The following is a 43,306-nucleotide window of genomic DNA, read 5'->3' on the forward strand; positions in this document are numbered from 1 at the left end:
ATAGGCGGACACCTTCTCGTCGGTGAGTTCGCCGTCGCCAAGGGCGGTGATCTCACGGACGTCGATGCGCTTGCCCCAGGTGAGTTCGCGTTCGCCGGTGGCCTTGGAGGTCACGGTTATGCGTGCACGGCCGGCGGCTTCGAGCACGGCGTGGGTGAGGGCGTCGACGGTGGCCCAGGGCGGGGGCGGGGTGGTGTGGCCCTCGGGGCCGTCGAAGCGGATGACGGCGTGGAAGTGGACGAGGCCGCGCTTTTGGTACTCGGCGACCTTGGCGAAGGAGACGCGCAGGGCGGCGTTCAACGCCTTCTGCGTCATGCCGAGGTGGGCGGCGAGTTCGCGGCGGAGGTAGATGGTGAAGCGCTGCCAGAGGGCTCCGGCGTGGGCGTTCCAGAGCACGGCGCCGGTGTAGTCGTAGGTGGCCGGGTTGAGCGGGGTGCCCAAGGCGGGGGCGTCCTCGTGATGGCGCTGGCCACAACGACAGTTGAGTATCTTGCCCGCCGGGGTGTTGGGGCGGTTGTGCACGGGGCCGAACGACGGGGCGGTGAGGGTGACGAAGGCGCGGGGGTGGGTGCTGACGGTTTTGGCGACGTTCTTGCCGCCGGAGAGTCCGGCCTTGATCAGGTGGTAGGTGTCGGCGGCGTAGACGCGGGAGCAGGACGGGCAACGGGACGACCGGCGATTACCGCAGGCCGTGAGGAGGCGGCCGGTGGGTTCGTCAGCGGTGGAGTACGACCGCAGCACCGTGTCCGTGTCGGAGTCCAGGGTGGTGGTGGAGCCGATGAGGTTGACCGGGCGGGCGCAGCCGCGAACGTTGCGGATCTGCTCGACCACCCGGTCGAAGTCGTCGAGGTGGGCCAGCTCCACCAGGTCGCGCAGAGCGAGGCTCTTCACGTGGCGCAGATCGAGCGTGCGCATAGCAATCTCTCCTCACTGCGGGAGGCGGGCCCCGAGCAGCCACGTACGGGGGCGTGGCTGCTCGGGGCATGGCGGACAGAGCCCAGGCAGGGCAGGGGTGGGGAAGGTGCCGGAAGGCCGGCAGAGGGGTCAGGCCGTCAGGGCCGTGTGGAGGGCGGTGGCCATGGGGAGGCCGACGCCGAGTCGCCGCTTGAGCTGGACGGCGGTGATGGGTTCGCCGTGTTCGGCACGGTGGGCGTCGGCGATCGAGCGCGCTTCGGTCAACAGCGGCTCCGGAACCTTGACGGCCGGGGCGGGGGTCACCGCGGATTCCGGTGCGGCCGGAGGAGCAGGCACCGGCACGGGTACCGGGGTGGGAACGACGGCCGCAGCAGGTACCGGTTCGCGCACGGGCGCGGGTTCCGGCGCTGGATCAGCCTCACCAGCCGGGGCCGGGTTCGACTCGTCGGCAGGGGACGCATCCAGCTCGTCGGCAGGGGCCGGGCCGACGGCATCGGTCGGAGCGGTGACGGAAGCGCGTGCGGTGTCGGCGGTAACGGCCTGGAAGGCGCGCAGGAGCTGGGGGCCGACCGCTCCCCAGCCAAGGAGGAGCAGGGGCGCCACGGCGTCCACGGCGGCGCGACCGTAGTGTCCGGCGGCGATGGGTTCGGCGATGTTGAGGGCCAGCGTCAGCAGGCCGGAGATGTGCATCAGGCGGGTTGCGGACTTCATCTGTGCGGCCGGGACACCGCGCAGGGAGAGGTAGCGCAAGGCGACCAGAAGCCCGACCACCGACAGATCGACCATCGGGGCGATCAGCGGTGCGATCGGGGCGGGGACGCCGAGACGGAGCGCGAGGGCCCAGACGTTGCCAAAGGAGAAGACGAAGGCCAGGGCGGCAATGACGCCCATGACGACGGTCACCGTCCGCTGAGTGATCCGGTCCTCAGACATAGGGGTTCACCTCCTTTCAGTTCCCTGTGGTGCGGGAGGGCGGGGGCGCACGGCGTGTTCAGCCCGCCTCGGCCCGCCAGTTGGTGCCGCAGTCGCGGCATTCGTAGCCCGTGATCGTCTTGCCGCCGTCGTAGCTGTACTCGGTGATGTCGGCGTTGCCACAGTCTGAGCAGGTCATCAGTTCTCCAAGCGGTGTGAATGCTCGGGTGGTTGGGTCATGCGGCGAGGGGTTCGCCGTCCTCGTCGGGGTCGGTCTTGTCGAGGATCACGCCGAGGGGGAGCTGTGCGGCGAGCAGATCGGCGGGGTCGGCGGTCAGGTGGGCGGTCTCGGTGGCGATGCGGGCGGCGTCGGCCTCTGCGACGTACGGCGTGCGCAGGCGGGTGAAACCGCTCCTGCCGCTGAGCTTCATCACGGCGACGCCGACATAGGCGGGGTCCTGCAACTGGACGGGGTTGGCGTCCGGCCAGTCGCGGATGTCCTCACCGAGGGCGGCAACGGCCGCATCAGCGGTCTTCTGCGCGAAGGACAAGCCCACCGGGCACACGTCCCGAATGAACGTGGGGATCGCGTCCCCGGTGCTCTTCTGCGTGGCGAGGATGACCAGGATGCCGACGCTGCGGCCCTTCTTCACCAGGTCCTCCACCAGGCGGGCGTTCTCCGCCGCCAGGGCCGCAAGGCGCTTGCTCTCCTTGTCCGAGCCCTTGTGATCGCGGAAGTAGGTGTGGGCCTCATCGATGATCAGCACCACCCACGGCCAGGACCGGGACGGCCCGCCGTGCCACATGTCCTTGCGCCCGAGGACGGCCTTGATCGAGGACGAGCGGGCGCGACGGAGTTCGACGACGCGGCGGAACAGCTTGTTCGCTTCGTCCAGGTCGTCGCCCACGGCGGCGAAGGCCCGGCCGATCAAGTCGGCGTAGTCGCCCTCACCGGGGTGGGAGACCTTGCCGTCGGCGAACGCGAACTGCACCGCAGGCGAGGGGGCGGCATCGCAGATGAAGCCGTTGATGTTCGAGGTCTTGCCGAAGCCGGGGAGGCCGGCCACGGTCACGCCGGGCACCTCGGCCAGGTCCACGCTCACCGGCTGGGCGTACTCGTCCAAGCCCAGGTTCCACCGGGCCAGTGCCTTGGGCACCTCCCCCGTGGGAACGCGCGTGGTCCGGGTCAGCAGCGGGTCAACCCGCACACCACGGATCACGACGTGGCCGGGCTTGTCCTGGGTCACGGACACCCGAGTGCAGCCCCAGGCGTCCGCCAGGTGCGGCGCGGCCTTCTGAAACTCCTCCAGACCGACCTTCGGCAGGCAGTTCGCCTGCCCGACGACCCCGTACCGGTCCGGCTTGATCTTGAGGGCCGGGGTGAGGACCCGGGGCTTCGGGGTCTTGCTGGCGTCGGTGGTCGCCAACTGCTGGGTCAGGGTGGGCATCTTGTCCGTGACCGAGAGGCCGCACAGCTGGGCCAGGCGCTTCCAGCCCCGGCGGATACGAACCGCCTGCCGGATGCTGACGCGGGTCTCCGCGTCGGCCCGCACGTAGCGGACGATCCAGATCACGGCCCAGAGGGCTATCAGGGCCAGGGCGGCCCCGGCCGCAGCCGGGGCGTAGCCCATCAGTTCAATCGGGGTCACCGGTGTCCTTCACATCGTCGCGGTAGAGGAAGCGGATCAAGGCTGCTTCCAGGGCCGCCCAGTCGTAGACGTTCTCGACGGGCGGGAAGCCGTGACCGACCAGAACGCCGGTCACCGACTTGATCAAGCTCTCCGAGAACCGGTCATCCGATCCTCGGTGAGCCACCGGGTAGGCCCGGCAGTGAGGGCAGAGCGAGGGAGCGAGGCAGAAGCGGGATTCGTCGCCGCTCACGCCGCCAGGTCTCCGGGCTCGTCGGCGACCGGTGCGGCGGGGGCGAGCAGTTCGAGCGCAGCGGCGCGGTAGGCGATGCCGTCCTGAAGCTGACCGTTGAAGACCCGCGCCCACGGAGTGGCGAACAGGTCCACCGGCCGGATCAGCTGACCGACGTTGAGGCCGTTGGGCAGACCGTCCTTCGGGACGGTGATCTTCATGGCTTCCGCCCGCTCCTCCTCCATCAGGAACAGGGTCACGGTGTAGAGCGGCTGGTTGCTCTCCCGGTCGGTGGCGGGGGTCGTCTTCTCCTGGTCGGTGAACTTCAGCACCGGCAGCGTGCCGACCATGAACCGGGTCGAGGCCAGCAGACCAACGCGGATACGCGCCATGGGGAACTCCTTCTCGGATCGAGGCCGCTCGGTGCGGCGTGATCACCACAGTGCACCATGCCCACCACCCCCGTCAAGCGCGCTAGCGCACCATGTCCGTAGTGCGGGGTTCGGGCATGGCTGGGTTCTGTGCAGTGCAAGCCGTTTAGTGCGATGGGTGCGCCAGGCGGGCTACCCTCGACGCATGAGCCTGCCGAGGGATTCCCACACTCCGCCATACCGGCTGGTCGCCGACGAGATCCGCAAGCAGATCCGTTCCGGGCGCATCAAGCCGGGCGAGCGCGTCCCGTCCTCGCGCGACCTCGAAGCTGAATACGAGATCGCGAACATGACCGCGCGCTCTGCCCTGCGCCTCCTGCGCGACGAGGGGCTGATCTACTCCACCCCCGGGCGGGGCAACTTCGTGTGCGACCCCCTACCGCCCGAGCCCAGCACAACGGCCGGCACGAGCAAGCCGGAGCCCGCAGACCACATGCCCACGCCCGAATACGAGGAGCTGTCCCAACGCCTTGACGCCGTAAACGCCAGGCTGGACAACCTCTTGGAGGTCTTCCAGCAGCTTGCCGGGATCACCGAGAAGCCGAAGAAGAAGTAGCCACCCCCTTCTCGCATATGCGGCGCGCCAGCTCCTCCAACTGGCCCAGCTTCTTATCAACCTCGGCCATCCGCGCCGTGATCTCCGCCGCCTCGTTCGCGTGCATGCCCGCCCCGTTCATGTCGTGCCGTTCTGTCGCGCCGTACTCACCCAAGCCGCAGTAGGGCCGATCACGGGACTGCCCGCGATGGACCCATTGCAGCCGGGAAAGCGGACACCCCACGGGGCAAGCCGTCAGCGCACGTCCGCAGCCCTTTCCGGACGAGGCTGCCCGCCCCGCCCAGTCGGCCGTTATGCCACTGCTCACGTCTCACACCTCCTCGCTCGTTCCGCCTCGGACCGCGCTTCCAGAATCCGGAGAAACGCCGGTTTCCCTAACCGGCAGTTCCGTGCTACGCAGGACCGCCCCCGTCATCAGCCGGCATTCGGGGGGATCGCCAATAGAGGTATCGCCGAGCTCGCGCGTGTGACCATGCATCAATGTGACGCCCGTCACTGGGCCGCCTTCCTCGCATCCAGCGCCGGACCCTCCGACGCGAGCGACAGGGGATCACCGAAAGCGGACACCCCCAGCGGCGAACGCATTTCCCCTATCCGCTTGGTATAGGTACGGGAAACCGCCATGGTGTGACACCGAGTGGCGCACCTCACACTGTGGATTAACTCCCGGCGCAATAGACCCTCCATCGGGCGGCGCGAATCAGGGACCAGCTCCCCTGGAAACCCAGGGAAGTCGGGGAATGCCGCCCCGCAAGCAGCCCTACCGGAGTCACGCCGACAACTCGAATTTCCCATGACCGCAGCCTGCCGAAAGAGCCCTGTGGACAGTTTCTGGCGATCCGGCGAACGAACCGGTTCAAATCCGAGCAGATATGGGCGAGCTAGAGCGCAAAGCGCCATAAAACGGGAAGCAAGCGCGGAGAAAGATTCGGCCGAAGCGGCCAAGAGGGAGAAGCGGCAGGGCTGTTACGAGTTTCTTTACTGGATCAAGGGCGGCCCGCTCGCGCGGTCCGCCGCGCGCTGGCGGCCCGTGGCCGCCGCCGCTCCTTGTCTAGCGCCACCGCTCCCGGCGGCCCCCGGCCACTCAGCGCGCAATGGCCAATCGACCGCGACGACCAGGCCCAGGAAGTACCTCGGACGGCCCAGCAGGGGCACCACCAGGGCGACAGCGCCGAAGTCACCGTCCAGCCACCGCATCAGACTCAGATGCCCCGGTAGCCCGACCCCGTCCCGTTCGCGCCGCACCTCTCCGATGGCGCCAGCCTCAAGGGGTCTGCCGGGCAAGCATGCAGCGCAACGGCCGGTAGAGGCGCCGGCCGTGACGGGAATGGATGGCGTGGCTGATGCCGGTGGGTGGTTGCTGGAGCCACACGTGGCGGGCGATCGTCATAGTGCCGGCGCGTCGTGGCTGGCTTTCTGTGGCCGCCGTTGACTGGGGATTTAGAGAAGAAGAGCCTAGGTCGGCTCAACGGCGACAGACCAGCAGGCCGCCGAGACACGCGATTTCGAACTGCCCTTGCTTTTCGATGCGTTGGGACACGATCTCCCCGGCGCGTTGGATCGTTTCTTCGAAGGGCACTGCGTGCTGATTGGCCCAGGCCCGGTACGACGCCATGTGCGCGACGACCGGAGCGGGATCGGTCACGGTGATGGTGCCGGGCAACTCGATCACGTTCACGGTGCCGAAGACGTGGCTGAGCACCGACGGGGCCTCTTCGAGCGAGAACCGGGCGCTGAGCGAGATCCGTGACGGCCCCCGATCCAGGCCGAGGATGTCGCCGGATGCGCGCTGCCATAGGTCGTCCAGCTCCGATTTGTCGCGGTCGCTGTTGGTCGATGCGATGACGGTTCCGCCGTCGGCGACCACCCGGCCGAGTTCGCTGACCGCTCCGGGGATGTCCTCGACGTGGTAGAGCATGTGCATGGCCAGTGCGGCGTTCACACGGCCGTCGTGCAGGGGCAGCTGTGAGGCGTCGGCCACGGCCACGGGGCCGGGTACTTCGGCGAGGATGCCGGCCGAGACGTCGAGTCCGAGCAGTTGGAGATCGGGGCGGTCGTTTCGCAGGCGGCGGATGAACTTGCCGTTCCCACAGCCGATGTCGACTACCGTTCCGCGGATTTCCCGTAGTTGCTCCGCGACCAGGCCGGGAAGGTCATAGCGCGGCGACTGCCACTGGTAGAGCGACTGCCGTGCCGAGAGATCCCGCCCGCTCTTGTAGGCGCTTCCGGAGAGAAGCGAACGATCGGTGACGTCGGCGTTGTGCCGTACGGGGGTGTCGGTCACGTCAGTGGCTCCGGGGCTTCGTGGACGTGGTCGTGCTGTGGATGCGTTCGCGCAGCTCTGCGACGCGTGGCGAACCACGGTACTGCTGAGCCCCGAGTTCGCCTGAGAGAGCGCTCAGGCGGCGGAGGATGCTCGCCGAGATCAGCCCGCCGGGGCTGTCGAGGACGAACGTCAGCATGGCCTCGGTGGCATCGACGTCTCCGGCGAGCATGTGCCCGCGTGCGAGGTCCAGGTGGGCCGCAAGCAGGTCACCGGTCGAGCGGTCGTCGGCTGCCGTATCGCGGTACAGATCGATTGCGGCGGCGGCACTGTCGATTGCCTGCCGTACGTTGCTGCGGTCGCCGATCGACAGGTGTGTGGTTCCGGCGTAGGTCAGCTGTTTGGCGTGCGGGAAGCTGAAGATTCCGGGTGTCTCGGCGTCCGGCAAGGCGTCTCGCGCCTGCTCGGCGCGGCGCAGGGCGGCGGTGGCCCCTCGGCGATCCCCGGCAGCGGCCAGGGCTCTGGCTTCCAGGCTCGCGAGCCGAACACCATCAGCCCCGGCCGCCGGGTAGGACTGGCCGGCGCGTGCGAGATCAGCAGCCTTTCGCGGGTCGCCGTCCCAGAAGGTGATCAGCGACTGCATGCCGCGAACCCAGGCGCGGAGCCCGTGGTGGTCCGCCTCTTCGGCGCAGGCCCATGCCGTGCGGGAGTGGGTCATGGCGGACGCGTAGTCCCCCAGGTCGAGGCATACGTGTGCTGACAGTCCACATAGGCGCCCTGCCGCCGCGTAGAGGTCGAGCGTCTGTCGTGGTCGTTGCCGCCCCCTCAGCAGGTCGAATGTCTCGTCCCGCAGGCTGCTGATCGTGTTGTGGAGCTCTGAGACAGGGCGGCTGACGTACTGGCGGGCCAGGGTAAAGACCTCGGAATCCAACTGTTCGACGGCATACGGGTCCGTGTTGCGTGAGGCGATGAACCGCGAAAACCGGGCCGAAGAGGTGGCGTCCGCAGCCAAGACGCGACGTGATGGCGCGACATGGACGGTGGTCTTCTGCTTTGGCAGTTCAGCGCTTCGGCTTGCCGTCTTGCGCCGCCTGGATACGCCGGCCGCACGGTCGAGCTCCACTTGGTCGACGCCGAAGACAGTGGCGAGGAAGCCGCGCGTTCGCGACGTCGGCACGCGGGATTCGCGCTCGTACCGGCCGATCTCCTTGCCGGTCATGGCAGAGCGTCCTTCGAGCCCGTTGTACTCGTCGGCGACGCGCTGTTGAGACCAACCGAGGTCATCGCGTAACCGCGCGAGCAATGCCCCGATGCCTGTCTCGGCCATCCGTCGCCCTCCCCGGCAGTCGGCTGCTGGCCCCCATACTGGCCCCCCAACTGGCCCCCGCCCAGGCTCCCGCCTCGAACGGGTTATGGGAGTTGGCTGGAGCCATGCCACCAGGAATAACGGTCAGAGACCGTAGAACGCGTTATTTCGCCTTCATGCGCGCCGATCGGATTCGGGAAGGCGACGCCGTGCTGGACGAGGGTGTGTTCCGCACTGTGAGCAAGCCGCCGGTGGGAGAACGGTCCCCGGGCGGTGGCCAGGTGATCAGCATCGCGTTGCAGAGCCGCGAGACCCCCCTGTGCACGCGGCCGCCCGCCCGTTTCGTGGTTCGCCGATCCGTCGTTCTGCCGTTCGTGAGGGAGGAGGGTTGACGGTGAGTGGCACGCTCGCGAGTCCGCCAAGCCGTGGCTTGGGCGTGACGCCTGGGCTCCTGTGCTCGGTGGTGGTGTCCACGTGGGTCGAAGACACCGCTGCCGGGCCCGTGGCATTCCTGCTGATCGGGCACCCGCCTGCCCGTCGCCAAGGAGAGACGGCGGAGAGCATCGAACAGCAGATGCTCGGCCTGTCTGCCGCGCTCGGTCTCACCGGATCGTCCGAACCCATGCGCCACGTGGGGAGCCGCGTGATTCTGCTGGGCGCCTCCGGGGCTCTGCTCTCCATCACGGGTGCCCCGTATTCGCTGCGTCTACCACCGGTCGGCGCTGAATGGTCGCGCATGGTCGGTGAGGGCGCCCCGGTGTGCATCCTTCTGGGGCTCGATCCCATCCCGCCTTACAGCGATGAGAAGGCGACGCAGGAGCATCTCAGCCTTTGGCTGTCGCACGATCGCATCCGCATGGGGGCGACCGCCGGCGTGGACCGGCAAGAGCTGGCGGGGCTGGTGCCATGACGCACACGCCGCCAGCTGGACACCCGATCACGGCATCCGTGCTCATCACGAATCCCCAAGACCGAGTGCTCATCGTCCATCCGGCGAAGGCGGATGCGCCTTGGGCGTTGCCGGGTGGGGTTGTCGAGCTCGGAGAGTCACCCCTTGACGCGGCCCGCCGGGAAGTCCGCGAAGAGCTCGGCTTGGTTCTCGACGTGCAGACGCACGACCTGTTCGCCGTCGAGTGGCTCGAAGCGACCAGGCCCGGGCGGCGTGACCGGCTCGTGTTCGTTTTCGCCGGCCCACAGTTGAGCCCTGCTGATCACGACCGCATCACCCTCCAATACGACGAGATCGACGCGTGGCGGTGGGAGCCGCCGACCAGCGCGTTGCGACTGCTGCACCCGCGAATCGCCGCACGCATCGTGGGGCCGCTCCAGTACCCACGCCCGACTACCTACCTTGAGACCAGGACCCAGGAGAGGACACCATGACCGACTTCCCCGACCGTCCCCTGCGTATCGGCACACGCAGTTCCCCCATGGCGCTCGCCCAGGTCGAGCAGGTATCCGCCCTTCTCCACAAGCACGAGCCCGACCTGAACATCGAGGTCGTCCCCGTCACCACCGAGGCGGACAAGTGGCAGGGCGACCTGGCCCAGCTCGGCGGGAAAGGCCTGTACGTCAAGGAAATCGATCAGATGCTGCAACGCGGCACCGTCGACATGGCGGTGCACTGCGTCAAGGACGTGCCGGGGGACCGGCCACTGCCGCAGGGGCTGATCTTCGCGGCGTACCTGCCCCGCGATGACGTTCGCGACGTCCTCCTCTTCCCGGAGGGCTCTGAGCGTCAGACTTTGGACGAGCTTCCGCCCGGCGCCGTCGTCGGAACGTCGGCCGTTCGCCGCAAGGCGCAGATCAACCGAGTACGTCCCGACCTCAGCGTCGTACGGGTCCGTGGGGCCGTGGGGTCGCGTGTCGAGAAGCTCGACGGGACTCGCAAGATCGACACCAAGCTCGACGCCATGGTGCTCGCCACGTCCGGGCTGGAGCGGCTGGGTATCGCCCACCGAGGCCGCCAGGTGTTCACCGTGGACGAGATGCTGCCCGCTGTCGGCGCCGGCACGCTCGGTCTGGAGTGCCGCCAGGACGACGGGGCTGTGGCTGGTCTGCTGTCCCAGCTCAACGATGAGCGGACCATGACCGAGATCACCGCCGAGCGCGTGATGCTGCACGGTCTGCGGGGGCACTGCAACAGCCCCATCGCTGGGCACTGCATCTCGGAGCCGGATGGGCAGCTCTCGCTGAGGGGTATGGTCTTCTCGCGGGACGGCTCCAAGTTCGTCCACGCCCACTACTGGGGCGAGAGCAGCAACGACCCCGCGACCCTCGGCACCCGCGTATGCGCCGAGCTGCTGCGGCAGGGGGCGCGCGACATCATCGAGGGCATCCCGCACTGACGTTTCCGGGATCTGTGGACCATACGTGGACCGGCGGACCGGCCGGGCCCCATCCGTGGCGCTGTTTGTACAGGTCACATGGGCAACAGCCCTTGTGACCACAGCCCTCTTGAAAACCGTCGTGGCAGCGATGTCACCGTGGGTTCAAATCCCACAGTCTCCGCCAGGTCTGCGTCAGCGCAGGACGGAAGGGGCGCACGGAGGATTCCGGGCGCCCCTTTGCGCTGAGCTCGTCGGGTCGGCTCACGCCGCGAGCGAGGCCCGCATGCGGTCCAGCCCGGGGGAGGACGTGGGCATCGGCCCAGTATGCGCGGTGCGCCTCGCGGGGCGTCGGCTCAGGTGGTGGAGCGCATTGTCGCCTTGGCCTGTTCGTAGGCCGGGATCATCACCTTGGAGTCGTCGCTCTCCGCGCCTTCGAGGTGCAGGACGGTCAGGCCCTTCGGGGTCTTCACCGCGAGGCCGCGGCGCGTCTGCGGCTCGTCCAGGAGGAGGTCCTGTTGTGTGTAGACGACCTCCGTGGCAGGCAGGTCGCCGAGCTTGGTCTCGGTGTAGCGGGGCTCGCTGACGCGCTTCTCCTCGGAGACGAAGTTCTCCAGTGCCTGGCGGGGCGACTTGTCGGGCCCGTCGATGGTGAACACCCGGATGAAGCCGATCACGCCGGTGGGACGTGCGGAGAGTTCGCAGGCGCCGTTCACGGACGGGTGGCCGGACAACTTGCGGAGGAAATCACGGCTTTCGGCCGTGAACTCGGTGAGCTTCCAGTCCTTCGGCGCCTCGAACGACACGGGGAGGGCGCAGGCGGTACCGGCGTCGCCGATCCTGCCGTCCTTCAGGCCCGCGCCGGCCTTGGGCTTGGCCGTCTTTCCCGTCGCGCCCGTCGTGGGTCCGGTCGGCTTGGTGCTCTCCTTCATCGCGCCCGCGGAGGTCTCGGTCCCGCTCTTGTCGTCCGTGGACGAGCAGCCGGTGAGTACACCGACGGTGAGCAGAGCGGACATCGCACCCGAAGCAATCCTGCGCATCAAACTTCCCCAATGAATATGACAAGACGGGCAAAGTTATATCTGTGCGGGTGATGCCAGTAAATCGGTGAGTCGGTTGTGATCATCAGATGTAGTGTGACAGGAGCTTTTTATCCGTTCCTTATGGCAAGTAGGTGCGTACATGAAGTTGGTTCGTGCGTCGGCTCTCGTCGCGGCCATGGCGATCGCCCCGGCCGTGCTGTTCTCCTCCCCGGCGATGGCCGCCGGTGATGGGCAGCCCGCCGCCGTGTCGGTGGCGGACAAGGCCGGTGACGCGAAGCCTGGCGGGGGCGAGAAGGGGGCGGCTCTCGCGGACGAGGAGAACCAGGTCGCCATCGCCAGGATTCTGGGCGACAAGAACTCGGGTCCCGGCGTTCGCGAGGCCGCGCAGAAGGCGCTCGACGGTACGCCCGAGGACCGGGTGCGGTTCCTTACGACGGGGCAGCACGAGCAGCGGCTGATCGATGACCACGTGCGGGTCTCCCGGATCATCGGTGGGGGCGGCCCCACGGTGAGGGAGTACGGCAAGGCCGCGTTGCAGGACGGCAGCGCCGCCGCCATCAAGCGCTTCCTGGAGGAGCAGCTGCCCTTCGCGCGCAAGACGGACCTCCGGATCAAGGTCACCCAGGTCGGCGGCGCCGGCGGTCCCGCCGTGCACAAGGCGGCCTACGAGGCACTGCGGGCCGACACCGACGAGGCCCTCAACCACTTCCTCGAGGTCGGCCAGCACGAGGCCCGCGCCAAGGACAAGGCCGCCGAGGACGCGGCCAAGGGCAAGGACGGCAAGGACCAGGGGGGCACCTCCGGCACCGGCCACGACGGCGGCAAGGACGCCAAGGACGGCAAGGTCGCCAAGCCGACCCCCTCCGCCGGCACCGACCAGGCGAAGCAGGGCGGCAGCGGCACCGAGGCCGGCGCCAAGCCGTCCGCTTCCGCTTCCGCCTCCGCGTCGGCCCAGGGCTCCGGGGCGTCCGCCAAGAGCGGTGGCTCCGAACTCGCCTTCACCGGCGCCGGTTCCGCCACCCCGTGGATCGTCGGCGGCACCGTCGTCGCCCTCGGCGCGGGCGCGGGCCTGGTCGTCGCCGCGCGTCGGCGCGGTGCCGCCCAGCGCTGACGTTCGTACGGCGGAACATGGACAGGGGCGCTCCCGGCCGGGGGCGCCCCTGTCGTTTGTCTGTGTGGTTGCCGAGTAATGCCCGGGTAATGGCTGTGTAAAAAGTCACGGCTTATGTCTGGAACGCCTGCGTCCCCACCCGCATCCCACAGGGCACATCCATTCGCCATGTGCCCTGTGCTGCTCGTCGGGCAGCCGATCTCAGCGGAGCGACGCCATGACGCATTCACCTTCCGGTATCCACGCGCCCCCGAGCCCCGTGCCACCGCCGCCGCGGCGCCGTTCCTCGCGGGGCAGGCGGTGGGCCGTCGTGGTGGCCTGCCTGGTCGTTCTCGGGCTGATCGCCTGGCCCGTGATGGTCCACTACGAGATACCCCCCTTCACGGACAAGGGCGACCCCGTCAGTTACGGCAAGGTCGAACAGCCGGAGCAGGGGAAAAACAAAAGCGGCGGAACTCCCGCGCGGCCGGTGGACTCCAAGGTGCTGATGCCGACCGGCCCGGCCGCCGACTTCAAGAACGCGCGGACCCTGGACGACGGCACCCACGTCAGCCTCGTGACCCTGGATGGCAAGAAGTCCGGCTTCAAGGGCAAGGTGTGGGTCTGGGCACCCAAGGAGTACACGGACGACCCGAAGTACGCGAAGAGCGGCTTCCCCGTGATGATCGCCCTGCCCGGCGGGCCCGGCTATGGCACCAACTACTGGTGGGCGGGCTTCAACTTCCAGGAGAACATGGCCAAGTGGTACAAGGAGGGCAAGGTCAAGCCCTTCCTGCTGGCCATGCCGGTGCTGAACCCCGGCCCGGACGACAAGGGCATCTACTGGGACGGCAGTGACATCCCGGGGCAGCCGAAGATGGGCACCTGGCTGACCGAGGACGTCCCGGACCTGATGCGCGCCAACTTCCGTACGCTCAAGTCGCGGGACGGCTGGGCGTTCATGGGCTCCTCGACCGGCGGTTTCGCCGGCCTGAAGGCCGTGCTGAAACACCCGGACAAGTTCAAGGCCGTCATAGCCAACGGACCGGACATCGTCCCCGACTCACCGCTGTGGAACGGCCACGAGAAGGAGAAGGCCGAGAACAACCCCGAGGTGCTGGCCAAACGCCTGATCGACACCAAGGGGCCGGACGTCTACCTCTCCTTCCAGGTCGGCACGCGGGAGAGCAACAAGCACACGCTGCCCGATGTCCGGAAGTTCATCGAGACCTACGGCAAGGGTCCTGTCCACACCGATCTCAAGGTGATCGAGGGCGGCCGGCACGACGGGGCCACATACGCCCCGAACCTCGGCGACGGCCCGCTCCAGTGGATCAGTGAGCAGATCGAGGGGCCGACGCCCTCGTCCTGAGACGGAGGGCAGGGGGACGGGCGCTCACCCGTCCCCCCCCGCCCCGGCGTCAGCGCGCGCCCGGGCCGAAGATGATCGTGTCGACGATCGCCTCCGCCATCGCCCGTTCGCCGTTCGCGTTCGGGTGGAAGGCCGTCGCGGGGCGGCTCAGGCGGGGGTAGAGGCCCTCGACGTAACGCTCCTCGAACGGCTGGCAGGCGTCGTGGTCGGCCGTCGTGGCGTTGGTGTTGACGTAGAGGTCGCCCCGGTCGGTGGCCTGCTTGCGGAGCATGGCGTTGAGCCGGCGGAGGGTGCCGCGCAGATACGGGATGTCGCCGTCGGCGATGCGCACCGACTTCCGGCAGCCCTCGATGTCGTCGCCGAGCAGCGCCGGGTAGCCGACGACGGCCACGCGCGCGTGCGGCGCGCGTTCGTGGACGGCCTTGAGGACGGCCTCGACCTTGGGGGCCGTCTCGTTGATGCGCTTCTCGAGCTCGTCGGTGCCGTTCCGTGTGAAGTAGCGCTGGCAGGGGTTGTCGCGCGGGATGCTGTCCACGGGACCCAGCGGGTGGATGCAGCGGCCGATGATGTCGCCGAAGCCGATGTCGTTGCCGCCGATGCCGATGGTCACCAGGGAGGTGTCCGGGCTGACGGCGTTCAGCTGCGGGTCGTTGCCGGTGGCGCCCTGCCGGTTCCACATGTGGTCGGTCGTGGCACCGCCGCAGCTGGCGTCGGTGAAGCTCGTACGGTCCGATATGCCCAGCTCCTCGCGGACGATCGAGGGGTAGTTGGCGTCGGAGCGGCCGCACCGCACGTTCACCTGACGAGGGATGGCGGGGCCGGAAGTGAAGGAGTCGCCGAGGGCGACGTAGCGCGGGACGCGCGGGCGCGGTTCCGCCGCCGTGGCGGGTGTCGCGGCGGTGCCTGCCGCGACCGCCGCCGCGGCGCCCAGCGCGGTCAGCGCCAGGCGGAGTCTGCTGCGGGCCATGGGAGCCTCCTACGGGCGTACGGGCCTGTGTGTACGGCTGGTGCGTACGGCTGCATACGGCTGGTGCGTACGCATAGTGTGTACGACTGGGGGGCGGCGCCAGCCTCGGGGGTGGCACGTGGGGGCGTCAATGGAACGGCCGGTATGCCGGACACCTCTGACCGGATACCGGAGATCCGGCGTCCGGACCGGCGGGCTTGACGGACGGGCTCGACGGACGAGTTTGACGGACGGGCTTGATGGAAGTTCCGCTTCCGTCACAGAGATCACCGGGCCGTCGCGGTCGTGCGTCAGGGGCGTCCGACGGCGGTCGGCGGCTTCTGGCATGCGCAGATCAGTGCCTAATCTCCGTTCAGAGATCAACTTCCAACGGGGAGAAAGCACGTGTTCAAGAAGTACGCGGCGAAAGCCGGCCTCGTGGTGGGTACGGCCGCGCTGGTCGCCGGCGGGCTCGCCGGTACGGCCAACGCGGCCGAGGGCGCCGGCTACGTCGGTTCCGGCTACACCACCAGCGGCTCCGCCGTCTGGTGCGTGCAGCACCAGGTCAACAGCATCGCCGCCAAGGTCGGCCGGGCGCAGATCGCCGAGGACGGCAAGTGGGGACCGCGGACCAAGGACCAGGTCGTCTGGTACCAGAACTGGGTGGGCGCGGACGCCGACGGGATCGTCGGGCCGACGACCGGCGACTACCTGCTGCGCTACGGCGACCAGTACTACGGGGGCCAGAGCGGTTACTGCGCCGGCCTGATCCCGAGCGACTCGCGCCTCGGCGGGATGTACGTCTCCACCCATCTCGACTGACGGCAGCGGCGCCGAGGCGTCCCGGACGTCGTACGGCTGTTGGGGCAGCCGTAAGCCGTCGGCCGTAAGCCGTCGGCCGTCATGACGCCTTCCGCCTCACCGGCGTGAGCAGCGTCAGGTGCGTACGGGACCGCTGGGGGCGGCCCGGATGGCGGGCGGAAGCGGTGCGGTGGACCACAGGGGCGGCTCCGGCGGGCCGCCAGTGGTCGCCGCACCGCTTCGCCGTGTACATGGCCTCGTCGGCGGCGCGCAGCAGGTCCGACAGCCCGCCGCCGGGCCGGTGGGCGGAGCGGCACAGCCCGATGGAGGCGCGTGGCGCCAGCGTCACCCGGCCCGTGTCGAGCGGGGCCGAGAGTCGGGCGGAGAGACGGGTCATCTCCGCGTCCGCGTCGGCCTCCGGCGCGAGCCGCACCAGCGCGGTGAACTCGTCGCCGCCCAGCCGCGCGGCGAAGCCGCCGCGCTCCCGGCACCAGACGGCGAGCCGCCCTCCGACGGCCGCGATGACCTGATCCCCGGCCTCGTGGCCATGGGTGTCGTTGATCTGCTTGAAGCCGTTGAGGTCGAGCAGCAGCACGGCCGTGTGCGGGTGCCGGAAGGCCCGGGTGGCGCGGGCGGTGAACTCCTCGCGGCGCATCAGGCCGGTGAGCCGGTCCGTACGGGCGCTGCGGAGCCGGCGGGAGAGGAAGAGCGCGTGGGCGGCCCACCCGGCGGTCGGGGCGGCGACGGGCAGGGCCTGGAGTATGAGGTTCATCGTGCACCTTCCTGTGAGACGGGTTGACGTGCGCGACTTACGTTTCTGCTGCGGCCGTTGAGGAATTCATGAGTCCTGCGCTTCATGCGCTTGGTGCGACTCGCGCGATTCATGTGATTCCTGCGTCTCGTGTGTGGCACGTGCTCCACGAGTGCGCTGAGCCGTAAGGGAGTTCACGAGGCGTACCGGCCGGAACCGGATGGCTTCACCCGGTGAAGACGCCTGTCACTGTGTCGACTTATGGGCAATTCGGGGGAGATTCACAGTGACTTGACGAAACGGTTCACCACATGGGGCACATGGGACTTAAGGGGATCGAGATGGTGTGGATGCGATGCTTTTCGCAATGATGTGGGTTTAAGTCGGACTCGTCATGCTTGCGAGGGAATGCGGACAGACTGGGGGTTCGGTGGAGATTCGGTGGGCAATTCTGGCGGTGCGACGTCGAACAAGCGCCGAGGCGGTCGGCCAACCTCCCGGCAACATCGAGTAGTTCTGTTCCTTCAGGAGGAATCGAAATGGCAAGCACCCGCACTGCCGCCCGCATCTTCGCCGCCCTCACGGCCCTGCCGATGGCGGCCCTCCTCTTCGCCGGCGTGGCCACGGCCGACGACGGCGGTCAGCTCGCCAACAGGGGCTCAAACGTCGCCGCCGCAGGCATCGTGGGGAGCGGCGTCGGGGGAAGCAATCACGGCAACAGCACCACGACCCTGTCGCAGGCCACCGGAAACGGAGCCACGAATCAGACCAACACCGCGAGCATCCTCAGTCCCGGACAGCATGGTCACAACTTCATCCAGCAGGAGAACGTGAGGATCACCTTCACGGAGCTGTGGCGCCACTGAGCGCGCGCCTGCCACCCGGGTGACACGGGTGGCACGGGTGATGTGGTGAGAAGTGGGCTGGGTCGGTACGACACCGCGCGGCGGCACTCCGGTGCCGCCGCGCGGCTTTTCCGTGCGCCCTGACACCGCATGTCCTGACACCGCATGCCCTGACACCGCATGCCTTGACACGGGCGGAGAGCTGACGGACAGTCAGAAACTATGACCGTGGCCGACCTGTCCGCGCAGCTCACGGCGTACGAGGGGCGCCCCGCCGTCCTGGGAGGGCGGGGCAGGGACCCCGTCGGCGCCGCGATGATCAGACACTGGTGCGAGGCCATGGGGGTCCCGGAGCCGGGTGTCGAGGGGGAGGCGCCGCCCGCCATGCTCCAGGTCTGGATCATGGGAGGGCTCTCCGGCGCCGTCGGACGTACCGCGGCGTACGAGGAGCTCGTCGCCCTGCTCGACCGCGCCGGTTGCACCGCCGTCGTCGCGACCGACTGCGAGCAGGAGTATCTACGGCCGCTCCGGACCGGCGACGAGATCACCTTCGACGCGGTGATCGAGTCGGTCTCCTCCCGCAAGACCACAGCGCTCGGCACCGGTCACTTCATCACCACCCGCACCGAGATCCGCGCCAACGGCGAGCTCGCGGGAATCCACCGCTTCCGCGTCCTGCGATACGCGCCGGTCCGCACCAAACCTGCCAGCGCTGCCAACGATGCCCCCGCCCCCGCCGAGCGCCCCCGCCCCGTGATCAATCGCGACAACGCCGGCTTCTGGGAGGGCGTCGCCGGGCACCGGCTGCTCATCCAGCGCTGCACCGCCTGTGGAAGACAGCGTTTTCCCTGGCTGCCGGGGTGTGGCGAGTGCGGATCCCCGCTGTGGGAAGCCGTCGAGGCCTCGGGGGAGGGGGTCGTCTTCTCGTACGTCGTCATGCATCACCCACCCGTGGCGGGCTTCGACGCGCCGTACGCCGTCGGTCTGATCGAACTCGTCGAAGGCGTAAGGATGATCAGCAATGTCGTGGGCGTCGAACCGGGCCGGATCCGGATCGGGATGCCGGTGACGCTGGAGTTCGTCCGGGACCCGGAGGCGTCCGGGGGCCAGGAGCTGCCCGTCTTCCGGGCGTACGAGGAGGGGCTGTGAAGCCCGGCGACGAACTCCCCGTCCTCAGCGTCCCCGTCACCCGCACCCTGATCATCGCCGGGGCCCTCGCCACCAGGGACTTCAAGGATGTGCACCACGACCCCGAGGCGGCCCGGGCCAAGGGGGCGCCGGACATCTTTATGAACATCCTCACCACCCAGGGCCTCGTCGGCCGCTTCCTCGCCGAGCGGCTCGGCCCCGGCGCCCGGCTCCGGAAGCTGTCCATCCGGCTCGGGGTGCCCAACTACCCCGGTGATACCCTCCACTTGACCGGATCGATCACGTCCGTAAGTGAAGACGAACGCGCTGTCGAAGTCGCCATCACGGGCATCAACGGCCTCGGCCGTCACGTCACCGGCACGGCGTGCGTGAAGATCCCCTCCGGACCCTCCGTGCCCTCCGAACCGTCCAAGGAGGAGGGAGCATGACAACCCTCGCCGCGATCGCCGGCATCGGCGCCACCCCCTTCACCAAGGACTCCGGCCGCAGTGAACTCGCCCTGGCCGCCGAGGCCGTACGGGCCGCCCTCGCGGACGCGGGCCTCGCGCCCGGCGACGTCGACGGCATGGTCACCTTCACCATGGACACCAGCCCCGAGATCGCGGTCGCCCGGGCCACCGGCATCGGTGAGCTGGCCTTCTTCTCCCGGGTCCACTACGGCGGCGGCGCGGCCTGCGCCACCGTCCAGCAGGCCGCCCTCGCGGTGACGGCGGGGGTCGCCGACGTCGTCGTCTGCTACCGGGCCTTCAACGAGCGCTCCGGACGGCGCTTCGGCGCCGGGGTGCGGGGGCGGGAGCCATCGGCCGAGGGCGTGGCGCTGGGCTGGGGCCTGCCCTTCGGGCTGATCACGCCCGCCTCCTGGGCGGCCGTGCACGCCCGCCGTTATCTCCATATGTACGGTCTGACGACAGAGGTTTTCGGCCATGTCGCCGTCACCGACCGGCGTTACGCGGCCCGCAACCCCGCCGCGTACTTCCACGGCCGTCCCCTCACGCTCGCCGAGCACGCCGCCTCGCGCTGGATCGCCGAGCCGCTGCGGCTGCTGGACTGCTGCCAGGAGACCGACGGCGGCCAGGCGCTCGTCGTGACCTCCCTGGAACGGGCGAGGGCGCTGCGGCGGCCGCCCGTCGTCATCGCCGCCGCCGCGCAGGGCGCGGCGCGCGGACAGGAGCAGATGACGGGCTTCTACGAGGGCGATCTGGGCGGGCTGCCCGAGACGGGCGTCGTGGCGCGCCGGCTGTGGCGGGACAGCGGGCTGAGCCCGGCGGACATCGACGTGGCCGTCCTCTACGACCACTTCACGCCCTACGTCCTCATGCAGCTGGAGGAGTTCGGCTTCTGCGGGCGCGGCGAAGGGGGCGGGCTCGTGGCGTCCGGAACGTTGCCGATCAATACCCACGGAGGGCAGTTGGGCGAGGCGTATCTCCACGGGATGAACGGGATCGCCGAGGCCGTGCGCCAGGTGCGCGGCACGTCCGTGAACCAGGTGCCGGGGGCCGGACGGGTGCTCGTCACCGCCGGGAGCGGTGTTCCCACGTCGGGGCTCATTCTTGCGGCATCCGGATGAACCGAGGGCGTGTCAGCGCGGGGCCGTCGCGTCCGGGCCCCTTGACTCGCGGTTATGCCACGACCGAGAAAGATCATCGGATATCTCGTCGCCCTTATGGCGGCGCTGGCCCAGGTGGCCGCCCAGGCCGTGCCGGTGACGGCCGCCCCGGGCGCCCGGCCCTCCGTCTACCGGGGCCGGGGCTTCGACAGCTGTCAGGCACCGTCGCTGCCCACCCTCGGTGCCTGGGGGGCGGCCACCTCGTACGGGGCCGTCGGCGTCTACTACGCCGGTCGCGGCCGGGCCTGCCCCCACCAGCGCTACCTCAGCCACCGCTGGCTCACCGGCGCCCGCGACCTGGGCTGGCGGGTGCTGCCCGTGTACGTCGGCTCGCAGTCGCCCTGTGTGCGCGCGGCCTCCAAGCGGGGCAACCCGATCGGCTACTACCCCTGGGACCAGGGCGAGGAGGAGGGCCTGGACGCCGTGCGCAGCGCCGATGACCTGGGCATCGCGGTCGGCAGCCCGCTCTACCTGGACATGGAGGCGTACGACTACGGCGACGAGGAGTGCGGCGGCACCACCCTCGACTTCATCCGCTCCTGGAGCGGCACGGTCTCCCGGCACGGCTACATCCCAGGCTTCTACAGCAGCGCCGAGTCCGGGGTGCGTCACATGGAGCTGGCCCGGCGGGACGGGCTGGGCGACCTGCCGGAGGTGGTGTGGTTCGCCCGCTGGAAGGTTCCCGCCTCGACGGACAGCGAGCGCGTGCTGGCGTCGGGCTCCTGGCAGCCGCACCGGCGGATCCATCAGTACGCCGGAAATGTCACGGAGACGCACGGTGGCCGGAAAATGACCATCGACCGCAATGCCATCGACGCCCCCGTGGCGATCATCCGCTGATCGCGTACCGATACCTACCGAAGCATTTCGGCTCTCCCCCTCCAGGAGGTGGGGACAACCCCACGCATACGACCTGAGGGGGATCGGGCTTCGGCACCTACGGCCGATCCGCCGGTGGTGCCCCCGCTCCTAGCGTTGAGGGCATGACAGTGACCTCGACGTCTGTGTGCACCAGCGCTTCCACCGCCGCCGTGTACCCGTCGTTCTCTTCGTACGTACGGGCCCGCGGGCAGGTACTCCAGCGCACCGCCCGCTCGCTGACCTCGAACCCGTGCGACGCCGAGGATCTGCTGCAGACGGCCCTCACCAAGACCTATCTGGCCTGGGACCGCATCGAGGACCACCGGGCCCTCGACGGCTACGTCCGCCGGGCGCTGGTGAACACCCGCACCTCCCAGTGGCGCAAGCGCAAGGTCGACGAGTTCCCCTGCGAGGAGCTCCCCGAGCGCGATTCGGCGCCCGTCGCCGACCCCGCCGAGCAGCAGGCCCTGCGCGACGCGATGTGGCGCGCGGTGCACCGGCTGCCCGACCGCCAGCGGGCCATGGTCGTCCTCAGGTATTACGAGGACATGACCGAGGTCCAGACCGCCGAGCTCCTCGGGGTGTCCGTCGGCACGGTCAAGAGCGCGGTCTCCCGCGCGCTCGGGAAGCTTCGCGAGGACCCGGAGCTGTCGTACGCGGCGTAGGCGGCCGCGTACGACGGAGAAGCGGCTCCGGGCCGCCTCAGCTGAGCGTCGTGACGATCAGCTCGCCGTCCGCGTACTGCTTGCGCAGCACCTTCTTGTCGAACTTCCCCACCGACGTCTTCGGCACCGACTGGAGCAGCGCCCAGCGCTCGGGCAGCTGCCAGCGGGCGACGCGCTCGCCGAGGAAGGCGCGCAGCCCCTCGTAGTCGACGGCCGCGCCGTCCCGCAGGACGACGGCGGCCAGCGGACGCTCGCCCCACTTGTCGTCGGGGACGGCCACGACGGCCGCCTCCGCGATCTCGGGGTGGGCCATCAGGTGGTTCTCCAGCTCGACCGAGGAGATCCACTCGCCACCGGACTTGATCACGTCCTTGGCCCGGTCGGTGAGGTTGAGGAAGCCGTCCGGGGTGATCGTGCCGACGTCGCCCGTGCGCAGCCAGCCGTCGGGGCTGAACTTGTCCTCGGGGCGGTACGGTTCGCCGTCCGCGCCCCCGTGGTACGCGCCCGCGATCCACGGGCCGCGCACCTCCAGCTCACCGGCCGACTCGCCGTCCCACGGCAGCTCCTGCCCGCCGGGGCCGATCAGCCGTGCCTCGACCGACGCGGGCATCCGGCCCTGGGTGACGCGGTACGGCCACGCCTCCTCGGCGTCCAGCCCGGCGGGCGGGAAGGCGACGGAGCCCAGCGGCGACGTCTCCGTCATGCCCCACGCCTGCACGAGCGTCAGGCCGTGCCGCTCCTCGAACGCCTTCATCAGCGCGGGCGGACAGGCGCTGCCGCCGCTGATCACGGTGCGCAGGGAGGACATGTCGCGGGGGCGCGCGTCGAGTTCGCCCAGCAGGCCCTGCCAGATCGTCGGGACGCCGGCCGACACGGTCGGGCGCTCCTTCTCGATCATCTCGGCGAGCGGCGCGGGCTGGAGGAAGCGGTCGGGCATCAGCAGCGAGGTGCCGGCCATGAACGCGGCGTGCGGCAGGCCCCAGGCGTTGACGTGGAACATCGGTACGACGGGGAGGCAGGTCTCGGCCGGGGTCAGCCCGAAGGAGGCCGCGGCGTTGACCTCCATGGCGTGGAGATAGACCGAACGGTGGCTGTACACCACGCCCTTGGGGTCGCCGGTGGTGCCGGAGGTGTAGCAGAGGGCCGCGGCCTGACGCTCGTCGATCTCGGGCCAGGGGTAGTGGTCGCCGGGCTGCCCGGCGATGAGCTCCTCGTAGAGGTGCACCCGGGGCTTCACGCCCTCCAGGACGGAGCGGTCGCCGGGGCCGGAGACGATCACGTGCTCGACGCTGTCGAGGTACGGGAGGAGGGGCGCGAGCAGCGGCAGCAGGGAGCCGTTGACGATCACGACGCGGTCGGCGGCGTGCCGCACGATCCAGGCGAGCTGCTCGGGAGGCAGCCGCAGATTGAGGGTGTGGAGCACGGCGCCCATGGAGGGGATCGCGAGGTACGCCTCGACGTGGTCGGCGTTGTTCCACATCAGCGTCGCGACGGGATCCCCCTCGGCGACGCCCAGGGCGCGCAGGGCGTGCGCGAGCCGGGTGGCACGGGTCCCGATCTCGGCGAAGGTGCGCCGCTCGGGCTCGCCTTCTCCCGTCCACGTCGTGACGCGGGCGCTGCCGTGGATCCGCGCCCCGTGGGCCAGGATCCGAGTAACGGTCAGCGGTACGTCCTGCATCGTGCTCTGCACCGGGAGCCTCCCCATTCTGCGCGCGCGTCGTTACGCGAGGGTCGTTCCCGGCGATTCTGCTGGCGTATCCGCCGGTAAGTCACTACTCGGAGGAAACGAGTCCGCCACACTCGGGGAACCGGGCGCCCTTCAGGTCACCGTCAGGCCACCGTCTGGTGGCGCCGTCGGACTATTCCTGCCCCTTTCGGGCGACCAGCAGCCCGCCCAGCCAGCCCGCCACGACCCACGCCGCCGCGATCGCGCAGACGCCCGGCCAGCCCCAGTGGTCGTGGGCCGGGCCCGCGAGGGCGGAGGCGGTGGCGCCGCCGATGAAGGCGGCGACGACGTAGGTGGTGTTGGCGACGGCCGGCTTGTCCGTCGCGGCCAGGGCGCGGGTCTGGTTGGCGACCTGGCCCGCCATGAGGCCCGCGTGGATGAGGACCGCGCCCGTGCACAGCGCCCACAGGGCGTGCCCGCCGAGCAGGAACAGCGGGACGGAGAGGGCCGTGAGCGCATAGGCGGCCGTGACGAGTCGCGGGGCGCCGAAACGGTCGACGAACGCGCCGGTGACCGGGCCGGCGACGGTCGAGACGAGCCCGAAGAGGCCGAACAGCCCGGCCGCGCCCAGGGACAGGCCGTACGGGCCGTCCGCGTCGGTCAGCAGCAGCGTCAGCGTCGTCCACAGCGCGCTCCACGCGCCGAACAGGCCCGCCTGGCGCATGCACGCGGCCCGCAGCCCGGCGGAGGAGGCGAAGAGGCCCGGCATCCCGGCGATCGCCTTGAAGGGGTTGGCCGCCGTACGCGGCCGGGTCTCGGCCGGGAGCATGACGGCGGTCAACAAGCCGACGGCCACGGTCAGTCCCGCCGCGCCGAAGAACACCGCGCGCCAGCCGAACGCCTGCGCGGCGAGCCCGCCGAGCACCCGCGCCGCGACGATGCCGGTGAACAGCCCCGCCACGACCGTCGACACATGCCGCGCGCGCCGGTCGGCGGGCGCGCGCTCGGCGACGAGCGGGACGAGCAGCTGCGGTACGACCGTGGCGGCGCAGGCCACCAGGACGGCCGCGGCCAGCGCCGGCAGCCCCGGGGCCAGCCCGGCGGCGACCAGCGCGACACCGGCCACGGCCGACAGGACGCCGACGAGCCGGCGCCGGTCGGCCGTGTCGCCGAGCGGGGCGAAGAGCAGCAGGCCGGCGGCGTAGCCGAGCTGGGCGATGGAGGCGATCCAGCCGGCCCCGGAGGGGGAGGCGCCGAAGTCCCGGGCGATGAGGCCGAGGAGCGGGGCGGCGAGGTAGATGTTCGCGGCGGTGACCGCCGTGCAGAGCGCGATCACGGCGAGCAGCAGGCCGCCGCCGGACGGGCGGGTGAGGGGTGGGGCGGTGTCGGTGGTGTCGGTGGTGTCCGTGGTGGGTGACTGCGACTGGGTGATGGTCGTCATCGGTGCGGCTGCTCCCCCGGGGCGTTTGTAACCAACTGGTTGGTTGAGGTGCGGGACGCACTGTCTCAAGCGCCTCCCGGCGCTGTCAACCAAATAGTTGGTTACTCTGTTCCCCATGGCAGGAGTCAGGGATCCCGAGGCCACCAAGGCCCGTATCTTCGAGGCGGCCACCGCCGAGTTCGCCGCGCACGGCATCGCCGGTGCCCGCATCGACCGCATCGCCCGCGAGGCGCGGGCGAACAAGCAGCTGATCTATGCCTACTTCGGCAACAAGGCCGAGCTCTTCTCCCAGGTGCTGGAGCGGCGGCTGATCGAGCTCGCCGCCGCCAACCCCGTCGACACCGAGGACCTCGACGGCTGGATCGACCGGCAGATGGCGTACCACGCCGAACACCCCGAGCTGATCAGGCTGGTCTTCTGGGAAGGGCTGGAGTACGGCACCGGCGGCATCCCGCACGAGCAGGAGCGCTCCGACCACTACAACCGCAAGGCCGCCGCCTTCGTGGAGGCCCAGGCCCGGGGCGAGATCGACGCGACGATCCCCGCGCCCGACCTGTTCTTCATGCTGATCGCCCTCGTCTCGTGGCCGACCGTCCAGCCGCAGATGCGGCGGATCCTGATCGGCGACACGGACGAGGACAGGGAGCGGCTGCGCGCGTCCGTCCGCACGGCCGCGCGCCGCCTCATCGGCCGGGAGACCCCGCCCGCCGGCTGAGCGCCCCGCGCGGCTGAGCGCACCGCTGGATCGCGATCCGGTCGCTGCGGGCCGGTGGGGGCTGGTCGCGCAGTTCCCCGCGCCCCTTACGGGGCTTCCGGCTAGTTCGTCCCGATCTTCGCCAGCAGGTCCACGATCCGTCCCTGTACCTCCGCGCTCGTCGAGCGCTCGGCGAGGAAGAGGACCGTCTCGCCCGAGGCGAGGCGCGGCAGCTGGGCCGGGTCGATGTCCGCCGAGGTGTAGACGACCAACGGCGTGCGGTTGAGCGCGCCGTTGCCGCGCAGCCAGTCGACGATGCCCGCGCGGCGGCGCCGCACCTGCATCAGGTCCATCACGACCAGGTTCGGCCGGGTCTGCGCGGCGAGCGTCACCGCCTCCGAGTCCGTCGCCCCGCACACCACGTGCATGCCGCGCCGCTCCAGCGTCGCGGTCAGCGCGTTGGCGATGGGCTCGTGCTCCTCGATCAGCAGCACCCGAGGCGGGTGCATCTCGCTGTCGCGCGGCGCGAGCGCTTTGAGCAGCACGGCGGGGTCGGCCCCGTAGGCGGCCTCCCGCGTCGCGTGCCCCAGCCCCGCCGTCACCAGCACCGGCACCTCGGCCGCGACCGCCGCCTCGCGCAGCGACTGGAGCGCGGTACGGGTGATCGGGCCGGTCAGCGGGTCGACGAACAGCGCCGCCGGGTAAGCGCTTATCTGCGCGTCCACCTCTTCGCGCGAGTGCACGATGACGGGGCGGTAGCCGCGCTCGGTCAGCGCCGCCTCCGTGGACTCGTCCGGGGCGGGCCACACCAGCAGCCGGCGCGGGTTGTCCAGCGGCTCCGGCGGCAGCTCGTCGTCCATCGGCGGCCGCACGGCCTCCACGACCTGCACGACCTCGACCGCGCCATTGGGACCGTCGAGCGGCTCGGGGCCCTCGGCGCCGTCGTCCGGCGCCCCTATGGCGAACGCGCGGCCTTCGGGCAGCCCGAGCGACTGCGGGCGGGCGGCGCCCTTCGGCGCGGGTGCGGGTGCGGGTGCCTGGGCGGGTGCCTGTGGCTGTGCGGCCTGCGCCTGCGCCTCGCGCTCGTTCTCGGCCGGGTTCGCCAGCTTGCGGCGGCGCCCGGAACCGACGGAGGGCGTCCCGGCGGCCGGGGTGTCCCCCGCGCCCGGGCCCTGCCCCAGCCTCCGCACGCTGATCGGCCGCGCGCCGGGCGCCCCGCCCGGCTCGCGCCCGGCCGCGCCGTGCTCCTCCGCGAGCGCGCGCCGCGCCCGGCGGCGCCCGGTGGGCGCCGGGGCCTCGCCGCCCTGCTCGGCGTCGTGCGCTTCGCGCGGCGCGGGCGCGCCCGCGAGGGCGAAGGGGCCGGAAACCGGGCCGGCCGGTGCCGCCGGCCCGCCGGGAGCCTGCTGGCTTTGATTTGTGCCGGACGCGTCCTGCGCTTGCTCGCCCGCCGGACCGGTCCGGACCCCGTCCGGCCCGTCGGCCCCCGGGACCCCGTGCCGGGCGCGGCCGCCGCCGGGCGTGCCGCCCTGACCGTCGTACGGGCCGGGGGCACCGGGTACGCCGTCGGTCACGCCGCCGCCGTCCTGCCGGACACCGCCGGGTCCACCGGCCTGACCGGCCTGACCGGGCCGGGCGTCGTGACCGTACGGGCCGCTGCCGGGGCCGCCGTGCGGCGCGTCGCCCTGGCCGGAGCCGTGGCCGGGCCGCCCGCCCGGAGCCGCGTTGCTGCCGCCGCCGTACGGGCCGGGGGCGTCGGGTGTGCCGGGGCCACTGTGCTGCGCGGCGCTGTTGGGCGTGCCGCCGCCCTGGCCGTCGGGGTGGCCGGGTGCAGCCTGCGCGCCGGGGGACCCGGGGCCGTTGGGGCGTGCGGTGCCGTCGGACGCGTCGCCCTGGGGGTTGGGGTAGCCGGGCATGGCGTGCGGGCCGGGGGTGCCGGGCCGCGCGTCGCCCTGCCGGGCGCTGTCGGGCGTGCCGGGGGTGCCGGGCCGCGCAACGCCGTTGGGCGTGCCGCCCATGCCGTCGGCGAAGCCGGGTACGGCCTGTCGGCCGCCGGGCCGTGCGGGGGCGTCCGGCGTGCCGCCGTGGTTGTCGGGATAGCCGGGCATGGCCGGCGTGCCGGGGCCGCCGTGCGGCGCGTCGCCCGGGCGGGCGCTGTTCGGGCCGCTGATCTGCCCGTCGGGGAAGCCGGGTGCGGTCTGCGCGCCCGCCGCCCCAGGGCCGCTGTGGCTCTGCCGGGCGTTGTCGGGGCTGCCGACCTGCCCGTCGGGAAAGCCGGGTGCGCCCTGTCGGCCGGGGACCCCCGGGCCGCTGTGGCGTGCGGGGCCGTCCGGTGTGCCGACCTGCCCGTCGAGGAACCCGGCTACGGCCTGCGCGCCCGGCGCCCCAGAGGCGTCGGGGTGTGCGGGGCCATCCGGTGCGCCGACCTGGCCGTCAGGGAAGCCGGGTGCGGTCTGTCGGCCGGGGGACCCGGGGCCGTCCGGTGCGCCTACCTGTCCGTTGGGGAAGCCGAGGGCCCCCGGGCCGTTGTGGCGCGCAACGTTGTCGGGCGCGTCGCCCTGTCCGTCGGCGAAGTCGGGTACGGCCTGCGTGTCTGCCGCCCCCGGGCTGCCGGGGCGTGCGGTGCCTTGTCCGCCGGGGAACCCAGGGATGGCCTGCCCGCCAGGGCCGCCGTCGCCGGGCGAGCCGTCCGTCGGGCCGGGGCGGTCTTCGGGGGCCGGGGGCTTGCGGTCGGCGTCGGCCGGGGGGAGGGCGAAGGCCGTGCGGGGGACGGACGGTTCGGTGGTGGTCTGGACGGGGATCTGGCCCTCCGGTGTCGCCTCCGCCACGGCGCGGCGGGCGCGGCGGCCCGTGGGCGCGGCGGCGGGGGCGCGGTCGGCCTCCGCCGGCGGCAGCGCGAAGACCGCGCGCGGCGCCTCGCCCGGCTCCGCCGGCGCGGCGGTCGCCTCGCGGCGCGCCCGGCGGCCGGTCGGCGTGCCCGTGGCCTGCGGCGGGACGAGTGCGGTGCCGGAACGCTCCGCCGACTCCTCCTCGGCGCGCGCCGGCCCCCGGCGGCGTCCCGTCGGCGCGGGCGCGGGAACGGGCACCGGAACGGCTCCGGCGGCCGCGCCGCCATCGCCGGGCGCCCTCTTGGCCGTGGCCTCGGCGGCACCCGGACCGCCCTCTGCCGCCCCGGCCTCCGGCTCCGCCGCGCCCCGCCGAGCCCGCCTGCCGTTGCCGCCGCCCTGTGGCCCGGTTTCATCCGCCGGCTCAGGCGGAGAAGACGGCGCCGCCGGGGCCTCGTCCGGGCTTGTGCCCCGGCCCCGCTGCGTCGGCATCGGCATGACCGTCGTCAGATTCTCCGTGTCCGGCCCGCGCCGCTCCGCGCCCGGCGGGACCGGGCCCGCGTCGGCCGCGACCGGCACCTCCAGGACGTACGCCTTGCCGCCCGACGACCCCGGCACGTCGTGCGTCTGGAGCACTCCGCCGTGGCGCCGGACGATGCCCCGCACCAGGGGGCCGTGGACCGGGTCGCCGCCGGGGAAGGGGCCGCGCACCTCGATGCGGACGACCTCCCCGCGCTGTGCCGCCGCGACGACGATCGTCGAGTCGCCGGAGCCCGTGCTGGAGGCCGTCGTGGCGCCCGTGGAGTCCACGCCCGCCACGTCCGCGATCAGATGGGCCAGCGCCTGCGCGAACCGTTCCGCGTCCACCTCGGCCTCGATGGCCGGCGCGTGCACGGCGAACTGCGCGCGGCCCGGGCCGATCAGCTCGATCGCACCGTCGACGCCCGCCGTGACGACCTCGTCGAGCGCGACCTTCTCCCGGACGAGCTTGTCCGTTCCCGAGTCGAGCCGCTGGTAGGCGAGGACGTTGTCGACGAGGGTCCGCATCCGGGCGTATCCGGCGGCGAGATGGTGGAGGATCTGGTTGGCCTCGGGCCACAGCTGGCCCGCCGGGTCGTCGGCCAGGGTGCCGAGTTCGGCGCGGAGCCGGCCGAGCGGGCCGCGCAGCGAGCCGTCGACCAGGTTCAGCAGCTGGGCGTGGCGCGCGGCCAGCGCGTCGTAGGGGCGGCGGTCGGTGAAGGTCATCACCGCGCCCACGAGTTGATCGCCGTCGCGCACCGGCGCGGTGGTGAGGTCGACGGGCACCGCGCGCCCGTCCTTCGCCCACAGCACCTGCCCGCGCACCCGGTGCTTGCGCCCGGAGCGCAGGGTGTCGGCGATGGGCGACTCGTCGTAAGGGAAGGGGGTGCCGTCCGGGCGCGAGTGGTGGATCAGGGAGTGGAGCTCACGGCCGCCGAGGTCGCTCGCGCGATAGCCGAGGATCTGCGCGGCGGACGGGTTGACGAGGACGACCTTGCCGGCGGTGTCGACGCCTACGACGCCCTCCGACGCCGCGCGCAGGATCATCTCGGTCTGGCGCTGCGAACGGGCCAGCTCGGCCTCGGTGTCCATGGTGCCCGTCAGGTCGCGGACGACCAGCATGAGGAGCTCGTCCTCATAGGAGGCGGAGGCGCTCGGCTCGGCGTACGGGGTGCGTCCGTCGAGATTGGCGCTGGTCACCTCGACGGGGAACTGGGTGCCGTCGGTGCGCCGGGCGATCATGCGGGTGGGCCTGGTGCGGCCGCCGTCCGGTTCGTTCCGGGGGGCCCGCAGGCCGCCGGGGATGCGCCGGGAGTCGAACTCCGGCAGAAGGTCGAGCAGACCGCGCCCGACGAGCCCGGTGCCGGGCACCTCGAAGGTCTCCAGCGCGATGTGGTTGGCGTTGACGACCGTGCCGTTGCAGTTGACGAGCAACAGCGCGTCGGGGAGGGCGTCGAGTATGGCTGCGAGGCGAGCAGCGCCTCGGGATGGCCTGCTGCTCACGACGACGCTTCCTCCCTGGTTACCGCACCTTGCCGACCGCTCCGGGCGGTTTTGCACCGCCTGCGGGGCCTGTCATCGAGGGGAAGTCTACGGGCTGCCGTGGTGGGCGCTACTGCGGATGACGGGTGTGCCGGGAGGTTCCGGTAAGCCTCTCCGGGGCGTCTCGGGCAGGCCGGACATGCCCCTCGTGTCCCTCTTCGTGGGGACGTTCCGGTCAGGCCGGAGAACTCCTCACGGGTGCTTTCTTCGGCGAGCCCTTCGACTCACCGAACACAGTGGAGAATCGGTTCCAGCGGGCCATCTCGCAGCCGTTCGCCTTGCTGAAGTCCGCGTTCACCGGCCGTCCGGCCCACGTTCCGCTTACGTGCGCGTGGTCCGGCCCGCCGTAGACCATCGTGCAGTCCGAGCCCTTGGGTACGGGTGCGAAGAGGTCCTTCCCCCAGGTCGTCTGTCCGTCCAGCTGGTCGCAGGCCTCCTTGGCGTGCGGATGGGTGCCGCCGGCCGGGTGGCAGTAGAGCTCGTATCTGCCGTCGTGGCCGCCGGTGTCGGTCATGGTGACCGTGAGGTGGTCGGCGGAGCGGTCCAGACCGTCCAGCGGGATCGGGGCGGCCGAGGCGGCCGGCGCGAGGAGCACGGGCGCCAGGGCGGCGGCGAGGGCGAGGCGGCGGAGCGGCATTCGGGGGACTCCCGGGGTGTGAGCGAACGCGGGGCCGGGCGGCCGGATCGCCCGGCCGGACCCCTCACCCGCACTAACGCTCCGGAGCGCCCCGCGTTGCGCGCCGCGAACGCCTTTGCTCCGGACACCTGTCGCCCGGTACCGTAGGGGTGCGATTGGTGACCGGCCGCAAGGTTGTGTCATCATCTGCAAGCACCCCTGGCGCACGCGCGAGGGGGGAGGAGGCGTCGCCTAGTCCGGTCTATGGCGCCGCACTGCTAATGCGGTTTGGGACTTAAATCCCATCGAGGGTTCAAATCCCTCCGCCTCCGCAGTAACCGTGAGCCCCGGTCGTCCCAGGACGGCCGGGGCTTTCGCGTATCCGCCGTGAATCGGCCGGGTATCCGCCGGCCGATCTTCCCGGGCCCCGCCCAACGACCTTGAAAAACGTCGTTTCCGCAGGTCAGAGGGGTCGCGGGCAATGGATTTCGTCTGGCGGCGAGGTTCATGTAATGTTGTCCACGCAACGCCGACCGGCAAGAAAACGCCGGGAAGCCGAGCGCTCGTAGCTTAACGGATAGAGCACTTGACTACGGATCAAGAGGTTGCAGGTTCGAATCCTGCCGAGCGCACTGTCGGAAGATTCGTCTTCCGTCCGTCGCGGGGTGGAGCAGCTCGGTAGCTCGCTGGGCTCATAACCCAGAGGTCGCAGGTTCAAATCCTGTCCCCGCTACTAAGTCCGAAGGCCCGGTACGTTCTCGTACCGGGCCTTCGGCGTTCCCTCAGCCCTTCAGCGGCAGGGCCTCGGCCAGCGTGCGCCACTCCGCGAGCGCGAGAGTGTCGCGCCGGGGGTCCCGCTCCGGGTCGAGGACGACCTGGACGGCCAGGTGGTCGGCGCCCGACGCCAGGAACTCGTCGACCCGGGCCCTGATCGCCTCCGCGTCGCCGAGGGCGAAGAGCGCGTCGACGAGCCGGTCGCTGCCGCCTCCTCCGAAGTCCTCCTCAGTGAAGCCGAGCCGCAGCAGGTTGTTGGCGTAGTTGGGCATCGGCAGATAGAAGGACAGATATGCGCGGGCGGTCTCCCGGGCCCGGGCCACGTCCGGGTCGAGGACGACCTTCAGCTCGGGCGCCAGGACCGCGCCCTCGCCCAGCCGCTCCCGTGCCTGGGCGGTGTGCCCGGCGGTGACGAGATAGGGGATGGCGCCCGCCGCGCGTTCCGCCGCCAGCGCCACCATCTTCGGGCCGAGCGCGGCCAGCATCCGCTGCTCGGCGGGGAGCGGGACGGGGGCGGTGTCGAGGGCGGTCAGATACTCCTTCATCGCGGAGTACGGGCGGGCGTAGGCGTCGGACTTATGGGCGTGGCTGGCACCCAGGCCCAGCCGGAAGCGCTCGCGCCGGCCCGGCTCCAGCGCGGCGTACGCGGCGGCGACCTCGGTGGCGGTGTGGTCCCAGATGCTGAGGATGCTGGTGCCGACGGTGATGCGCTCGGTCGCGGCCAGCAGATGCCCGGCCTGGTCCACGGACGGGTTGCCGCCGATCCAGAGCGTGCCGTAGCCCAGCTCGTCCAATTCGGCCGCCGCCTCCTGGACTTCGCCGAGCCGGGCGGGGTCGTCCACGCGCAGGCCGACGCTCCAGATGCCGATGGTGCCGAGCGACTCGGCCGCGCCATTGGTGCAATGATCATTAAGGGGTGCCATGGCGACGGCAACCGGAGGTTCCTTCCGGATATTCCCGGCCGATTCTCAGACGATTCACAGAGTCCCGAAAGAGCGCTCTCACGCGCCCGTTCCACCATCGGCGCATGACCATCGCCTCGCCCTACGGGCGTACTCAGTCGCAGCACGCCGACGGAAGCGCCGTACGCGTCCTGGTCGTCGACGCCGAGTCCTCGCTCGCCGACCTCCTCTCCCTCGCGCTGCGCTACGAGGGCTGGGAGGTCCGGGCCGCCGCCGACGGCGCCGAAGCGGTCCGCTGTGCCCGGGAGTTCCGGCCGGACGCCGTGGTCCTGGACATGGCGCTCCCCGACATGGACGCGCTGACGGCACTGGGCCTGCTGCGGCGCGAACGGCCCGGTGTGCCGGTGCTGTTCCTCACCGGCGGGGACACCGCCGAGGACCGCGTCGCGGGGCTCACCGCCGGCGGTGACGACCATGTGACCAAGCCGTTCGGCCTGGAGGACGCCGTCGCCCGGCTGCGCGGACTGCTGCGCCGCTCGCGCGCCGCCGCGCCGCGCGGGGAGTCCGTGCTGATCGTGGGGGACCTGGTTCTCGACGAGGACAGCCGAGAGGTCTCCCGGGGCGGTACGGAGATCCACCTCACCGCCACCGAGTTCGAGCTGCTGCGCTTCCTGATGCGCAACCCCCGGCGGGTGCTCAGCAAGCCGCAGATCCTCGACCGCGTCTGGTCGTACGACTTCGGTGGGCAGGCCAACGTCGTCGAGCTCTACATCTCCTATCTGCGCCGCAAGATCGACGCCGGCCGGCCGCCGATGATCCACACCCGGCGGGGCGCGGGCTACCTCATCAAGCCGGGGACGGCGGCCGCGTAAGGCTCTCGAAGCGGGACTCTCGAGGCAGGGCTCTCAAAAAACCGCCTTGTACGGCGTATAGCTCCTCCTGTACGGTGTACGACGAAAGCCAGTCGTACACCGTACAAGGCCATACGCCGTACAGGGGGGAATCCATATGACCGCGACCGCGGCGGAAACGCCATCGCCCAGCACCGCAGCCGACGGGAAGCCGCAGCGCCATCCCACGCGCTGGTTGGTGCTCGGCGTCATCTGTCTCGCCCAGCTCACCGTGCTCCTGGACAACACCGTCCTCACGGTCGCGATCCCCTCCCTCACCGAGGAGATGGGCGCCTCGACCGCCGACATCCAGTGGATGATCAACGCCTATTCGCTGGTCCAGGCGGGCCTGCTGCTCACCGCGGGCAGCGCCGCCGACCGCTACGGGCGCAAGAAGCTCCTCGCCGCCGGACTCGCCCTCTTCGGCCTCGGCTCGCTCTTCGCGTCGCTGTCCGAGACCACGGGCCAGCTGATCGCCGCCCGCGCGGGCATGGGCATAGGCGGCGCGCTGCTGATGACGACCACCCTGGCCGTCGTCGTGCAGGTCTTCGCCGAGGACGAGCGCCCCAAGGCCATCGGCCTGTGGGGAGCGGTGAGCTCGCTCGGCTTCGCCGGCGGTCCGATCGTCGGCGGTGCCCTGCTCAACCACTTCTGGTGGGGCTCGATCTTCCTGATCAACCTGCCGGTCGCCGCGCTCGGCCTGGTGGCCGTGCTCAAGTGGGTGCCCGAGTCCAAGAACCCCTCGGGTGACCGGCCCGACCTGCTCGGCGCGCTGCTGTCCACGATCGGCATGACCGGCGTCGTCTTCGCCATCATCTCCGGTCCCGCCCACGGCTGGACCTCCGCCCGGGTGCTCGTCGCGGCCTTCGTCGGCCTGGTCACGCTGGCCTTCTTCGCTGTGTGGGAGCGCCGCTGCCCGTCCCCGATGCTCGACATGCACTTCTTCCGCAACAGCCGCTTTGTCGGCGCGGTCTCGGGCGGCATCCTCGTCGCCTTCGGCATGGGCGGTTCGTTCTTCCTGCTCGGCCAGCACCTCCAGCTGGTCCTCCACTACGACCCGCTGGAGACCGGTCTGCGGATGACGCCGCTGGCCCTGGTCATCGTCGTCCTCAACTTCACCGGCGTCGGCGCCCGGCTGCTGCCGAGGATCGGCACCCCGGCCGCCATCGGCGGCGGCATGGGCCTGCTGGCCGCCGGTCTGGCCTCCATCGCCGTCCTGGGCGCGCACGGCTACGGCGGGATGCTGCTGGGCCTGATCCTCATGGGCGTCGGCATCGCGATCTCCATGCCCGCGATGGCCAACGCCGTCATGTCCGCCATCCCGCCGGAGAAGGCGGGCATCGGCGCCGGCGTCAACGGCACGCTCCAGGAGACGGGCAACGGTCTCGGCGTCGCCGTGCTCGGCGCGGTGCTCAACTCCCGCTTCGCCGCACTCGTCCCGGCCGTCGCCGCCGGTGCGGGCTCGCTGCCCGAGGCGCTCGGCCACGCCCGTACGGCGGCGGACCGCACCGCCGTCGAGGACGCCTTCGCCTCCGGTGTGCAGGCCAGCCAGCTCGTCGGCGCGGCCGCCGTGCTCGCGGGCGGCATCGTGGCGGCGGTCCTGCTCCGCCGGGCGGAACGGCAGCAGGCGTAGCCGTAACCGGAATGGCGTGGACGTAGCATGCGAGGTGTACTGACCAGTGGAAAGAGGGGGAGCCGGGATGGCTAGCGGAGGCCGCGCGAACGATTCCCGGCTCAGTGTGTGGCTGACCGACAAGCCCCGTCGCAAGGCCGACGGCCAGACCGGCGAGGGCGCGCTCGACCTGGAGCGGATCGTCACCACGACCGTGCGGATGCTCGACACCGACGGGATGGCGAAGTTCTCGATGCGCCGCCTCGCCGCGGAGCTGGGCGTGACCGCCATGTCGGTCTACTGGTACGTCGACACCAAGGACGGACTGCTGGAGCTCGCCGTCGACCACGTCAGCGGCGAGCTGGACCTGCCCGACCTGGCCGACGAGACGGCCGACTGGCGCGCCCAGCTCCGCGACCTGGCCGTCCAGTACCGGCGCGTCCTCGTCGCCCACCCCTGGATGCCGCGGCTGCTCGGCCAGTACCTCAACGTGGGGCCGAGCGCGCTGGCCTTCTCCGAGGCCACGCTGACCGTCATGCGCCGCAGCGGGGTGGCCCCGCACGCGATGACCGGCGCGATCTCGGCCCTCTTCCAGTTCGTCTACGGATTCGCGGCCGTCGAGGGCATGTACAAGGAGCGCTGCCGAGAGCAGGGGCTCACCGAGGACGAGTACTACCAGCGGGTCGTCGAGGCGTTCGCGCAGCGCAGGGAGACCACGGAGCCGTACGAGGAGGTGACGGAGGTCGTGGAGAAGCGGACGGCCCAGCACGAGGGGGGTACGGCGGGGATGTGGGAGCACGATTTTTCGTTCGCGCTCGACACGGTTATCGCCGGGATCGAGGTCATGCGGGACCGCTCGCGCGGGGCGACCCAGTCCTGAGGGGGTGCGCCCCGACCCACGACGCACTCCGCGGAAAAAGTTGCGGCCCCGGTCGGGGGCGCGTGCTCAGGCCGTCCCCTGCCTGTGTGAGCACGCGCCCCCGCCGGGGCCGTGTGCCCGGGGACCGTTCATGCCGTTCCGGTCCGTCCGGGCGACCGGCCTCCGGGGGCGACGCACTCCGCTCATGGCGCGCGCCCCCGTCGGCCGGGGTTCGTCAGCCGGCCTTCCCGGCCGGCTCGGAGGCGGCGGTCGCCGCCCCGGGGGTGCCCTTCAGCGCGACCTCCTTGATGAAGAGCGTCACGATGAAGGCGATCAGCGCACACGGCGCCGCGTAGAGGAAGACATCCGCGATGCCGTGCCCGTACGCGCTCTCCATGACCGTGCGGAGCGGCGCCGGCAGGGACTTGAGGTCCGGGATGCCACCGCCGCCCGTACCGCCGTGGCCCATGGCCGCCGCGGCCTTCGGGCCGAGCGCGGTGAGGCCGTCCTTCACATAGTCCGGCACCCGGCTGGCGAGCACCGCGCCCAGCGCGGAGACACCCACCGCACCGCCCAGGGAGCGGAAGAAGGTGACGACGGAGCTGGCGGCGCCGAGGTCCTTCGGCTCGACCTGGTTCTGCGAGGCGAGCACGAGGTTCTGCATCATCATGCCGATGCCGAGGCCCATGAGCACCATGTAGATGGCGAGGTGCCAGTACGGGGTGTCGTAGCGCATCGTGCCGAGCAGGCCCAGACCGGCGGTGAGCAGGACGCCACCGCTGAGCAGCCAGGCCTTCCAGCGACCGGTCTTGGTGATGATCTGACCGGAGACCGTCGACGAAACGAAGAGACCGGCGATCATCGGGATCGTCAGCACACCGGACATCGTCGGCGACTCGCCGCGCGCCAGCTGGAAGTACTGCGAGAAGAAGACCGTGCCGGCGAACATCGCCACACCCACGAAGAGGCTCGCGAGCGAGGACAGGGCGATGGTCTTGTTGCGGAAGAGCCGCAGCGGAATGATCGGTTCGGCGGCCTTCGACTCCGTCAGGAGGAAGAGCGCGGCGAGCACGATCGAGCCGCCGACCATCGCGGCGGTCTGCCAGGAGATCCAGTCGTAGTCCTTGCCCTTGCCGGCCCGGGTGACCCAGATCAGCAGCAGGGTGACGGAGGCGGTGATGAAGAGGGCGCCCAGCCAGTCGACCTTGACGTCACGCTTGACGACGGGCAGCTTCAGCGTCTTCTGAAGGACGATCAGCGCGATGACCGCGAACGGTACGCCGACGTAGAAGCACCAGCGCCAGCCGAGCCAGCTGGTGTCGGTGATGACACCGCCGAGCAGCGGGCCGCCGACGGTCGCCACGGCGAAGGTCGCGCCGAGGTAGCCGCTGTAACGGCCGCGCTCACGCGGGGAGATCATCGCGGCCATGACGATCTGGGCCAGGGCGGACAGACCGCCCACGCCTATGCCCTGGACGACACGGCAGGCGATGAGCATGCCGGTGTTCTGCGACAGACCGGCCACGACCGAGCCGGCCACATAGACGACCAGCGCCAGCTGCACCAGCAGCTTCTTGCTGAAGAGGTCGGAGAGCTTGCCCCAGAGCGGGGTGGACGCGGTCATCGCCAGGAGCGAGGCCGTGACGACCCAGGTGTAGGAGGACTGGCTGCCGTGGAGGTCGTGGATGATCTCGGGCAGGGCGTTGGAGACGATCGTCGAGGAGAGGATCGCGACGAACATGCCGAGCAGCAGCCCGGAGAGCGCTTCCATGATCTGGCGGTGCGTCATGGGCGCCGCGTCGGTGGGGGCTCCGACGGTCGCCGGGGCTCCAGAGGCGTCCCGCACACCTGCCGGTGAGGACTTGGCCATGGACTTCCTTTCTCGCTTGGTGGTCAGACGGGTGTACGGGTGGTGGATTCGGCGCCGGACGGGCCGCCGGAGTGGTGGTACTGCCGCGACCGGCAGTCGCCGAAGCTGTCGCGGAGTCGCGTCATCAGGCCGATGAGGTGGCCGACGTCGTCGTCGGACCAGTCCTGGAGGGCGTGGGCGAGCGCGTCCGTGTACCGCGCGGAGACCTCGTCCAGCAGCTCCTGGCCGCTGGCGGTGAGGCTCAGCAGCCGGGACCGCTTGTCGAGCGGGTCCGGCTGCCGTTCGAGCCAGCCGCGCTCGGCGGCGTAGGCGACATGCCGGCTGGTCACCGAGGCGTCGATGGACAGCAGCTCGCCGAGGCGGCTCATCCGCATCTCCCCGTGCTGCTTCAGCAGGGTGAGCATGATGGCCGTGGCCGGGGAACAGTCCGGCGGCAGGACGCGGCTCAGACCGCGCTTCACCGCGCCGATGGCGCTCAGCTGGCGCGCCAGCTCCTCGTACTGCTCCTGTGCGGCCATGGGCCTCGGCTCCCGGGTGCCATTCGCTCGACGGTTTAGGTTGCTCTGGGCAACCATAGGGAAGATTGGTTGCTGAAGGCAAATGAAAAATGGGATTATCGGGTAAAAGGAGACCCAAGGGTTCTTCGGGCGGGCGTAAAGGGGCGGCCCGGCGGGCGCGGCGGCACGGGCTTTCGCTAGGGTCCCGCCCATGGCCAACCCTCAGCAGAACCCCGGTGGCGAGTACGACCCCGCGGGTAGCACGCAGATGTTCCGAGCGTTCGTGGCCGAGGACGGCGCCGACGTGGCGCCCGTGGCCGCCCCCGGCGGGGGGCGCGCGGCGGCGCGGCGGGCGAAGTCCTCTTCCGGGCCGAGTGCCGGGCTGATCGTCGGGGTGATCGTCGCGATCGTGCTCGTCGCCGGGGCGGCCTGGCTAGCGCTGGGCTGAGTTCTCCCCGGCCCCGCCCTTTCACCGTTTCCCGGGGCTCCGCCCCCGGACCCCCGCTCCTCAAACGCCGGAGGGGCTGATTCGGTCCGCGTCTATGTCCATGTCGCCCTGACCTCGCGGGTTTCGATCCGCATCCCCGGCAGGACCCGCCGTGCGTCGACGCACACCTTCCAGGTGTCCTCCGCCCGGCCGCCCGGGGCTATCGGGGACGGGAGGGCTTGGATGGAGGGGATCGTCGCCCGGTCGATGCCGGTTTTCCCCAGGATGTGGACGGTCAGGGTGACCGTGCCGGAGGCGATCGCCGTGCCGCCGGTGTTGGCGAAGGCGAGGGTGACGCGCTCGCACCAGCGCTCGTCGGCCGGTTCGCGGCGCGGTTCGCTCATGATGAGTGCGGGGGCCGGCCGTCGTGGCGATCGTGAAGGGGACGCGCCGGCCGTGGGACTCGGGCGTGGGCTCGGGGCGGGGAGCGGGATGAGCTCCACGCCGCCCTTGGGCGGTACGGCGTGACCGGCCGCTCCTGTGGTGCCGGGTCCGGCGGCCCCCGTGGCGACGCGGCCCTCGCGATCGCCGCCGCCGCAGCCCGCCGTGGCGAGCGTGCCCACCGCAACCAGGCAGACGAGCGTCTTCCGTCGCATCGGCCCAGTTTCGCTGACGATTCGTCAGCTTGTATACGCCCGGGGCGTCAGTCGGCGATGAGGCCTTCCCGTAGCTGGGCCAGCGTGCGGGTCAGCAGCCGGGAGACGTGCATCTGGGAGATGCCGACCTCCTCGCCGATCTGCGACTGCGTCATATTGGCGAAGAACCGCAGCATGATGATCTGACGTTCGCGCTGGGGCAGCTTCGCCAACAGGGGCTTGAGTGACTCGCGGTACTCCACGCCCTCGAGCGCCGTGTCCTCGTAGCCCAGTCGGTCGGCCAGGGAGCCCTCGCCGCCGTCGTCCTCGGGGGAGGGGGAGTCCAGCGAGCTCGCCGTGTAGGCGTTGCCCACGGCCAGGCCGTCGACGACGTCCTCCTCGGAGACGCCGAGGCACACCGCCAACTCCGGGACGGTGGGCGAGCGGTCGAGCTTCTGGGCGAGCTCGTCGCTGGCCTTGGTGAGGGCGAGGCGCAGCTCCTGGAGGCGGCGCGGGACGCGCACGGACCAGCTGGTGTCCCGGAAGAAGCGTTTGATCTCACCGACCACCGTGGGCATCGCGAACGTCGGGAATTCGACACCCCGTTCGCAGTCGAAGCGGTCGATCGCCTTGATCAGCCCGATGGTGCCGACCTGGACGATGTCCTCCATGGGTTCGTTGCGGCTGCGGAAGCGGGCCGCGGCGTACCGCACGAGGGGGAGGTTGAGCTCGATCAGGGTGTCGCGGACGTAGGTGCGCTCGGCACTGTCCCGGTCGAGCGCGGCCAGCCGCAGGAAGAGGGAGCGGGAGAGGGTGCGGGTGTCGATGGCTTCACAGTCGTCGAGCACGGCGTGCGGTGCGTCGTTGGCGAGCACCTTCGCGCTGCCCAGGTCTACGGACATGCCACCCCCTTGAGGTCGCGGACGGATCACAGCGGCACCCTCGTGCGAGGGGCCTTCAGCCTCCACCTGAATACCGGAGGCTGCGCTGTGGCAAACGCAGTTCCAGCAGAATGTCACATGTCGGCAACACGCTGTAGCGTCAAGTCGATTTATCTTCCCCATGACCTCGGGGGAGGGGTCACCCGCGAGGGTTAGGCGTCGATTCGATTTGCGGAACGCAGCCTGGCGAAGCTTCGTGAGAGTAGCCGGGACACATGCATCTGTGACACCCCCAGCTCCGCGCTGATCTGCGACTGCGTCAAATTGCTGTAGTAGCGCAGCAGGAGGATCCGCTGTTCCCGCTCAGGAAGCTGTACGAGCAGATGGCGTACGAGATCACGGTGTTCGACCCCGGCGAGGGCGGGGTCCTCGTAGCCGAGGCGATCCAGCAGGCCGGGCAGGCCGTCGCCCTCCTGGGCGGCCTCCAGGGAGGTGGCGTGATACGAACGGCCGGCCTCGATGCAGGCCAGCACCTCCTCCTCGGCGATCTTCAGCCGGTCGGCGATCTCGGCGGTGGTGGGGGACCGGCCGTGGAGCACCGTCAGGTCCTCGGTGGCGCCGTTGACCTGCACCCACAGCTCGTGGAGGCGGCGCGGGACGTGCACGGTGCGGACGTTGTCGCGGAAGTACCGCTTGATCTCGCCGACGACGGTCGGCATCGCGAAGGTGGGGAACTGGACACCGCGGTCGGGGTCGAAGCGGTCGATGGCGTTGATGAGACCGATGGTGCCGACCTGGACCACGTCCTCCATGGGCTCGTTGCGGCTGCGAAAACGCGCCGCGGCGTACCGCACGAGGGGGAGGTTGGCTTCGATCAGGGCGGCGCGCACGCGGGCGTGCTCGGGAGTGCCGGGTTCCAGGGTGACGAACTCCTTGAAGAGCACCTGGGTCAGGGCCCTGGCGTCGGCTCCCCGGCCCTCCCGGGTACGGGGGCCGCGTACGGCGCCGGGCTCGCCGGGCCGGCCGTCCTCGTCGGCGTCGTGGGCCCCGGCGGGCCCGAGGTCGTCGGGGAGGCTGTCGGGGATGTCGCGGACGTCTGTGACGGCGTCCGTGACGGCGTCCGTAACGGCGTCGGTGACGCGGTCGGCGGCAGGGGCGGTGACGCGGTCGGTTTCGTCGGTGGACTTGTCGCGTCGGAGGGGGGCTTCGGGCGCTGTACGGGCCGGCATGGTCACCACCCCTTCGCGGTCAAAATCGATCAACTCATCCGGCAAAAGCGGTCATAGCATCACAAGACATGTCCGTAGTGTGCAAGCACCGCATAGCGCCGTGTTGGCGACAAAAAACACCCCTCGCCTGGGAGGCGAGGGGTGTCGGAGGGGGTGTCAGAACGAGTAGTCGGCGATCACCCAGGTCGCGAATTCGCGCCACTGGGCGACGCCCGCCTGGTGGGCGGGGTGCTCCAGATACCGCTGGAGCGCGTCGGTGTCCTCGACCGAGCAGTTGATGGCGTAGTCGTAGGCGATCGGCCGGTCGGAGATGTTCCAGGCGCACTCCCAGGAGCGCAGCTCGGGAATGGCGCCTTCCAGCTCCTCGAACGCCTGCACACCGGCGGCGACGCGCGGGTCGTCGCGATCGACGCCCTCGTTGAGCTTGAACAGGACGAGATGACGGATCACTGGTGCCTTCTTCGCCGGTCGGGTCGGTAGCGGGTCAGCTGACGAGCTGGGTCATGAACTCGCCGATGTTCATGGCGGCGTCCGAGATCCCCTGGAACCCTATCTGGACCAGCTCGGCCGACCGGGCGGGGGAATGGATGATCGTGTACGCCACGAAGATGCCGAGACCCCAGAGCACGACCTTCTTTGTCTGCACGATGACGCCCTGCCTCCCCTGTGGCCCGCCTTGATCGCGAGAGTCTATCCGCGCAAACGTACGAGGGAATGAATGGCCGAAAATCATGGCGCGGTGTGGACCGTTTCACACCCCTCACACGGACTTTAAGGACTTTGGACCCTGCAAGCCGGGCCCTTCGGCCGACTCCGGCGCTCGCGCCGGGGCGGAGGATGGAGGGGCGGTTCACGGATCTGGCAGGAATCTCGTGGACCAGGGATACGGACCTCACTGCGGGGTCCGGGCCGTGCGAATCCCCCCGACCGCGGCCCGTACTTGGAGGCCGTGTCCTCGTCGGGGGAAGCGGCTGTCCCCCCGATGCCGCTTCCCCCGTCCCAGCTTTGCCGGAAGCCCCGGCTCCGGACCATCGCGCACACAGCGGTCCGGGGCCGGGGCTTCCGTGCTGTCGCCGCTGTCGCCCTGGGAAACGCCGGATCACGGCTGGGCCTCAGAGGTGAAATCGGCCCACGGCCGGGGCACCAGAAAGGCACACGATGTGCCCGATGAGGGAGGGCGGTGAGGTTCGCCATGGGCGTGTACGAGCTCGCCTTCACCATGCGGGAACGCGTGGCCGGGGGAACGGTCGTCATGGAACTGACCGGTGAGATCGACATCCTGGCCGAGCAGACGCTGGGGCAGCGGATGGAGGCCGTCGCGGCGCGCTGCCGCGGTGAGCTGGTCCTCGATCTGCGCGGGGTGACCTTTCTGGACGCCAGCGGGGTGCGGCTGTTGTTGCGGGTCCGCGCGCGTGCGGTGCGGTGCGGGGCGGGGTTGCGGGTTGTGCGGGGTGGGGCGATGGTGTCGAAGGTGATCCGGATCGCCGGGGTCGAGCCGGCGTTCGCGTGGCTGGAGGAGTTTCCGCCGGCGGCGGTTGGCAGTGTGCCGGCGTGACCGCACCCCGCGGGGGGTTCCGTGGACTTTCCGGCGCCCGCCGGTGGGGGTTTCCCGCGCCTTCGGCGCGGGTTTCGCCCACCCGCCCGCCCGATTGCCCGGCACGGATTGCCCGGCCAAAGACGGCCTGGGGGTAGTGACGTGAGGGGGCGGGGTGGGGTGGACGGGCCCTGGTA

Annotated in this window: 42 protein-coding genes and 3 tRNA genes (1 of these 45 cut by a window edge); 22 read left to right on the plus strand and 23 right to left on the minus strand. The window is 70.7% G+C overall.

What is annotated here, in order from left to right:
* The 5 genes from RM609_RS23135 to RM609_RS23155 form a co-directional block, all read right to left on the minus strand.
* A protein-coding gene (locus tag RM609_RS23135; RefSeq protein ID WP_311613434.1) for a replication initiator crosses the window boundary here: on the minus strand, positions 1–915 show its 5' portion. It extends 558 nt beyond the left edge of the window; the window shows 915 of its 1,473 coding nt (coding positions 1–915); its start codon is at positions 913–915; its stop codon lies off the left edge, out of view.
* A gap of 129 nt (positions 916–1,044) precedes the next feature.
* Positions 1,045–1,848 carry a DUF2637 domain-containing protein gene (locus RM609_RS23140; RefSeq protein ID WP_311613435.1) on the minus strand — a complete coding sequence of 268 codons (804 nt, stop codon included), beginning with the start codon at positions 1,846–1,848 and terminating at the stop codon, positions 1,045–1,047.
* 215 nt (positions 1,849–2,063) lie between these two features.
* A complete protein-coding gene (locus RM609_RS23145; RefSeq protein WP_311613436.1) occupies positions 2,064–3,476 on the minus strand; it encodes an FtsK/SpoIIIE domain-containing protein in 1,413 nt (470 codons plus the stop codon).
* Positions 3,463–3,591 carry a hypothetical protein gene (locus tag RM609_RS23150; RefSeq protein ID WP_311613437.1) on the minus strand — a complete coding sequence of 43 codons (129 nt, stop codon included), beginning with the start codon at positions 3,589–3,591 and terminating at the stop codon, positions 3,463–3,465. The genes RM609_RS23145 and RM609_RS23150 overlap by 14 nt, the downstream gene beginning before the upstream one ends.
* 113 nt (positions 3,592–3,704) lie before the next feature.
* Positions 3,705–4,079 (minus strand): SCO3933 family regulatory protein, encoded by a 375-nt coding sequence (locus tag RM609_RS23155; protein WP_311613438.1) that lies wholly within the window; start codon positions 4,077–4,079, stop codon positions 3,705–3,707.
* Between the two features lie 184 nt (positions 4,080–4,263).
* Between RM609_RS23155 and RM609_RS23160 the strand changes: the two genes are divergently transcribed.
* Complete coding sequence (locus RM609_RS23160) at positions 4,264–4,674, plus strand: GntR family transcriptional regulator (protein ID WP_311613439.1); 411 nt, start codon at positions 4,264–4,266, stop codon at positions 4,672–4,674.
* Here the strand turns inward: RM609_RS23160 and RM609_RS23165 are convergent.
* The 3 genes from RM609_RS23165 to RM609_RS23175 form a co-directional block, all read right to left on the minus strand.
* Complete coding sequence (locus RM609_RS23165; protein ID WP_311613440.1) at positions 4,649–4,981, minus strand: hypothetical protein; 333 nt, start codon at positions 4,979–4,981, stop codon at positions 4,649–4,651. The genes RM609_RS23160 and RM609_RS23165 overlap by 26 nt on opposite strands.
* 1,158 nt (positions 4,982–6,139) lie before the next feature.
* Positions 6,140–6,958, minus strand: a complete 819-nt coding sequence (locus RM609_RS23170; RefSeq protein ID WP_311613441.1) for a class I SAM-dependent methyltransferase — start codon at positions 6,956–6,958, stop codon at positions 6,140–6,142.
* 1 nt (position 6,959) lies between these two features.
* The gene (locus RM609_RS23175) at positions 6,960–8,264 is read right to left on the minus strand and encodes a helix-turn-helix domain-containing protein (RefSeq protein WP_311613442.1); all 1,305 of its coding nucleotides are present in this window, start codon (positions 8,262–8,264) and stop codon (positions 6,960–6,962) included.
* Between the two features lie 373 nt (positions 8,265–8,637).
* On the opposite strand from RM609_RS23175, the gene RM609_RS23180 reads away from it, so the two are divergent.
* The 3 genes from RM609_RS23180 to hemC are packed head-to-tail and all read left to right on the plus strand — an operon-like array spanning position 8,638 to position 10,591.
* Positions 8,638–9,153 carry a hypothetical protein gene (locus RM609_RS23180; protein ID WP_311613443.1) on the plus strand — a complete coding sequence of 172 codons (516 nt, stop codon included), beginning with the start codon at positions 8,638–8,640 and terminating at the stop codon, positions 9,151–9,153.
* Positions 9,150–9,626: an NUDIX domain-containing protein gene (locus tag RM609_RS23185; RefSeq protein WP_311613445.1), complete on the plus strand. Its 477-nt coding sequence runs from the start codon at positions 9,150–9,152 to the stop codon at positions 9,624–9,626. The genes RM609_RS23180 and RM609_RS23185 overlap by 4 nt, the downstream gene beginning before the upstream one ends.
* Positions 9,623–10,591, plus strand: a complete 969-nt coding sequence (hemC, locus tag RM609_RS23190) for a hydroxymethylbilane synthase (RefSeq protein WP_311613447.1) — start codon at positions 9,623–9,625, stop codon at positions 10,589–10,591. The genes RM609_RS23185 and hemC overlap by 4 nt, the downstream gene beginning before the upstream one ends.
* Before the next feature lie 335 nt (positions 10,592–10,926).
* Here the strand turns inward: hemC and RM609_RS23195 are convergent, their stop codons facing one another.
* The gene (locus RM609_RS23195; protein WP_311613448.1) at positions 10,927–11,610 is read right to left on the minus strand and encodes a lipoprotein; all 684 of its coding nucleotides are present in this window, start codon (positions 11,608–11,610) and stop codon (positions 10,927–10,929) included.
* A gap of 142 nt (positions 11,611–11,752) precedes the next feature.
* Between RM609_RS23195 and RM609_RS23200 the strand changes: the two genes are divergently transcribed.
* Positions 11,753–12,724 (plus strand): LAETG motif-containing sortase-dependent surface protein, encoded by a 972-nt coding sequence (locus tag RM609_RS23200; RefSeq protein WP_311613449.1) that lies wholly within the window; start codon positions 11,753–11,755, stop codon positions 12,722–12,724.
* A 217-nt stretch (positions 12,725–12,941) separates the two neighbouring features.
* Positions 12,942–14,075: an alpha/beta hydrolase gene (locus RM609_RS23205; protein ID WP_311613450.1), complete on the plus strand. Its 1,134-nt coding sequence runs from the start codon at positions 12,942–12,944 to the stop codon at positions 14,073–14,075.
* 49 nt (positions 14,076–14,124) lie between these two features.
* On the opposite strand, the gene RM609_RS23210 is transcribed toward RM609_RS23205, so the two are convergent.
* Complete coding sequence (locus RM609_RS23210; RefSeq protein ID WP_311613451.1) at positions 14,125–15,042, minus strand: SGNH/GDSL hydrolase family protein; 918 nt, start codon at positions 15,040–15,042, stop codon at positions 14,125–14,127.
* Between the two features lie 384 nt (positions 15,043–15,426).
* Here RM609_RS23210 and RM609_RS23215 point away from each other — a divergent pair, with 384 nt between their 5' ends.
* Complete coding sequence (locus tag RM609_RS23215) at positions 15,427–15,843, plus strand: peptidoglycan-binding domain-containing protein (protein ID WP_311613452.1); 417 nt, start codon at positions 15,427–15,429, stop codon at positions 15,841–15,843.
* A gap of 79 nt (positions 15,844–15,922) precedes the next feature.
* Here RM609_RS23215 and RM609_RS23220 read toward each other — a convergent pair whose 3' ends face one another.
* Positions 15,923–16,594 carry a GGDEF domain-containing protein gene (locus tag RM609_RS23220; RefSeq protein ID WP_311613453.1) on the minus strand — a complete coding sequence of 224 codons (672 nt, stop codon included), beginning with the start codon at positions 16,592–16,594 and terminating at the stop codon, positions 15,923–15,925.
* Between the two features lie 518 nt (positions 16,595–17,112).
* Here RM609_RS23220 and RM609_RS23225 point away from each other — a divergent pair.
* The 6 genes from RM609_RS23225 (at position 17,113) to RM609_RS23250 (ending at position 21,699) form a co-directional block, all read left to right on the plus strand.
* Entirely contained in the window at positions 17,113–17,439 is a 327-nt protein-coding gene (locus RM609_RS23225) for a hypothetical protein (protein ID WP_311613454.1), read from the plus strand.
* Positions 17,440–17,640: 201 nt separating this feature from the next.
* The gene (locus tag RM609_RS23230) at positions 17,641–18,567 is read left to right on the plus strand and encodes a bifunctional MaoC family dehydratase N-terminal/OB-fold nucleic acid binding domain-containing protein (RefSeq protein ID WP_311613455.1); all 927 of its coding nucleotides are present in this window, start codon (positions 17,641–17,643) and stop codon (positions 18,565–18,567) included.
* Positions 18,564–18,995, plus strand: coding sequence for a MaoC family dehydratase (locus tag RM609_RS23235; RefSeq protein ID WP_311613456.1), 432 nt, complete (start codon positions 18,564–18,566; stop codon positions 18,993–18,995). Before RM609_RS23230 ends, RM609_RS23235 begins: the two co-directional genes overlap by 4 nt.
* Positions 18,992–20,134, plus strand: coding sequence for a lipid-transfer protein (locus tag RM609_RS23240; RefSeq protein ID WP_311613457.1), 1,143 nt, complete (start codon positions 18,992–18,994; stop codon positions 20,132–20,134). Before RM609_RS23235 ends, RM609_RS23240 begins: the two co-directional genes overlap by 4 nt.
* 54 nt (positions 20,135–20,188) lie before the next feature.
* Positions 20,189–21,013 (plus strand): DUF1906 domain-containing protein, encoded by an 825-nt coding sequence (locus RM609_RS23245; protein ID WP_311613458.1) that lies wholly within the window; start codon positions 20,189–20,191, stop codon positions 21,011–21,013.
* A 143-nt stretch (positions 21,014–21,156) separates the two neighbouring features.
* Positions 21,157–21,699, plus strand: a complete 543-nt coding sequence (locus RM609_RS23250) for a SigE family RNA polymerase sigma factor (protein ID WP_311613459.1) — start codon at positions 21,157–21,159, stop codon at positions 21,697–21,699.
* Between the two features lie 37 nt (positions 21,700–21,736).
* On the opposite strand, the gene RM609_RS23255 is transcribed toward RM609_RS23250, so the two are convergent.
* Both RM609_RS23255 and RM609_RS23260 read right to left on the minus strand, forming a co-directional pair.
* Complete coding sequence (locus RM609_RS23255) at positions 21,737–23,389, minus strand: long-chain fatty acid--CoA ligase (RefSeq protein ID WP_311613460.1); 1,653 nt, start codon at positions 23,387–23,389, stop codon at positions 21,737–21,739.
* Between the two features lie 169 nt (positions 23,390–23,558).
* Entirely contained in the window at positions 23,559–24,806 is a 1,248-nt protein-coding gene (locus RM609_RS23260; RefSeq protein WP_311613461.1) for an MFS transporter, read from the minus strand.
* A gap of 115 nt (positions 24,807–24,921) precedes the next feature.
* Between RM609_RS23260 and RM609_RS23265 the strand changes: the two genes are divergently transcribed.
* Positions 24,922–25,521, plus strand: coding sequence for a TetR/AcrR family transcriptional regulator (locus RM609_RS23265; protein WP_311613462.1), 600 nt, complete (start codon positions 24,922–24,924; stop codon positions 25,519–25,521).
* Positions 25,522–25,622: 101 nt separating this feature from the next.
* Here RM609_RS23265 and RM609_RS23270 read toward each other — a convergent pair whose 3' ends face one another.
* Positions 25,623–30,344 (minus strand): PAS domain-containing protein, encoded by a 4,722-nt coding sequence (locus RM609_RS23270; protein WP_311613463.1) that lies wholly within the window; start codon positions 30,342–30,344, stop codon positions 25,623–25,625.
* Positions 30,345–30,558: 214 nt separating this feature from the next.
* Positions 30,559–31,020 (minus strand): SSI family serine proteinase inhibitor, encoded by a 462-nt coding sequence (locus RM609_RS23275; protein WP_311613464.1) that lies wholly within the window; start codon positions 31,018–31,020, stop codon positions 30,559–30,561.
* Positions 31,021–31,240: 220 nt separating this feature from the next.
* Between RM609_RS23275 and RM609_RS23280 the strand changes: the two genes are divergently transcribed.
* From RM609_RS23280 to RM609_RS23290, 3 genes are all read left to right on the plus strand, one after another.
* A tRNA-Ser gene (locus tag RM609_RS23280) sits at positions 31,241–31,331 on the plus strand.
* Positions 31,332–31,558: 227 nt separating this feature from the next.
* Positions 31,559–31,631 (plus strand) — tRNA-Arg (locus RM609_RS23285).
* Positions 31,632–31,658: 27 nt separating this feature from the next.
* A tRNA-Met gene (locus RM609_RS23290) sits at positions 31,659–31,732 on the plus strand.
* Between the two features lie 49 nt (positions 31,733–31,781).
* On the opposite strand, the gene RM609_RS23295 is transcribed toward RM609_RS23290, so the two are convergent.
* Positions 31,782–32,696: a TIGR03620 family F420-dependent LLM class oxidoreductase gene (locus RM609_RS23295; RefSeq protein WP_311613465.1), complete on the minus strand. Its 915-nt coding sequence runs from the start codon at positions 32,694–32,696 to the stop codon at positions 31,782–31,784.
* A 104-nt stretch (positions 32,697–32,800) separates the two neighbouring features.
* On the opposite strand from RM609_RS23295, the gene RM609_RS23300 reads away from it, so the two are divergent.
* The 3 genes from RM609_RS23300 (at position 32,801) to RM609_RS23310 (ending at position 36,057) form a co-directional block, all read left to right on the plus strand.
* A complete protein-coding gene (locus RM609_RS23300) occupies positions 32,801–33,547 on the plus strand; it encodes a response regulator transcription factor (RefSeq protein ID WP_311613466.1) in 747 nt (248 codons plus the stop codon).
* A 136-nt stretch (positions 33,548–33,683) separates the two neighbouring features.
* The gene (locus RM609_RS23305) at positions 33,684–35,198 is read left to right on the plus strand and encodes an MFS transporter (RefSeq protein ID WP_311613467.1); all 1,515 of its coding nucleotides are present in this window, start codon (positions 33,684–33,686) and stop codon (positions 35,196–35,198) included.
* Positions 35,199–35,265: 67 nt separating this feature from the next.
* Positions 35,266–36,057 carry a TetR/AcrR family transcriptional regulator gene (locus RM609_RS23310; RefSeq protein ID WP_311613468.1) on the plus strand — a complete coding sequence of 264 codons (792 nt, stop codon included), beginning with the start codon at positions 35,266–35,268 and terminating at the stop codon, positions 36,055–36,057.
* 214 nt (positions 36,058–36,271) lie between these two features.
* Here the strand turns inward: RM609_RS23310 and RM609_RS23315 are convergent, their stop codons facing one another.
* Both RM609_RS23315 and RM609_RS23320 read right to left on the minus strand, forming a co-directional pair.
* Positions 36,272–37,825, minus strand: a complete 1,554-nt coding sequence (locus tag RM609_RS23315) for an MDR family MFS transporter (protein WP_498073169.1) — start codon at positions 37,823–37,825, stop codon at positions 36,272–36,274.
* Between the two features lie 104 nt (positions 37,826–37,929).
* The gene (locus RM609_RS23320; RefSeq protein ID WP_311613470.1) at positions 37,930–38,424 is read right to left on the minus strand and encodes a MarR family winged helix-turn-helix transcriptional regulator; all 495 of its coding nucleotides are present in this window, start codon (positions 38,422–38,424) and stop codon (positions 37,930–37,932) included.
* Positions 38,425–38,614: 190 nt separating this feature from the next.
* Here RM609_RS23320 and RM609_RS23325 point away from each other — a divergent pair, with 190 nt between their 5' ends.
* Complete coding sequence (locus tag RM609_RS23325) at positions 38,615–38,851, plus strand: hypothetical protein (RefSeq protein ID WP_311613471.1); 237 nt, start codon at positions 38,615–38,617, stop codon at positions 38,849–38,851.
* 92 nt (positions 38,852–38,943) lie between these two features.
* On the opposite strand, the gene RM609_RS23330 is transcribed toward RM609_RS23325, so the two are convergent.
* From RM609_RS23330 to RM609_RS23350, 5 genes are all read right to left on the minus strand, one after another.
* The gene (locus RM609_RS23330; protein WP_311613472.1) at positions 38,944–39,486 is read right to left on the minus strand and encodes a hypothetical protein; all 543 of its coding nucleotides are present in this window, start codon (positions 39,484–39,486) and stop codon (positions 38,944–38,946) included.
* A gap of 47 nt (positions 39,487–39,533) precedes the next feature.
* Positions 39,534–40,367 (minus strand): RNA polymerase sigma factor SigF, encoded by an 834-nt coding sequence (locus RM609_RS23335; RefSeq protein WP_229358258.1) that lies wholly within the window; start codon positions 40,365–40,367, stop codon positions 39,534–39,536.
* Between the two features lie 191 nt (positions 40,368–40,558).
* The gene (locus tag RM609_RS23340; RefSeq protein WP_438828508.1) at positions 40,559–41,575 is read right to left on the minus strand and encodes an RNA polymerase sigma factor SigF; all 1,017 of its coding nucleotides are present in this window, start codon (positions 41,573–41,575) and stop codon (positions 40,559–40,561) included.
* Positions 41,576–41,731: 156 nt separating this feature from the next.
* Positions 41,732–42,025, minus strand: coding sequence for a Dabb family protein (locus tag RM609_RS23345; protein WP_311613473.1), 294 nt, complete (start codon positions 42,023–42,025; stop codon positions 41,732–41,734).
* A gap of 34 nt (positions 42,026–42,059) precedes the next feature.
* A complete protein-coding gene (locus RM609_RS23350) occupies positions 42,060–42,221 on the minus strand; it encodes a hypothetical protein (RefSeq protein WP_164737664.1) in 162 nt (53 codons plus the stop codon).
* A gap of 534 nt (positions 42,222–42,755) precedes the next feature.
* Here RM609_RS23350 and RM609_RS23355 point away from each other — a divergent pair.
* Positions 42,756–43,130, plus strand: coding sequence for an STAS domain-containing protein (locus RM609_RS23355; RefSeq protein ID WP_311613474.1), 375 nt, complete (start codon positions 42,756–42,758; stop codon positions 43,128–43,130).
* Positions 43,131–43,306: the final 176 nt, after the last annotated feature.

The sequence above is a fragment of the Streptomyces hesseae genome, assembly GCF_031845785.1.
Taxonomy (GTDB): domain Bacteria; phylum Actinomycetota; class Actinomycetes; order Streptomycetales; family Streptomycetaceae; genus Streptomyces; species Streptomyces hesseae.

Excerpts from the sequence above, each read along its gene's own strand:
- RM609_RS23140 (WP_311613435.1), bottom strand. The coding sequence starts at position 1,848 with ATGTCTGAGGACCGGATCACTCAGCGGACGGTGACCGTCGTCATGGGC.
- RM609_RS23155 (WP_311613438.1), bottom strand. The coding sequence starts at position 4,079 with ATGGCGCGTATCCGCGTTGGTCTGCTGGCCTCGACCCGGTTCATGGTC.
- RM609_RS23160 (WP_311613439.1), top strand. The coding sequence starts at position 4,264 with ATGAGCCTGCCGAGGGATTCCCACACTCCGCCATACCGGCTGGTCGCC.
- RM609_RS23175 (WP_311613442.1), bottom strand. The coding sequence starts at position 8,264 with ATGGCCGAGACAGGCATCGGGGCATTGCTCGCGCGGTTACGCGATGAC.
- RM609_RS23185 (WP_311613445.1), top strand. The coding sequence starts at position 9,150 with ATGACGCACACGCCGCCAGCTGGACACCCGATCACGGCATCCGTGCTC.
- hemC (WP_311613447.1), top strand. The coding sequence starts at position 9,623 with ATGACCGACTTCCCCGACCGTCCCCTGCGTATCGGCACACGCAGTTCC.
- RM609_RS23195 (WP_311613448.1), bottom strand. The coding sequence starts at position 11,610 with ATGCGCAGGATTGCTTCGGGTGCGATGTCCGCTCTGCTCACCGTCGGT.
- RM609_RS23200 (WP_311613449.1), top strand. The coding sequence starts at position 11,753 with ATGAAGTTGGTTCGTGCGTCGGCTCTCGTCGCGGCCATGGCGATCGCC.
- RM609_RS23205 (WP_311613450.1), top strand. The coding sequence starts at position 12,942 with ATGACGCATTCACCTTCCGGTATCCACGCGCCCCCGAGCCCCGTGCCA.
- RM609_RS23210 (WP_311613451.1), bottom strand. The coding sequence starts at position 15,042 with ATGGCCCGCAGCAGACTCCGCCTGGCGCTGACCGCGCTGGGCGCCGCG.
- RM609_RS23220 (WP_311613453.1), bottom strand. The coding sequence starts at position 16,594 with ATGAACCTCATACTCCAGGCCCTGCCCGTCGCCGCCCCGACCGCCGGG.
- RM609_RS23225 (WP_311613454.1), top strand. The coding sequence starts at position 17,113 with ATGGCAAGCACCCGCACTGCCGCCCGCATCTTCGCCGCCCTCACGGCC.
- RM609_RS23230 (WP_311613455.1), top strand. The coding sequence starts at position 17,641 with ATGACCGTGGCCGACCTGTCCGCGCAGCTCACGGCGTACGAGGGGCGC.
- RM609_RS23240 (WP_311613457.1), top strand. The coding sequence starts at position 18,992 with ATGACAACCCTCGCCGCGATCGCCGGCATCGGCGCCACCCCCTTCACC.
- RM609_RS23245 (WP_311613458.1), top strand. The coding sequence starts at position 20,189 with ATGCCACGACCGAGAAAGATCATCGGATATCTCGTCGCCCTTATGGCG.
- RM609_RS23250 (WP_311613459.1), top strand. The coding sequence starts at position 21,157 with ATGACAGTGACCTCGACGTCTGTGTGCACCAGCGCTTCCACCGCCGCC.
- RM609_RS23260 (WP_311613461.1), bottom strand. The coding sequence starts at position 24,806 with ATGACGACCATCACCCAGTCGCAGTCACCCACCACGGACACCACCGAC.
- RM609_RS23265 (WP_311613462.1), top strand. The coding sequence starts at position 24,922 with ATGGCAGGAGTCAGGGATCCCGAGGCCACCAAGGCCCGTATCTTCGAG.
- RM609_RS23275 (WP_311613464.1), bottom strand. The coding sequence starts at position 31,020 with ATGCCGCTCCGCCGCCTCGCCCTCGCCGCCGCCCTGGCGCCCGTGCTC.
- RM609_RS23295 (WP_311613465.1), bottom strand. The coding sequence starts at position 32,696 with ATGGCACCCCTTAATGATCATTGCACCAATGGCGCGGCCGAGTCGCTC.
- RM609_RS23300 (WP_311613466.1), top strand. The coding sequence starts at position 32,801 with ATGACCATCGCCTCGCCCTACGGGCGTACTCAGTCGCAGCACGCCGAC.
- RM609_RS23305 (WP_311613467.1), top strand. The coding sequence starts at position 33,684 with ATGACCGCGACCGCGGCGGAAACGCCATCGCCCAGCACCGCAGCCGAC.
- RM609_RS23310 (WP_311613468.1), top strand. The coding sequence starts at position 35,266 with ATGGCTAGCGGAGGCCGCGCGAACGATTCCCGGCTCAGTGTGTGGCTG.
- RM609_RS23315 (WP_498073169.1), bottom strand. The coding sequence starts at position 37,825 with ATGACGCACCGCCAGATCATGGAAGCGCTCTCCGGGCTGCTGCTCGGC.
- RM609_RS23320 (WP_311613470.1), bottom strand. The coding sequence starts at position 38,424 with ATGGCCGCACAGGAGCAGTACGAGGAGCTGGCGCGCCAGCTGAGCGCC.
- RM609_RS23325 (WP_311613471.1), top strand. The coding sequence starts at position 38,615 with ATGGCCAACCCTCAGCAGAACCCCGGTGGCGAGTACGACCCCGCGGGT.
- RM609_RS23330 (WP_311613472.1), bottom strand. The coding sequence starts at position 39,486 with ATGCGACGGAAGACGCTCGTCTGCCTGGTTGCGGTGGGCACGCTCGCC.
- RM609_RS23335 (WP_229358258.1), bottom strand. The coding sequence starts at position 40,367 with ATGTCCGTAGACCTGGGCAGCGCGAAGGTGCTCGCCAACGACGCACCG.
- RM609_RS23340 (WP_438828508.1), bottom strand. The coding sequence starts at position 41,575 with ATGCCGGCCCGTACAGCGCCCGAAGCCCCCCTCCGACGCGACAAGTCC.